At 63.4% G+C, this 56893-nt stretch carries 52 protein-coding genes and 1 pseudogene (2 of these 53 cut by a window edge); 12 read left to right on the top strand and 41 right to left on the bottom strand.

Annotation, left to right across the window (positions count from 1 at the left end):
• Positions 1–2007, top strand: partial view of a phosphoribosylformylglycinamidine synthase subunit PurL gene (gene purL, locus JMY29_RS02795; protein ID WP_237567106.1) — the 3' portion only. The gene continues 303 nt to the left of window position 1, outside the view; only the last 2007 of its 2310 coding nucleotides appear in the window; the start codon falls outside the window, past its left edge; it ends in the stop codon at positions 2005–2007.
• Between the two features lie 26 nt (positions 2008–2033).
• On the opposite strand, the gene JMY29_RS02790 is transcribed toward purL, so the two are convergent.
• From JMY29_RS02790 to JMY29_RS02765, 6 genes are all read right to left on the bottom strand, one after another.
• Entirely contained in the window at positions 2034–3491 is a 1458-nt protein-coding gene (locus tag JMY29_RS02790; RefSeq protein WP_189076875.1) for a putative bifunctional diguanylate cyclase/phosphodiesterase, read from the bottom strand.
• Positions 3488–3991, bottom strand: a complete 504-nt coding sequence (locus JMY29_RS02785; RefSeq protein WP_018779995.1) for a hypothetical protein — start codon at positions 3989–3991, stop codon at positions 3488–3490. The genes JMY29_RS02790 and JMY29_RS02785 overlap by 4 nt, the downstream gene beginning before the upstream one ends.
• Positions 3988–5172 (bottom strand): GGDEF domain-containing protein, encoded by a 1185-nt coding sequence (locus tag JMY29_RS02780; protein WP_189076876.1) that lies wholly within the window; start codon positions 5170–5172, stop codon positions 3988–3990. Before JMY29_RS02780 ends, JMY29_RS02785 begins: the two co-directional genes overlap by 4 nt.
• Before the next feature lie 104 nt (positions 5173–5276).
• Positions 5277–7232, bottom strand: a complete 1956-nt coding sequence (locus tag JMY29_RS02775) for a glycosyltransferase (RefSeq protein WP_189076877.1) — start codon at positions 7230–7232, stop codon at positions 5277–5279.
• Positions 7229–8923, bottom strand: a complete 1695-nt coding sequence (locus JMY29_RS02770) for an ArnT family glycosyltransferase (protein ID WP_079582723.1) — start codon at positions 8921–8923, stop codon at positions 7229–7231. The genes JMY29_RS02775 and JMY29_RS02770 overlap by 4 nt, the downstream gene beginning before the upstream one ends.
• The gene (locus tag JMY29_RS02765; protein ID WP_189076878.1) at positions 8913–10889 is read right to left on the bottom strand and encodes a cellulose biosynthesis cyclic di-GMP-binding regulatory protein BcsB; all 1977 of its coding nucleotides are present in this window, start codon (positions 10887–10889) and stop codon (positions 8913–8915) included. The genes JMY29_RS02770 and JMY29_RS02765 overlap by 11 nt, the downstream gene beginning before the upstream one ends.
• 205 nt (positions 10890–11094) lie before the next feature.
• On the opposite strand from JMY29_RS02765, the gene JMY29_RS02760 reads away from it, so the two are divergent.
• Positions 11095–11388, top strand: a complete 294-nt coding sequence (locus JMY29_RS02760; protein ID WP_018780000.1) for a DUF503 domain-containing protein — start codon at positions 11095–11097, stop codon at positions 11386–11388.
• On the opposite strand, the gene JMY29_RS02755 is transcribed toward JMY29_RS02760, so the two are convergent.
• Positions 11385–12026: a GntR family transcriptional regulator gene (locus JMY29_RS02755; protein ID WP_189076879.1), complete on the bottom strand. Its 642-nt coding sequence runs from the start codon at positions 12024–12026 to the stop codon at positions 11385–11387. The two genes, JMY29_RS02760 and JMY29_RS02755, sit on opposite strands and share 4 nt — an antisense overlap.
• 230 nt (positions 12027–12256) lie before the next feature.
• Between JMY29_RS02755 and JMY29_RS02745 the strand changes: the two genes are divergently transcribed.
• The gene (locus JMY29_RS02745) at positions 12257–13171 is read left to right on the top strand and encodes an alpha/beta fold hydrolase (protein WP_209783736.1); all 915 of its coding nucleotides are present in this window, start codon (positions 12257–12259) and stop codon (positions 13169–13171) included.
• Positions 13172–13269: 98 nt separating this feature from the next.
• On the opposite strand, the gene JMY29_RS02740 is transcribed toward JMY29_RS02745, so the two are convergent.
• From JMY29_RS02740 to JMY29_RS02695, 10 genes are all read right to left on the bottom strand, one after another.
• On the bottom strand, positions 13270–14163 hold the full coding sequence (locus JMY29_RS02740; RefSeq protein ID WP_018780011.1) for a carbohydrate ABC transporter permease: 894 nt from the start codon (positions 14161–14163) through the stop codon (positions 13270–13272).
• Positions 14163–15188, bottom strand: a complete 1026-nt coding sequence (locus JMY29_RS02735; protein ID WP_018780012.1) for a carbohydrate ABC transporter permease — start codon at positions 15186–15188, stop codon at positions 14163–14165. The genes JMY29_RS02740 and JMY29_RS02735 overlap by 1 nt, the downstream gene beginning before the upstream one ends.
• Complete coding sequence (gene ngcE, locus JMY29_RS02730) at positions 15185–16594, bottom strand: N-acetylglucosamine/diacetylchitobiose ABC transporter substrate-binding protein (protein WP_018780013.1); 1410 nt, start codon at positions 16592–16594, stop codon at positions 15185–15187. The genes JMY29_RS02735 and ngcE overlap by 4 nt, the downstream gene beginning before the upstream one ends.
• A 569-nt stretch (positions 16595–17163) precedes the next feature.
• Complete coding sequence (locus tag JMY29_RS02725) at positions 17164–17574, bottom strand: MmcQ/YjbR family DNA-binding protein (RefSeq protein WP_055977125.1); 411 nt, start codon at positions 17572–17574, stop codon at positions 17164–17166.
• A gap of 38 nt (positions 17575–17612) precedes the next feature.
• Positions 17613–18449 carry a polysaccharide deacetylase family protein gene (locus JMY29_RS02720; protein ID WP_229778715.1) on the bottom strand — a complete coding sequence of 279 codons (837 nt, stop codon included), beginning with the start codon at positions 18447–18449 and terminating at the stop codon, positions 17613–17615.
• A gap of 84 nt (positions 18450–18533) precedes the next feature.
• Positions 18534–18959 carry a CoA-binding protein gene (locus tag JMY29_RS02715; protein WP_018780017.1) on the bottom strand — a complete coding sequence of 142 codons (426 nt, stop codon included), beginning with the start codon at positions 18957–18959 and terminating at the stop codon, positions 18534–18536.
• 33 nt (positions 18960–18992) lie between these two features.
• Positions 18993–19793, bottom strand: a complete 801-nt coding sequence (locus JMY29_RS02710) for a hypothetical protein (RefSeq protein ID WP_189076880.1) — start codon at positions 19791–19793, stop codon at positions 18993–18995.
• A complete protein-coding gene (locus JMY29_RS02705) occupies positions 19790–20344 on the bottom strand; it encodes an RNA polymerase sigma factor (protein WP_039239583.1) in 555 nt (184 codons plus the stop codon). The genes JMY29_RS02710 and JMY29_RS02705 overlap by 4 nt, the downstream gene beginning before the upstream one ends.
• 317 nt (positions 20345–20661) lie before the next feature.
• Complete coding sequence (locus JMY29_RS02700; protein WP_189076881.1) at positions 20662–21264, bottom strand: TetR/AcrR family transcriptional regulator; 603 nt, start codon at positions 21262–21264, stop codon at positions 20662–20664.
• A complete protein-coding gene (locus tag JMY29_RS02695) occupies positions 21261–22307 on the bottom strand; it encodes a saccharopine dehydrogenase family protein (RefSeq protein WP_055977134.1) in 1047 nt (348 codons plus the stop codon). The genes JMY29_RS02700 and JMY29_RS02695 overlap by 4 nt, the downstream gene beginning before the upstream one ends.
• 129 nt (positions 22308–22436) lie before the next feature.
• Between JMY29_RS02695 and JMY29_RS02690 the strand changes: the two genes are divergently transcribed.
• The 3 genes from JMY29_RS02690 to JMY29_RS02675 all read left to right on the top strand — a co-directional run bounded on the left by JMY29_RS02690 (position 22437) and on the right by JMY29_RS02675 (position 25251).
• Positions 22437–22625, top strand: coding sequence for a hypothetical protein (locus JMY29_RS02690; RefSeq protein WP_189076882.1), 189 nt, complete (start codon positions 22437–22439; stop codon positions 22623–22625).
• A 104-nt stretch (positions 22626–22729) separates the two neighbouring features.
• The gene (locus JMY29_RS02685) at positions 22730–24028 is read left to right on the top strand and encodes an AI-2E family transporter (protein WP_229778716.1); all 1299 of its coding nucleotides are present in this window, start codon (positions 22730–22732) and stop codon (positions 24026–24028) included.
• A 614-nt stretch (positions 24029–24642) separates the two neighbouring features.
• Complete coding sequence (locus tag JMY29_RS02675; RefSeq protein ID WP_209783737.1) at positions 24643–25251, top strand: TasA family protein; 609 nt, start codon at positions 24643–24645, stop codon at positions 25249–25251.
• Between the two features lie 146 nt (positions 25252–25397).
• Here the strand turns inward: JMY29_RS02675 and JMY29_RS02670 are convergent, their stop codons facing one another.
• The 5 genes from JMY29_RS02670 to JMY29_RS02650 are packed head-to-tail and all read right to left on the bottom strand — an operon-like array spanning position 25398 to position 30061.
• Positions 25398–26510, bottom strand: a complete 1113-nt coding sequence (locus JMY29_RS02670; protein ID WP_189076893.1) for an NAD(P)/FAD-dependent oxidoreductase — start codon at positions 26508–26510, stop codon at positions 25398–25400.
• A 38-nt stretch (positions 26511–26548) separates the two neighbouring features.
• Positions 26549–27592 (bottom strand): Gfo/Idh/MocA family protein, encoded by a 1044-nt coding sequence (locus tag JMY29_RS02665; protein WP_189076892.1) that lies wholly within the window; start codon positions 27590–27592, stop codon positions 26549–26551.
• Positions 27592–28380, bottom strand: a complete 789-nt coding sequence (locus JMY29_RS02660; RefSeq protein ID WP_018780092.1) for an amino acid ABC transporter ATP-binding protein — start codon at positions 28378–28380, stop codon at positions 27592–27594. The genes JMY29_RS02665 and JMY29_RS02660 overlap by 1 nt, the downstream gene beginning before the upstream one ends.
• Positions 28377–29165, bottom strand: a complete 789-nt coding sequence (locus tag JMY29_RS02655) for an amino acid ABC transporter permease (RefSeq protein ID WP_018780091.1) — start codon at positions 29163–29165, stop codon at positions 28377–28379. Before JMY29_RS02655 ends, JMY29_RS02660 begins: the two co-directional genes overlap by 4 nt.
• Positions 29166–29203: 38 nt before the next feature.
• The gene (locus JMY29_RS02650; RefSeq protein ID WP_035734415.1) at positions 29204–30061 is read right to left on the bottom strand and encodes an ABC transporter substrate-binding protein; all 858 of its coding nucleotides are present in this window, start codon (positions 30059–30061) and stop codon (positions 29204–29206) included.
• A 188-nt stretch (positions 30062–30249) separates the two neighbouring features.
• On the opposite strand from JMY29_RS02650, the gene JMY29_RS02645 reads away from it, so the two are divergent.
• On the top strand, positions 30250–31344 hold the full coding sequence (locus tag JMY29_RS02645) for a LacI family DNA-binding transcriptional regulator (protein WP_189076891.1): 1095 nt from the start codon (positions 30250–30252) through the stop codon (positions 31342–31344).
• Positions 31345–31347: 3 nt separating this feature from the next.
• Here JMY29_RS02645 and JMY29_RS02640 read toward each other — a convergent pair whose 3' ends face one another.
• The 6 genes from JMY29_RS02640 to JMY29_RS02615 form a co-directional block, all read right to left on the bottom strand.
• Complete coding sequence (locus JMY29_RS02640) at positions 31348–32346, bottom strand: helix-turn-helix domain-containing protein (RefSeq protein WP_189076890.1); 999 nt, start codon at positions 32344–32346, stop codon at positions 31348–31350.
• Between the two features lie 94 nt (positions 32347–32440).
• Complete coding sequence (locus tag JMY29_RS02635; RefSeq protein ID WP_179128469.1) at positions 32441–33409, bottom strand: alpha/beta hydrolase; 969 nt, start codon at positions 33407–33409, stop codon at positions 32441–32443.
• A 126-nt stretch (positions 33410–33535) separates the two neighbouring features.
• Positions 33536–34669, bottom strand: coding sequence for an App1 family protein (locus JMY29_RS02630; RefSeq protein WP_079582669.1), 1134 nt, complete (start codon positions 34667–34669; stop codon positions 33536–33538).
• 73 nt (positions 34670–34742) lie between these two features.
• The gene (locus JMY29_RS02625) at positions 34743–35399 is read right to left on the bottom strand and encodes a class F sortase (RefSeq protein WP_229778721.1); all 657 of its coding nucleotides are present in this window, start codon (positions 35397–35399) and stop codon (positions 34743–34745) included.
• An 88-nt stretch (positions 35400–35487) separates the two neighbouring features.
• Entirely contained in the window at positions 35488–36645 is a 1158-nt protein-coding gene (locus JMY29_RS02620; protein WP_229778720.1) for an ice-binding family protein, read from the bottom strand.
• Between the two features lie 418 nt (positions 36646–37063).
• Positions 37064–38365: a cation:proton antiporter gene (locus tag JMY29_RS02615; RefSeq protein WP_064723847.1), complete on the bottom strand. Its 1302-nt coding sequence runs from the start codon at positions 38363–38365 to the stop codon at positions 37064–37066.
• Between the two features lie 229 nt (positions 38366–38594).
• Between JMY29_RS02615 and JMY29_RS02610 the strand changes: the two genes are divergently transcribed.
• Positions 38595–39944 carry an MFS transporter gene (locus tag JMY29_RS02610; protein ID WP_189076888.1) on the top strand — a complete coding sequence of 450 codons (1350 nt, stop codon included), beginning with the start codon at positions 38595–38597 and terminating at the stop codon, positions 39942–39944.
• Positions 39945–39989: 45 nt separating this feature from the next.
• On the opposite strand, the gene JMY29_RS02605 is transcribed toward JMY29_RS02610, so the two are convergent.
• Complete coding sequence (locus tag JMY29_RS02605; RefSeq protein ID WP_018780081.1) at positions 39990–40556, bottom strand: TetR/AcrR family transcriptional regulator; 567 nt, start codon at positions 40554–40556, stop codon at positions 39990–39992.
• 96 nt (positions 40557–40652) lie between these two features.
• Here JMY29_RS02605 and JMY29_RS02600 point away from each other — a divergent pair, with 96 nt between their 5' ends.
• The gene (locus JMY29_RS02600) at positions 40653–41486 is read left to right on the top strand and encodes an alpha/beta fold hydrolase (RefSeq protein WP_018780080.1); all 834 of its coding nucleotides are present in this window, start codon (positions 40653–40655) and stop codon (positions 41484–41486) included.
• Positions 41487–41589: 103 nt separating this feature from the next.
• Here JMY29_RS02600 and JMY29_RS02595 read toward each other — a convergent pair whose 3' ends face one another.
• The 6 genes and pseudogenes from JMY29_RS02595 to JMY29_RS02570 form a co-directional block, all read right to left on the bottom strand.
• Positions 41590–41970 (bottom strand): hypothetical protein, encoded by a 381-nt coding sequence (locus JMY29_RS02595; protein ID WP_229778719.1) that lies wholly within the window; start codon positions 41968–41970, stop codon positions 41590–41592.
• Between the two features lie 71 nt (positions 41971–42041).
• Complete coding sequence (locus JMY29_RS02590) at positions 42042–43685, bottom strand: ABC-F family ATP-binding cassette domain-containing protein (RefSeq protein WP_189076887.1); 1644 nt, start codon at positions 43683–43685, stop codon at positions 42042–42044.
• Positions 43686–44000: 315 nt separating this feature from the next.
• Positions 44001–44924, bottom strand: a complete 924-nt coding sequence (locus JMY29_RS02585) for an NADP-dependent oxidoreductase (RefSeq protein WP_018780077.1) — start codon at positions 44922–44924, stop codon at positions 44001–44003.
• Positions 44925–44972: 48 nt separating this feature from the next.
• The gene (locus JMY29_RS02580; protein WP_026267494.1) at positions 44973–45206 is read right to left on the bottom strand and encodes a DUF6480 family protein; all 234 of its coding nucleotides are present in this window, start codon (positions 45204–45206) and stop codon (positions 44973–44975) included.
• Between the two features lie 97 nt (positions 45207–45303).
• Positions 45304–46176, bottom strand: coding sequence for an SMP-30/gluconolactonase/LRE family protein (locus JMY29_RS02575; protein ID WP_064723851.1), 873 nt, complete (start codon positions 46174–46176; stop codon positions 45304–45306).
• A 10-nt stretch (positions 46177–46186) separates the two neighbouring features.
• Positions 46187–47642: pseudogene (locus JMY29_RS02570) on the bottom strand (MFS transporter).
• A gap of 164 nt (positions 47643–47806) precedes the next feature.
• On the opposite strand from JMY29_RS02570, the gene JMY29_RS02565 reads away from it, so the two are divergent.
• Entirely contained in the window at positions 47807–49021 is a 1215-nt protein-coding gene (locus JMY29_RS02565) for a sensor histidine kinase (protein WP_229778718.1), read from the top strand.
• An 83-nt stretch (positions 49022–49104) separates the two neighbouring features.
• Here the strand turns inward: JMY29_RS02565 and JMY29_RS02560 are convergent, their stop codons facing one another.
• The 5 genes from JMY29_RS02560 to JMY29_RS02540 form a co-directional block, all read right to left on the bottom strand.
• Positions 49105–50394: an adenylosuccinate synthase gene (locus JMY29_RS02560; RefSeq protein ID WP_018780072.1), complete on the bottom strand. Its 1290-nt coding sequence runs from the start codon at positions 50392–50394 to the stop codon at positions 49105–49107.
• 204 nt (positions 50395–50598) lie between these two features.
• Positions 50599–52365 carry a choice-of-anchor G family protein gene (locus tag JMY29_RS02555; protein ID WP_189076886.1) on the bottom strand — a complete coding sequence of 589 codons (1767 nt, stop codon included), beginning with the start codon at positions 52363–52365 and terminating at the stop codon, positions 50599–50601.
• Complete coding sequence (locus JMY29_RS02550; RefSeq protein WP_189076885.1) at positions 52362–53093, bottom strand: hypothetical protein; 732 nt, start codon at positions 53091–53093, stop codon at positions 52362–52364. The genes JMY29_RS02555 and JMY29_RS02550 overlap by 4 nt, the downstream gene beginning before the upstream one ends.
• A gap of 7 nt (positions 53094–53100) precedes the next feature.
• Complete coding sequence (locus JMY29_RS02545) at positions 53101–53667, bottom strand: signal peptidase I (protein WP_233460879.1); 567 nt, start codon at positions 53665–53667, stop codon at positions 53101–53103.
• 48 nt (positions 53668–53715) lie between these two features.
• Complete coding sequence (locus JMY29_RS02540) at positions 53716–54444, bottom strand: SipW-dependent-type signal peptide-containing protein (protein WP_018780068.1); 729 nt, start codon at positions 54442–54444, stop codon at positions 53716–53718.
• 389 nt (positions 54445–54833) lie between these two features.
• Between JMY29_RS02540 and JMY29_RS02535 the strand changes: the two genes are divergently transcribed.
• Entirely contained in the window at positions 54834–55466 is a 633-nt protein-coding gene (locus JMY29_RS02535; RefSeq protein WP_018780067.1) for a uracil-DNA glycosylase family protein, read from the top strand.
• A 221-nt stretch (positions 55467–55687) separates the two neighbouring features.
• Here JMY29_RS02535 and JMY29_RS02530 read toward each other — a convergent pair whose 3' ends face one another.
• Positions 55688–56740, bottom strand: a complete 1053-nt coding sequence (locus tag JMY29_RS02530) for an ABC transporter substrate-binding protein (protein WP_445482611.1) — start codon at positions 56738–56740, stop codon at positions 55688–55690.
• An 87-nt stretch (positions 56741–56827) separates the two neighbouring features.
• Here JMY29_RS02530 and JMY29_RS02525 point away from each other — a divergent pair, with 87 nt between their 5' ends.
• Positions 56828–56893 carry the start of an iron chelate uptake ABC transporter family permease subunit gene (locus JMY29_RS02525; protein WP_189076894.1) on the top strand. Its footprint extends 1041 nt past the window's final position, so 66 of the gene's 1107 nt are visible here — the first part of the coding sequence; its start codon is at positions 56828–56830; its stop codon lies beyond the right edge, outside the window.

Below are 56893 nucleotides of genomic sequence, written 5' to 3'. Positions count from 1 at the left end.
GGCGACGGCTGGGCCGTAACGTTCAAGATCGAGTCCCACAACTCGCCGTCGTTCGTTGAGCCGTACCAGGGTGCCGCTACCGGCATCGGCGGCATCGTCCGCGACATCATTTCCATGGGCGCCCGCCCGGTAGCCGTGATGGACCCGTTGCGCTTCGGCGCCATCGACCACCCGGACACCGCACGCGTCATGCATGGTGCCGTTGCCGGCATCGGCGGCTACGGCAACTGCCTTGGCCTGCCGAACATCGGTGGCGAAATGGTCTTCGACTCCGTCTACCAGGGCAACCCGCTGGTGAACGCGCTGGCCGTGGGCGTAATGCGCCACGAGGATATCCGCTTGGCCAACGCCTCCGGCAAGGGCAACAAGGTTGTCCTCTTCGGTGCCCGCACCGGCGGCGACGGCATTGGCGGCGCCTCGGTGCTGGCCTCGGAGTCCTTCGATGACACCAAGCCCTCCAAGCGCCCGGCCGTCCAGGTAGGCGACCCGTTCGCTGAGAAGGTCCTCATCGAGTGCTGCCTTGAGCTCTTCAAGGGCTCCCTGGTTGAAGGTATCCAGGACCTCGGCGCTGCAGGCATTTCCTGCGCCACGTCCGAGCTCGCCTCCAACGGCGACGGCGGCATGGAGGTCGAGCTGACCTCGGTCCTGCTGCGGGACCCCACGCTGACCCCGGGCGAGATCCTCATGTCCGAGTCGCAGGAACGCATGATGGCCGTCGTTACCCCGGAGAACATCGAAGCCTTCGAAGCCGTGATGGACAAGTGGGCCGTGGAGTACTCCTGGTTGGGTGAAGTCACCGACACCGGCCGCCTCATCATCACCTGGGAAGGCGAAGTAATTGTCGACGTCGATCCCCGCACCGTCGCGCACGACGGCCCGGTCTACGACCGTCCGTTCGCCCGTCCGGAGTGGCAGGATTCCGTCCAGGCAAACTCCTTCACCGGTTCCGTTGAGGACGCCGGCCGCCCGTCGGCTCCCACCGAGCTGGCTGCGGCTGTCACCGAACTGGTGGCCTCGCCCAACATGTGCAGCAAGTCCTGGATCACCAAGCAGTACGACCGCTACGTTGGCGGCAACACCGCCATGGCGTTCCCGGATGACGCCGGCGTAGTCCGTGTTGACGAGGAAACGGGCCTGGGCGTTGCCCTGGCCACCGACGCCAACGGCCGCTACACCTACCTTGAGCCGTACCAAGGCGCACAGCTCGCACTGGCTGAGGCCTACCGCAATGTCGCTACCTCCGGCGCCGTTCCGATGGCCGTCAGCGACTGCCTGAACTTCGGTTCCCCCGAGGACCCGGATGTCATGTGGCAGCTCGCCGAGGCCATCCGTGGCCTCTCGGACGCCTGCATGGAACTTGGCATCCCCGTAACCGGCGGCAACGTCTCGCTGTACAACCAGACCGGCACCACGCCGATCCACCCCTCCCCCGTTGTGGCGGTCCTGGGCAAGCTTGACGACGTCGCCCGCCGTACGCCGTCGGGCTGGCGTGAAGATGGCCAGGCCATCTACCTGCTGGGTACCACCGCAGCTGAGCTGGATGGTTCCGAATGGTCCAACCTGCGCGGACACCTCGGTGGCCTGCCGCCGAAGGTTGACCTCGCAGCTGAGCGTGCACTGGGTGAAATCCTGATCAACGCTTCACGCGACGGCATGGTTGACGCGGCACACGACCTCTCCGAAGGTGGCCTCGCGGCTGCTTTGGTGGAGTCCTCGCTGCGCTACGGCGTCGGCGCCCGCATCGCCCTTGAGGAACTCATGGAGCGCGACGGCGTGGACCTGTTCACGGCCCTCTTCTCCGAGTCCCAGGCCCGGGCCATCGTGTCCGTGCCGCGCTCCGAGGAAGTCCGCTTCAAGGACATGTGCACCGCCCGTGGCTTCGCCCACCTCCGGATCGGCGTCGTTGACGCTGCCGGTGGAAAGCTGGAGATCAACGGCGTGGATGAGCTCTCGGTGGACGCCCTGCGCGAAGCCCACGAAGGAACCCTGCCGAAGTACTTCGGCTGATCCTCTCCGCCTGAAGTGACGCGAGGTCACTTATGGCCCGTAAATCCCTCCGGGATGGGCCATAAGTGACCTCGCGTTTCCTTTAGCCGGGCAAGGAAGTCTGCTTCGGGCAACGGCCTGCCGAAGAAATACCCCTGTCCGCTCGTACAGCCGATACTCCGCAGCAACTCCGCTTCCCGCGCTGTCTCAATGCCTTCCCAGACCCCTTCCAGCCCGCACGAGCGGATGACTTGCTGGATTGCCGCCAGGAACTCCAGCTGGGAAGGGTCCTTCTCCAGGTCCTTCACGAACTGCCGGTCGACCTTCACCCGATCCACGGGGAGTTTGCGCAGGTAGCCCATCGAGGAATAACCGGCGCCGAAATCGTCTATCTCCAGGCCTACACCCAGCCTGTGCAAGCTCATCAGGGTGTAACGGTCCAGCTCGTTGTTCTGGATGATGGCGCTCTCGGTAAGTTCCAGGACCAGCGAATCCGGGGACAATCCTTCCTTTTGGAGAACGTCGCGGACGTCGTCCACGAATTCCAGGCTTTGAAGGTCGGCGGCAGAGACATTGATGCGCATGGAGAAGGCGGGATCCGACGTCGCCGGGTTATCCCGCCATTGCCTCAGCTGGCGCATCGCTGTGCGGAGGACCCACCTGCCCAGTTCCGCAATCAACCCGGTGGCCTCTGCCACGGGAATGAACTGGTCCGGCATGATGAGCCCGTGTATCGGATGGTTCCAGCGGACCAGGGCCTCGCAACCCTCAATGGTTCCCGTGGCAAGGTCAACGATTGGTTGGTAATAGAGGACCAGCTGCTCAGAGCGGATCCCCTCCCTCAGGTCGCCCACGATCTGCCGCTGGAGTTGCCGGGAGTGCACGGTCACGGGATCGAAGAGCTTGAGCTTGTTCCGGCCCTCGCTCTTGGATTCCTCCAGGGCGAAATCGGCTTCCTGGAGGAGGTCCTCCAGGGTGTGGTGCGGCTCGGCGATCCGCAGGCCCATGCTGGCAGCACACTGGACACTGTTGTTGCCGAGGTCGATGCCGGGTTCCAGCGCGGCCAGGATGCGGTTCCCGACGGCGGCAGCCCGGTTCTTGGGGGTGCCGGGCATCAACACAGCGAATTCGTCGCCACCCAGGCGGGTGACGACGTCGTTCTCCCGGACTGCCGAGCGGATGCGCATGGCAACGGTGACCAGAACCTGGTCCGCTGCCGCATGGCCCGCAGAGTTCTTCAACGTCTTGAATCCGTCCAGGTTCAACAGGAGCAGCGCGGGCGGGGCGATGCTGTTGGCCATGGCAGCCGTGGCTTCCTTGAAGGCATCGGCCAGGGCCAGCCGGTTGCCGACGCCTGTCAGGGGGTCGGTGAGGGCCTCATAGCGTCGTTCATTCCGGACCTCATGGAGTTCTTGCATGAGTGCCCGGACCTGCCGTTCCAGGCTTTGTATTCGGGGGTCGTCATCATCAGTGGACACCAGCCGGCGAGGCTTGGTACTGGTCACGATTCGTCCAGGCTGCGCAGCGTCATATCGGCTACGGCCTGGGGCTTGGGAACCGGGTTGCGGTGCTCGTCCAGGAACAAGCGATAGGAAGCGATATCCAGCCGGCCGTCGGGCTTTGCCTTGTTGCCCATGCGGTAGACGTTTGTGATCCATGACCCGCCCAGGATGGCCTCGATCCAGGCATCGCATTCAGCGAGCGGGAGATGGACGCGCGTGCCGGTGTTCCGCCGGTGGCCGGCGATGGATACTGTGATGCAACTTCCCAGGAGACCCTTGTCCGCAGTGAACCAGGCAAGGCCTTCAACATCGGCCACGATGGTCAGGTTGGCGTTTCCGTCCTCAACGGACTGGACAGGACCCATCCGCACCGAGCGCCGGTCCGCGTTCAAGGATGTGGCTGTTCCGGCTTTGTAGGGAGCACTGGTGATGTCTTTCCTGAAGACGGACAACTCCTGGTTGTGCTGGATCTGGATCCTGGTGGTCAGTTCATTGAGCGTCATGATCGTGCCTCATCCGCAATAGTGGCCGCCTCGAGGCGGTCGGCTCCTACAATCCGGTTTCTTCCTTGTGCCTTGGCACTGTAAAGCGCTGCGTCAGCTACCTCGATCATGAAGTTCAGATCGGCTCCGGCAGAGATGCTGGACGTAACTCCATAGCTGATGGTGGGGAACGGGATACCTTCCGGTGTGCGCATGCCTGCGGTCCGGCGGCTGATTTCGACGGCGATGCTCTCAGCCCGCTCCTGTGTGGCCCCGGGCAGGAAAAGGATGAACTCCTCCCCGCCGTAGCGTCCAATGAGGTCCGTGGACCTCACGGACGCGGCGCAGGCCGCAGCGAAGGCCTTCAAGGCCTCATCCCCGGCGCCATGACCGTATTCGTCGTTGACTGCCTTGAAGTGATCCAGGTCTGCCAGGACCACGGCAGCGCCGGATCCTGTGGAGTACAAACGGTGGAGCTCGGTGGTGGCCAGTTCGAGGAACGTTCCACGGTTGAGCAGGCCGGTCAGGTGGTCGCGGGCCGCCCGCTCCTTCAAACCCTTGATGAGTTGGTCGCTGGTGAGGGCCGTCATGCTGAAGGACACCGTCACCAGCAGCACCAGCGAAACCAGGCCCGACGGTCCGGGACCGAAGTACATACGGAAGGCCTCACTTGCCGGCCCTTCCAGTGCATAGACCGTAAAGCGGCCCAGGTAGTACGTGGCCAGGAGACCTGCTGCCAGCGACAACGCCTTGTGGACCTGGGAATGGGAAGCTTTGATCAGCCAAAGATCCCGGGCGGCCAAGGCAATCCCGGTGGCCATCATGGCCAGATAGACGAAGCCCCCGGACCAGACATTGGTGGCGGGGCTTTCGAGGACAGAAGCAACAGCAGTGACCACAGGACCTGCGGCAAGTTGCCAGCGTGCGGTCTTGAGGTCCAGCAAGGAGCGGGCTCCGGCCCACACGCTGAATGCTCCAGCCACCACCAGGACGTTTCCCACCGGATTGGCCCATTGCTGATGCGGGGATCCGTTGAGCAGGAAGGCTGTGTTACCGGCCATGAATTGCAGCAAGGCCAGGCTCCACCAACCGGCATACGGCGAACGGGTGCGGTGGAAGGAGGTACAGAACAACACCAAGAGGGTTACTGTGACGACGCCCAGGGCGACTCTTACAGAGAACGGATCGAGCACCGTGTCCAACCCCCTCAGCTGGTCATCCTGCGGCTTTGGATTCAGTGTGGCGGTGCTTACTCAACCTCTCTGCGGCATTTGCTCAAGATTGGCTCAAGATCAGGTGCGGTACGTCACCCGACCCAGTGGCCGTCGTCGTGGTATTCCGCCTCCAGCCCGTGCGGGGTCTTCTCCCATTTATGGGGGCTGGTCAGCATCTGCCAGGCTGCGCGCCACGCCGCCACGGAATGCAGGACCCAGTAGAACGGGTTCAGCAAGGCAAAAATCGCGATCCTCCAACCATGCCTGCGGAAGGTGGCGACACCGGAGACGATGATCATCATGGCATTGCCGAACAGCATGGACACCACCCCTCCGGCCAGCAACCACCCGGGAAGGACCAGGCCTACGATGTCGTAACCGATGTAGGTCACCACGGTGAATCCAACCACCAGCGGATAGGCCAGGAACGCCAGCGGCGTGCCGAGGATCAGGCCAAGGAAGCCTACGGTTCCGGCTACCCCCGTGCTCTTGATGTACCTCAGGGAGTTCCGGGTATTCACCGCCGAGGTAATCATGTACCCCTTGATCCAGCGGGTGCGTTGCTTGATCCAGGCAGGCACCTGTGAACAGGCCTCCTCCCACGTTGTGGAGTCGATGACACCCACCCGGTAACCGTCCACGGCTGCCCGAAGTCCCAGGTCCGCGTCCTCTGTCACGTTCCACGGGTCCCACGCGCCAACTTCCTTGAGCAGCGCGGTGACGAAGTGGTTGGACGTGCCGCCCAGCGGCAACGGGATCCCGGAGTTGTCCAGGCCCGGGAGCATGGAATCGAACCAGTGCGTGTACTCGATGGTGAACAGGCGCGTGAGCACGTTCTGGTCGGCGTTGAAGTAATTCAGCGCGGCCTGGACACAGATGAGCGGTTTGCGGCCGGGGTTCAGGTGCTTCCGCTCGAACTCATCCCGTTTGAAGGCTGCAATGGAAGCCCTCAGCTGTCCCGGATCAGGGCGGTCCTCGGCGTCGTAAATGACCACGTATTCGCCCCGCGCAAACGTCAGTCCGTAATTGCACGCCCTTGGCTTGGTTTGGGGCTCGCCCCGCGGAACGATGAGGATACGGACGTACTCCGGCGGCCTGGAGGCCTTGGCCGCGGCGATGGTCTCGGCGTCGTCTTCCTCCAGGAGGACCAGCACATCCAGCTTGGACCGGGGGTAATCCAGCTGCCCCAGGTTCGTCAGCAGTTTGTCGATGATGTTGGCCTCGCGGAACACCGGTACAAGGATCGTGTAGACGGGTAGCTCGGAATCCGGAATCCGCTCATCGGCCACCGGCGGAAGGCCGCGTCGTGCACGTTCCTTGTTCCGTGCCCGGACCACTGCCGCCTCGTGGAGCTTGTCGAAAGGCCGACGGAGACTGGCCAACGTCTTGAATCCGATGCTGATCAGGAAGACGATGTTCGCCGCAGCCAGCAGCACGATGACCGCCGTCAGCGGCGAGATCACGAACGCCACCATGATTGCCGCTACAAGGACCACAGGAAGGTACCGTTGCCACGGCGTCAGCGCGATGCGTGCGGAGTCACCCGGCCGTTCCTCGGCCAGGCGTTCAGCGGATTCGTAGAGCAGGTGGCGCCTGAAGGAGCGTTGGATGGATTGGTTGATGTCCCAGTCCGTCGTAGTGCGGAAGACGACGTCGGTGGCCCCGAACTTCGCTGCTGCTTCCTCGGCGATTGCCGCGGACGGAACAACCGCCGTCGCCACGGTCAGCACTCCGTCCTCGCTGCGCCACGGCAACCATTGAGGTTCCGCAAGCTCGCTGAAAATGAGCTGCTCCATGAGTTCGTCCGCTGGTGGCTCGGCCACCAGATCCACCAGCGGGGCGTCCCACTGCCGGGCCAGCACTTCATAGATCCGACGCCGGTCCAGCCCGGCTTCCAGGATCAAGTGCCGTCCCAGCAAACCGCCTTCGATCGCGGCCCGATCCAGTGCACGCTGCAGTTGTTCAGGGGTCACAAGGCCTGCAGCGAGCAGTGTCTGGCCGATCGACTGCCGGTTGAACTGTCCTTTGACGAGGGAAGCAGGGGTCATGAATCCGAGGACCTTTCATAGATCCGGTGCGTGGGCGTGGAAAAGGCGACGGAGTAGCGCACGCCGAAGGAAGGGTTCTTGATGATCGCCTGGTAAACGAGGTCGGTGGGGCCCGAATCCCGCGCTCCTGTACCTGCTTCGACGTTAACGAACACCCATTTGGCATACTTGGCCGGATCATCCAGCGCAGGAGCGAAGTAATCGCCGGAGGCCCTGTTGTAGATTTCCTTGAGCGGGATGCCCATCACTGGAAGCACTGCGTTTCCGCGTGCGCTTTCGTCCATCAGGATCCCGCCGGATTCGTAGTGCTGGTTCAGCCAACGGGCGGCGGCGGTGGAGTTGGTGGTGGATTCAGCTGACATCCTGCCTTCCGCCAGGACGGCCAACCTCCCGGTGGGGTCCTCGTTCCACCACACGTTCTGCACCACCAATGCACCCAGCAAAGCACAGATCAGCCAGGGCCGGAGCCGCGCCGGCCGGGTCAGTTCCTGCACGAAGACGGCCACCAAAACCGCTACCAACGGCAACGCCGTCAGGGCGAAGCGGTTGTTCCACCAGGTGGTGGGAAGCGAGTGGTCATTGTTGATGGCCGTTTGGCCCAGGAAGAGGCTCAACAGCGCAAAGGCATAGGCGCTGCCGGTCACCGCCACCAGGAGGGTGCTGTTCGCGAAGCCCCTCCTGAAGACCAGCACGACGGCGCCGCACGCCGCCAGGGCGAGGACCACCACCCCCGCGGTTTCCAGCAACGACCAGTGGAAAGTAGTCAGCGTCAGTCCGAGGTTGCCCTTGGTAGGCAACAGGCCGCCGTCGGTGATGTTTTTCTGCTGCGCGTAAGCGGAATACTGCCCGAACATGAACTCAAGCGGGTTGCCGTAGATGGCCCAGTTGTACGAAAGCCACCACAGCACCGCCGCAGCAGGGATCATCACGTAGCCGCCGGCCATGGTGAGGGCTTCGCGCCATTGGCCTGTGCGGCGCTTGGAGACGATCAGCACGAACAGCGTCCCGGTCATCACCAGCGCCCACCCCTCATAGCGGGAGAGGACGGCTGCGGCCGAGGGAATGCCTGCAAAGACTGCCAGTTCACCGGCGCTCATCCGACGCCGGCTGGTGGACCAATGTGCCAGCCCTGCCATGCCGCCCACGATGCACATGATCAGCACGGGCTCGGTCAAAGCAGTGGTGTAAACGTAGAGGACCGCCGGGTTCGCCAGGACCACCAGTGTGGTCGCCAGGCGGCCCGCCCGGCCCAAACCGAGGCGCGCTGCGATCAGGTACAGGCCCGTGGCGGTAGCGGACAAGGCGAGGATCCCCAATAGTCCCGCAGCCCAGCCCGTGCTGAACAGCCACATGTTCACCACGAACGGCGCCAGCAGAAGGTGGGGCATGGGCAGCCACACCGTGCCGAGCTGTTCAAAGCCGGGCGCCTTGCTGTCGAAGATGCGCCGGGCGATGGTCAGGTGGCTTTGGGCGTCGGAGTAGTCCAGGTTGGTGCCGTGGCCGATGGTGTACAGGCAAGCAACGTAGCCCACCACTGCGGCCAACAAGGCCACAATCCTGGTGCCCGGGACCTTGCGTCCGTCCACCGGGGCGCCGAGCCGTTCCCAACCCCGGATCATCAGCGATGACAGGGACCGCAGCACCGGCTGCCGGTGGGCAGCGCGGCGCCGCGTGGCAACGCTAGTTGCCATGGCCCGGTTCGGTCGCCTTCTGTTCAGCGTCCACGTAAGCCTGAGCTTCCTTGGCCCGGCGCCGCATCAGGATGGTGCGGGCGGCGAACGCGAGGCCCAGCACCAGCACTGCACCGCCGATCCACCAGGCGTAGGGACGGTAGTCGTCGGTGACGGCCTTCTGCGGAACCACCACGTTGCTTTCCAGCAAGACCGGCGTACCCGAGGGCTGGGTGACCAGGAGGTTCCGGGACAATGATGCCCAACCGCCGTCAACACCACTGATGTGCGAGGTCAGGGAAGCCTGCAACGCAGCCGCGGAAGCGTCGCCGTCCGGTGCCCACGCCCCGAGGAGCAAAAGATCACGGCCGCCTTGTTCGAACGCCTCCAGGACACCGAACGGTGCCGACGTGCCCACCCCGTATTCGACGTCCTTCGGCGAGATGGTGCGGAACTCGGCCAAACGCAGGGGTGCCGAGAGCTTGTCGGCAACATCGCCGGTGGCGCCCACCACCAGTCCGGACTCGCTGGAGCCGGCCAAGGTATCCAGGCCCACCACCCGGGTGTCCAGCAAGGTGGCGCTCTGCCGCTGCAGGGAAGCTACCAGGGTGGCCGCGTTCACGGTGTTTGCCTGCGCGTTGCCGTCGCCGAACGCTACGGGAACACTCTGTCCCAGGGCCTGGGGGAACCGTGCAAAACCGGCCTTCATGGAACCGCCCCGGGCGGCAGTCAGCGTGCTGCCTGCCGTGTCCACGGTGACCTCCATGGGCATCACACCTGCGGGGCCGGTGCAATCACCGCCCGCGGGAAGGGCCGCGAGCCGGATCCGGAGGCCGTTGTTCGCCTGAAGCTGCCCGGCTGGTACTTCGGCGTCCACCGAAAAGCTGTCACCGCCGTCGAGGTTCCTGGAGCTAAGCAGGTAATCGTTCCAGAAGACGGAAAGCTGAGCCTGGGCGTTGGCCGGCACGGCCGTGTGCGTGCCCTTGAGCTGGACCTTCACTGATTGGACGGGACCGCCGAACTGGGACTGGGTGACTCCCACGTACGATTCCGGCGTGCCGTATCCGGAGAGTTTCAGGGTGCTGCTGCCCAGGTCCTTGAGGCTTTGCGTCAGGCCGGGCGACGCAGGCAATGCGGACGTCAACCCGGTGACGGACGATGTCACGGCGAGCGCTGTATTGTCGCTGGCCAGTGCGCGCGCGGCGGTACGGAGCTGTTCGTCATGGCCGCTGAGGATGAGCTGCGGGAGGCCGGATGTGGTGGAGAGTTTGGTGCTGGTTTCGCCTTGGTCACCCACGACGCTGAGGACCCGGCTGCCCGCAGGAAGGCCGGCCGCCCGGGCGGCAAGTCCGGCTTCCGGGACCACGCTGACAGAGGCGTCCGGGTAGCGGTGCGTCATCGAGGCGGCGGCAGTCATGACGGCTGCGGAAACATCGGCACCCGGGTCCGCCGGGACGGGAAGTACGACGGCGGGCACGGACACCGGGAAGAACCCGCCGACGGTCGTGGGAACCTCCGCGGTTCCGGAGAAATCGACTGCGAGGTTGTTCAGCGTGGCTGTGGCGTTTGAGAGGACGCACATAGTCTGCGCCGCCGGGATGAACTGCAGTCCCACGGTCATCTGTTGGTTGATGACGTCTGCGCTGCTCACTGCCTGGTTTAGGGCGATGGCTGCTGCTGCGTTGGCTTCGAGGACTATCCTGCCGTTGACCGTTGCGCGGACTGTTCCTTCCGGCTTTCCGGAGACCACGATGCTGCCCTTGATCCGCGTGGGCTCCAATCCCGCAGTCACCGGAACCACAAGTGTCTGCTCCACCTGGCCGGCCATGGCCGACACGCTGGAGGACGCCCGGACCACTGCTCCCTGTGCGGGACCGGCCGAAGCCGTAGGGGCCGTGATGGCGGAAACCGCGAGGGTGGCGGCGCAGGCGATGAGTATGGCTGCGGTGCGGGATCGGGCGCGGGCTCTGGCAGGGTTTTGGGTCACGATGTCAGTCCTGGGTAACTAGCAGCGGATGAGTCGGGGGCCCTTTTGGGCCAACCTCATAGACACTGCCGGGCCGAACTCAAGACGCCTTGCTGCGTTCGATCAAGATTCCCTCAAGACCTCAAACAAGGCGGGGTCACTTTTGGCCCGTAAACGCCCCTGACATGGGCCTTAAGTGACCCCGCGTTGCTGTTGAATGGGGTTTATGTGGATCGGGTGGATCGAATTTGATGTCCTGCTGGGCGATGTTCACAGCCTGAAGGAGAAGCGTTCGCTGGTCCGGCCGCTGGTCGCCGAACTCAAGCGCCGCTTTGAGGTCTCCGCAGCTGAGACCGGCTTCCAGGACCAGCACCGGCGCGCTTTGATTGGCGCTGCTGTGGTGGCCCCTGACCACGCCCACCTTCAGCAAGTGCTCGACGCCGTTGAACGTTTCGTGGCTGCCAGGCCTGAATTTGAGCTGCTTAGCGCACGGCAGCGGGAGTTGCACAGCGAGGATTAGTAGCCGATGACGGCCCATCGGGTGGAGTCCAAGTGCGCATCGATGGCTTGGTGGGCCGCTTCCAGGCTTCGGCTGCGCAGGGCGTCCACAATCAGTTGATGTTCGCGAAGCACATCACCGGCGCGATCCGATCCCCGGGACACTGCTTTGACGCCGATTCTCAGCTGCTTCTGCCGGAGCGAGGCGTAGAAGTCGGCGAGGACCGGATTTCCGCCGGCCTGAACCATGAGCGTATGGAACTCGGTATCCAGCTCAATGAAGCGCGCGGGATCATTCTTGGCTTCCCGTTGCTGGTCGATGACGCTCTGGAAAGCGTCGATCTGTGCGTCGGCCATGGTGTCCAGGGCTGACACGGCCCACTTTTCCACCACGGCCCTGGCCTGCAGGATTGCCCGCACATCGGGGTCGGAAATTGGGGGCACGAACGCGCCCTTATGGGGGATCCGCTTGACGAAGCCTTCCGCTTCGAGGCGCAGCAGGGCCTCCCGTACCGGCGTACGGGATGTGCCCGTGGTCTTGGCGAGGACGGCCTCGTTGAGGAACGTCTCCTCCTCCCGCGGGAGGGCAGCGATGTAGCTTTTCATCCACTGATAAGCCACTTCGGGCTGGGATTGCGCAGTGGGAGTCATTTGGATCATGGAGAGCCTTTCTCGCGAAGCCCAGTATACGAGTTGCCTCCAGGAGGGTCCCGGACGTCTGGAAGAATCTTTAACCCTAACTATAGACAGGTTGTATACAACTCGTCTACAGTAGTTTTCAGTGGCGGCTCAAGTGATTCCGCTCACGCACTGGAACCCCTCAATTTCTTGGGACATCGGCCCGCCTCACAAGAAGCCCGGCCGCTCCCAATCGCAAAAGGATCCCCACAATGACCGATTTGAAGAAAGCCGAGCCAAGGCAGCAAAAGCACTCCAGCTTGCCCGTGGTTGCTGCTTCGAGCCTCGCCGGTACGGCAGTGGAATGGTACGACTTCTTTCTCTACGGCACAGCCGCTGCACTGGTATTCAATAAGCTCTTCTTCCCCACGGACGATCCCCTCGTCGGCACCATGCTGGCGCTGGTGAAGTTTGTCCTTGTACACGGCGCTTGGCACTACGGCGAAATGTGGGACCCCGTTCGCACCCACCTTGAGGCGGCAGGGCACGAAGTTCATACCCCCACTGCGGGTGGACTGGGGCCGAACGACAGCAAATACGTCAACCTGAACGGTGCGGCCGAGCCGATCATCGAATACATCAGGGAGCACAACCTCAGCGACTTTGTGCTGGTGGGCCACAGCTGGGGCGGTTATCTGATCTCCAGGGTCGCCATTGAAATGCCCGAACGGATCCGACGACTCGTCTACTTTGCAGCGTTCGTGCCGGAGCACGGCAAAGCGCTGGTGGACGAGGTACCGCCGCACCTCCGGGCCGCCCTGCAGGCAAGCGCCGACGAACGCTCTGACGGCTCGGTGGTCCTGCCGTTCTTCGTGTGGAGGGACGGATTCTTCAACGATGGAAGCGCCGAACACGCCCAGGAAATCTACGATGTACTGCGCCCCCAGCCCTTCGGCGCATTCACCGACCCTGCAGACATGACAGGTTGGGAGCGCGTTCCCCAGGCGTTCAGCTACATCGCGCCTTTGGACGACAACGACATCACCCAGGGGGAATGGGGACGGCACCCCCGGCTATCAAACAGGTTGGGCGTCTTCCGGCTGGTCAGTATGGAAGGCAGCCACGAGGTCCTCCTGACAAACCCCGGGTACACCGCCCTTAAGTTCATTGAGGCCGGCAGGGACTGAACCGGATCGCGCCCCCTCCCCCGCTGCCCTTAACGCCCGACGGCGGCCCGCACCTGGGGTGCGGACCGCCGTCGAACTCTGTTTTTAGCGCTGTTGTACTACTTTGAGGTGCCCTGTGAAACGGAGCCCTGCAACTGGCGCTGGAAGATGATGTACACGATCAGCACCGGAACCACGGTCACGGTAACGGCGGCGAACAATGCCCCGAAGTCCACCGCGTAGCCCATCTGGCCGGCGAAGGCCGCCAGTTCCTGCGACAGCACGCGTGGACCGGCGGCGTTGATGGACACCGGGATCAGGAACTGGTTCCACAGGCCCAGGAAGTTGAAGATGGCCACCGAGGCGAGGCCCGGCTTGGCCATCGGCAACATGACCTGGAAGAACGTCCGCCACTCCCCCGCACCGTCAAGGGCTGCTGCCTCTGTGATTTCGTGCGGCAACGACTTGAAGAAGGAGAAGAGGAAGAACACCGTGAACGGCAGCGCGAAGCCGACGTAGACCAGAATCAACCCGGGCAGTGTGTTCAGCAGTCCCATGTTCTTCAGGACGAAGAACAAGGGAACCATGGCCAGGAAGATCGGGAAAGTCAGGCCGGCGAGCATCAGGTAGTAGATGGCCCTGCTGCCCGGGAAGGTGTAGCGGGCAAGCACGTAGGCACACATGGCGCCAAGGACCATGACGATCACCAGGGCCACAGCGACCACCAGCACGGAGTTCAGGAACGCAGCTCCGATGCCTGCTTCACTCCACGCCTTGGTGTAGTTATCCAGGTTCCACTGGGACGGCAAGGCGAACGGCGAAGCAAAGATCTCGCTGGACGTCTTGAAGGACGACATGACCGTCCACAGCAACGGCAGGATGACAATGAGCGTCCAAATGGTCAGGGCAGTGTGCGAGACCGCTCCCACCACTTTGTCGGACGTGGATGTTGCCGGGGTCCGCGGCTGGAAGTGCAGGGACTTCATTTCCGGAGTTGAAACTTTTGTCGTCATTACAGGCTCACATCCTTATCGCCGCCGGTGAGCCGGTTGACCAAGAAGACCAATCCGGAGAAGATCAGCGTTGCAATGGCCAGCACGACACCCATGGCGCTGGCGAGACCGAACTGCCCCTTGCTGAAGGCTGTGAAGAACAACTGCTGCGCCATGACCAGTGTGGAGTTGTCCGGACCACCGCCGGAGTTCAGTGCGGCCATGTAGACAAACGCGTCCAATGCCAGGATGCCCATGTAGATGTAGGCGGTCTGGATGTTGTCCCGGATCAGCGGAATGGTGATGGACACAGCGGTGCGGAAGCGGCCCGCGCCGTCGATCCTTGCCGCTTCGAAGAGTTCAGCGGGAATGCCCTTGATGCCTGCGACGAACAGGACCATGTAGAAGCCAACGAAGCCCCACACGATCACGAACATCGTGGCGATCATGGCAGTGTCCTTGTTGCCCAGCCAGGCGAAGTCCTTGAACTGGTCCAGACCCAGCCCTGTAAGGATGCCGTTCAGCAGACCGCCCGAAGGATCGTAGATCTGCCCCCACATGATGCCGATGGCAATCGCGGGAATCGTGTACGGGAAGAATGACACAACCCGGTAGAAGCTGGAATTCCGGAGGCCCTTGATCTGCCCCTTGCTGCTTCCGCCAACGGTCACCAGGGAAGCCAGCACCAGGCTCAGGATGATGGTGATGATCGGCAGGAAAATAACCAGGAGGATGTTGTTCCCCATGGCTTTCATGAAGATATCGTCCGTGAAGATCTTGGTGTAGTTCTCCAGGCCGATGAAGTTCTGTGTGGGCGAGAAGCCGGACCAGTCCGTCAGCGAGTAGCCGAATGCCTGGATGAACGGCCAGATCACGAACAACAGGTAGATCGCCAGCGGAAGTCCGAGGAATACCGCGAAGAAGCTGACTTTGTCCCAGGTCAGCGGCTTGCGCCGCCGCTTGACCAATTGCTGTGGAGCTGCGGCCGGAACGACGGCGGCCAGGCCGTCGTCGTTCCGGCTCTGCTGTGTTTTCACTACGGTCACTTCACTTCGATCTTCTTGACCGAGCTGTCGTTACGGACCTTGTCGGTGATGTTCTGCAGTGCGGAGGTCAGGGTTGCAACGTCCGACTTGCCGTCCAGGAAGGTGTTCCAGACAACGAGCTGGTCCTTGTTGGTTCCGTAAAGGTCGATGAAGTTCCAGGAGTAGACGTCGTCGCCGGCATCGCCCAGCATTTTGGTTTGCGAGACCAGAGCGGTGGATCCGAAGCCGTCTGCCGGAACGGTGTCCTTGACGATCGTTGGAGCCAACTTGGTCTTGGCGAAGTTGGTTGCAGCTTCCTTGGACAGCATGATGCGGAGCATTTCCTTGCCGCCTGCCGCGTTCTTGCCTTGCGACGGGACGATGTACGGTTCGCCGGCTGCGCTGTGGAGGGCGGTGTAAGGCATCTTGGGGCTGGCACTGACCGAGGGCGCCGGGGCGCCCATCATGTTGAAGCCGGCCTTCGTCTGGTCCTTCATTTCGTTCTCGATCCACGAACCCGACGGGTAGAACACAGCCTCCTGGGCGTTGCTCCACTGCGCCTGGGCGGCCGTGAACTGCGTGCCCGAGCCGCCGGGCTTGAAGAAGCCGGCCTTCACGATCTTGTCCAGTGCGGTGAAGACGGACTGGATGGCCGGGTGAGACCAGCAACCTTCCTTGAGGTTTTCCAGCGCGAGGCGGACTTCGTCCCCGCCTTCCTTGATGGCGGACGCGATGGCGAGTTCCTGGTAGTACGTGGCGGCTTCCTTGCCCCACACGAACAAGTACTTGCCCTTGGCTTTTGCCTGCTCGCCGAGCGCATACATTTCATCCCAGGTCTTGGGAACGGTCCAGCCGTTTTCCTTGAGCAGGGAATCCGAGTACCAGACGGCGTAGACGGTCAGTACGTAGTTCAGCGCGGCAAGCTTGCCGTCGAAAGTGCCCGGAGCCAGCACGCCTGTGTACAGGGTGTCCTTGATGACCTTGCCTTCGAGGTTCTTGGCCTCCACCACGGGGGTGAGGTCCTCGAGCTGGGCCAGGATGGTGCTGAAGCCGATTGCCTTGGCGCCGGAGTTGTCGATCAGGTCCGGCGGGTTGCCACCGACGAAACGGGGCTGGAGTTCCTGGGCGATGTCCGTGGACGGAGCGATCTTTGCGGTGGAACCCTCGTGCGTCTTTTCAAAGATCTTGCCGGCGAAATCCACGTAGTCGATACCGTAGCCGCCCTTGAAGATCACGGCGTCGAGGGTGGCCTTGTCAGCCATGCCGAACGGGTTGGTGTCGGAGACAGTGCCCGTGGGGCCGGTGGTGGTGCCGCCTCCCCCGGCAGCACAGGATGCGATGGTTCCCCCCATGGGCACGAGTACGGCTGCTGCGAGTGCCCCGCGCAGGAATCCACGGCGACCGACGGACTGGTGCTGAATGGTCATTTCAATACCCCTCTAGTGACTCGTAAGGCCGACTCCGGCGGCTAGGGCCGTCCAGTCGGACAGTCTGGGCTGACGCTCTGGCAGCACCAACCTTCGTGTGACATACTTCACCACGAATGATCGAAAATCAATATTTCTCCGCAGTTTCGATCAACATTTGTCAAAGCGTGATCTTTTCACGGTCCCTCCGCGAGAGCCTTTCCGCATTCCGTCCGGGACCGGCGATACACCCCGTCGGGATGTTCAGTTCCCTTTGGTTCCGCCCAATTTTCGACCATCCCCGGACTCCGTCGCGGGGTCAGTGAGGCGGTTTTTACCGTCCGTAAACACTCCGGAGCGAGTGCGCGAAGCAATCATCCGCCGCGTGGTTCGCTCATCCAGGGAAGCAGTGGCATATCCGTGGGCTTTGCGCATCGCTTCACCGGCTCAGCGCGATCGGTGGGACGTTCCACAGCTGCGCCTGTGCTTTCGTGTATCCACCATCAAACCGCTCCTGACCAGCCCGGTGGCTGATGTCGCCTGGTATGCACTATCAATCTAGTCCGATGTCAGCGCCATGGGGAGGGGCATCAGCCCCCTTGCGGGCGCGCCAGCCGGGCCCAGCCGAGTTGCTCCTGCTGCTTGCGGCTCAGCGTGGCCACCACGAGGTCGTAGGAGTCCTCCACCATGTCCCGGACCATCCCGTCCGGAAGGGCACCATCCAGTCGGACACCGTTCCAGTGGGTCTTGTTCATGTGCCAGGCACCGGTGATTTCCGGATTGGCCGCCCTGAGTTGTTCGGCCAGGGCAGGCTCGCACTTCAGGCTCACGGACCAGTCGTCCGGATCCATGGAGGACAGCGCGAACATCTTGGCCTCGTGCCGGGCACCACCGGCGACGGCGGCACGGACCTTGAAGACCGATGTCCCGGGCCCGAACGGGAAGTCCTCAAAGGCGCCCGGGAAGCCAAGGCATATCTCACGGAGCTGGGAAACATCCATGGAGCGAGCCTACTGGAGCGCCACCGCTGCAGGTACGGCTACGCCACGCCCAGGAAGTCCTCAAGCAGCACCACTTCCAGCCCCGCTGCAAGCTGCGCAGCCCGGAAAGCAGCCAGGTCAGCGGCGAACTCTGCCCGGAAATGCATCAGCACAATGTCACCCGGTCGCAAAGCGTTGCCCACTTGGTAGTCCATTTTTCCCGCGTTGGCTTTGGCTTCCCAAGTAATGATGGCTTTCATGCCGGCATCGGCAACGGCCTGGCGCATCACGTTGGAATATGCGCCTCCCGGCGGACGGAAAAGTGTTGGCCGGCGGCCATAGTGCTGGAGGGCGTACTCCTGCATTCCCACCATGTCATTGAGCTGCTGCTGATATCCCCATTGGCGCACCATGTTGATGTTGTGGGTGACCGTGTGGTTTTCCACCAGGCTGCCTTGGGCTTTGAAGGCGTTGAAAAACGCCGGATTGTCAGCGATGGTGTCCTTGGTGAGGAACAGCGACGCCGGGTAGTCGTATTCGGCCATGAGTCTGACCGATTCCGGGGTTTTGATGTTGCCGTCGTCGATGGTCAGAAAAACGACCGGGTGCTTTGTGGGGATCCTGGTGATGACTGGGGCGAGGCCGCCCACGACCGGCGGCAGCTGGAAGTCCGGAATGAAGGAGCGGCGGATCCGCTTCGTTGCTGCGGGGGTCGGCGTGGGGGTGGGCGTCGCCGTCGCCGAAGGGGAGGCCGCTGGCGTTGCCGTGTCAGTCGGCGCAGGCGCCGGCGTCGAACTTTCCGCCCCTTCAGCGGCAGTGCAGGCGGTTAGACCGGCCACCATGGAGGCGCCGAAGATACCCAAGGCGGCCCGTCTGCTGGGAATGGAAAATGGCATTGCAAAATGGTCGCCGGACATGGCCGTCCCCCGGGGCTGAAGAGATGAGTCAGCAGCAATCTAGCAGAAGAACCAGCGCAGGAATCACAAGCCGTAATGCCAGCCTTCACGCGCCGGACATGAATTCACCACGACGTCGAGGCCTGCGTCCATTGCGCGTTGCGTGGCGTCGTCGTCGAAGACTCCCAGCTGGAGCCATACCGCCTTGGCGCCGACCTCGATTGCCTGGTCGATGACCGCACCAACACGTTCGGAATTGACGAAGCAATCCACAACATCGATGGGGTGCTTGTCGAGGGGAATGTCCCCCAGGCTTTTGTAGCCCTTCTCGCCGTGCACGTCCTCGCCCTTGAGGTTGACGGGGATGATCTCCATGCCCATCTTGTCCCGGACGTAAAGCGAAACGTCATAGGCCGAACGCCACTCGTTGTTGCTGAGGCCGACGATGGCCCACGTGCCTTTGGTCCGCATCAACCGTTCGACGACGGCGGGATCGTTGACGTGCATCATGGTCCAAGCCTACTGCCGTCCTCACGCGGGGAATCACGGACGTGGCTGTGCCGGATCCTGCCGTTTCAGCTGCTTCTTCCACTGCTTCAGTTTTTCTTCAGCGGCTTTGAGCTGCGCCATGGCCTCCTTTTCAGAAGCTACGGAAAGGCCGTTGCCGGGCAGGGCGCCTGGGCCCGCCGGGCCGGGCCGCAGCCAAGGCGCCGGCGTGGTGGGCGCAGCGGGCATCGCTCCCGGCACAGCCTTGGCCGGTTGCGGCGCTGGCGGATTCGCGGCGGGCACGACGGCGGTGGCAGCAGCGGGCGCGGTTCCCGGCGGCGTCTGGGGTACTGCTTGGGATGCTGCCGGCGCCTGTTGCTGCGCGGGAATCGGGATCATCGTTGCCGGCGTTGGCTGCACCGGAGAGGGCTGCGGGATCGCGGCCGGATCCACCGACGGCGCCGGCGCGGTGCTGACCTTGGGAGCATCGGGAGCGGGCAAGGCGGGCGCTGCAGCGGCCCGATGCGGGGCGACAGTGCCCAGCAGACCCTCGAACGACGGGCTCCGCGTAAAGCCTGAACTTGCGGCTGCAACACCGCTGGCACCAAGTCCCATCGCCGCAACCACGGCAACACTTACTACTGCGGTCCGGTGCTTATGCCGCCAACGTCGTTTGGAAACCTCATCATGCGGTCCCGCCAGCATGGCAGCGAGTTCCGCGCCGGGTGCAGGAGCCGCCGCGTCGGCAAGCTGCCCCATGGCCAGAAGCGCCTGCCGAACATCGGACGCGTCGCTGAGACCGGCGTCGAGCAGCAGCTCGTCCACGATCTGCCCGCGGTCCAAATCCTTGTATGTCATGGCGACACGTATTCCTTTACTGCCGAATGCTCACGGAGGGTGATCAGTGCCCGCCGTTGCAGCTGCTTCACTGCACCGGCGGTTTTCCCCATGATTCCGGCCACCTGCTCCACGGTGAGGCCTGCGACGATGCGGAGCGTCAGGACCTCCCGCTGCTCTTCGCCGAGGTGTTCCAGCAACGCCATCACCTCGTAGGGGGCCAACCGCAGCATCGCCTCAGCCTCTGCCGAGCTCGCTTCGCGCGCATCCCGCTCGGGCTCAAACTCGTGCTGGTCAGGTGTCCGGCTTTCCTTCCTGTGCTCATCCACCATTCGGGCGTGGGCTACCGAGAAGATAAAGGTCCTGAGGCCGTTGACGCCTCCATTGATCTCGTCCAGGCGTGGAAGGACAGCGAGGAAAACATCCTGCGTGGTTGCTTCCGGGTCCGGGACGCCTTTGGCCGTCAAATACCCAAGAACCTGGCCTGCATAGGCCTGGTAAACGGCGCTGAACAGTTCCGCGTTATTGCCTTGGAGTGCGTGAAGCGCTTCGTCGGTCAATGCGTCGGTCACAGATTTCGGACTTTCGATCGGCGGTTGGTCCAGGCTGGGAGCCAGATCATCCGATTCCCGCAACGGACGACCCCACCAAGAGTAACTGCTCTGCCGGGCCTGCCAAAGGACGAACCCTTGACCGGCAGGAACTCCCGGACATGGAAGAGCCGGGCTGGAAGATGATGGGGGACAAATTCCAACCCGGCCCTTTCACAGACGTAATCGTCGGAGCGCGGCAAAGGGTTACGCGGGAGTACAAACTTTTTTTGGAAGCCTTTCCGGCGCCGTTCAGCGCCCGTCCGGGCGGGGTAGCCGGGGCAGGGACAGACTGGCCCCTACTGCCCGTGGATCAACCACTGCGCCGTGCGGATGACCGCCTGGTCACCGTGCACTGTTCGAAGTCCCGCAATATCAGAACGCGTGACGGCCGCACCCTCGAACAAGCTCACAATTGCGGCGGCCACTGCGTTGGCTTCCTGGTCCGGGAGCTCCGGCCTTCCCCTGCGGACCAGACCCTGCACGTGCGCGGTGTACCGGGAATAGAAGCCCCGCAAGGCCCCGGCAGCTGCTTCATCCGAGGCGGCCAGCGCCCAGATCTCCAGGTGCATCCTGACGTCGGCCATGTCGGAGTGTTCCCGGAGCAACGCGGTCAGGAGCCGCTGTGACTCATCCATGCCAAGCCCGCCGGCAGCCTCCGGCGCGAGGTCCACGTCGGTGACGTCATTGAGCCGATGAAGCGAGCGCTCCAGCGATCGCTCAAGGACCGCGCGAATGAGGTCAGCCCTGGTGGGAAAGTAGTGCTGGAGGTGCCCGACCCGCACCCCGGCGGCGGCTGCGAAGTCCCGCATGGCAGCGTTTGCGTTGCCTTTGGTAACCAGCACTTCTTCGGCCGCGTCCAGAAGGGCCGCCCTGCGCAGCGCGCCCTTGCTTTCGGTCATGACCTCAATATTGTCACACCGTATGACTCGAGTTTGGCGAGCTGCGCAGCCGGTTCGGGCGCCGATTCGGGAAAGGAAACGCCGGGCCGCGCATCATCGCTGAGCACCGTGTGGAGCCCAAGAAGTCCACCCGCTGCCGTCAGGTGGGCCTGCCCCAGGGGATCGGTGATAGTGGCAGTCCCGGTGCCGCCCGGACCAGTCACTTCCACCCGGATATGCGCCGTCCCGCCCGATCCCGGGGAGTAGAGCAGCGAACGACGCAGCGGCGCCCATTTCTCGCCGCTGCCCCACCGGAACAGCCCCACCGCGCGCGCGGCGAGCAACGCCGTCGTCGATGTATTGGAACTGAAGCCGATCCTCGTTGCCACAGAACCTGCACCCAAGGTGAGCGGCAGCGTGAACTGCTCGGGGGTGTCAAGCCTGGCGACTTTGGTGCGGTGCCCGGCGATATCCACCCAGCGTGTGTCGGTCAAGGGACGTACGACGGCGGCCTTGCCGCCTTTGCGGGCTTCGAACTCCAGTCCCAGCCGATCCATGAAGTCAACGGAGTCGGCCCCCGCCTGGTCATTGATGTCATACCTGATGGAAATGTCCACCTCGGCTGCTCCGCCCACTTCCCGGGCCAGGGCTGCCGCCACGGTATTGGTGACGCCACCCATCCACCCCGAACTGAGCAGCACAGGCGCCGTGGGCTGCAACAGGGTGGACAGGGTGACGGCCCGGGTGACCCGGCTGGTCCAACGGGTGACGTCAACGTACGGAATCCCGGCGCTTACAGCTGCCCGAAGCACCCTGTCATCGGGGTCATTGACTGTACTGATTACTGCCCGGACCCGCGCTTCGAAGGGCTCGGACTGGTTGAGGTCCCATGCCCGGACAGTCACTCTGTCATTGGTCAGGTGGCTCCCGCGGTCCGGGTTCCTGCCGGTCAGGAGAAGCGGCCACTCCCCCTGTGCATGCTGCGTGAGCGCTGCGCCGACCGTTCCGTAACCGCCGACAATCAGCACTGGACCGGAGGTATCGAGCTTGAGATGATCTTTCATGAATCCGATTTTAGGTCATATGACCTAAAAATTGAAACAGCCCGCGGAGTGGTGGCGCAGCAAGGGGCCCGCGCCTAGGCTGCTGGTATCTACCCCGAGCACCATTCACCAGAACGCAGAGGAGAGATCATGACATTGCCCCCAGCCCACGAGCCCGAGCCGTTCCCGCCCGACCCCGGCCCCGTACCTCCGCCACCGGACCCCACGACGCCGTTTCCTCCGAGCCCCATACCGGACCCCAATCCGACGCCGGGACCATCACCGATTCCCGACCCCGGCCCGGTTCCCCCCACCCCCAACCCGGACCCCACCTACTAGTCACGCCGGCCCCTGTCCCGCGCAGGAGGAGCCACCCCCGCAAATAGTCAGTAGGCTTACGTTTGATCCCATCGGCTGACCGATGCGAACGAACAGGAGTTCACATGACGCGATCCGAGGAAGCGGCTCACCTTTCCACGCGCAACAAACCCAAGCCCGACCTGTGGAAGGACTCACTGGGTCGGACGGCTATCCGTGCCGCCCAGATTCTCCTGATTCTGGTCGTGGCAGTAGTGGTGGTGTTCGCGCTGCTGCAGATCCGGCTGCTGGTGATCCCGGTCCTTGTCTCACTGATCCTGGCCGCCGCCATCGGCCCGTTCGTCAACATGCTCCGGCGCCGTGGCTGGCGTGGCGGTCTCGCCACCGCCGTCGCATTCCTGGGACTGTTGATTGTCCTGGGCGGCGTTGTGAGCATCATCGTCCTGTCGGTGCGCAGCCAATGGGACGAACTGATCAGCCAAGCGGCAGAAGGCCTGGACGAGCTGGAAAACTTCCTGCTCACAGGGCCCTTCCCCCTGGATCAGGAACAGCTCAACCAAGCCCGGCAAGCTTTAGTGGACTTCGCCCAGAGCAGCCAAGTGCGCTCCGGTGCCGTGACCGGTTTGTCCGTGGTGACCGAGTTCCTGGCCGGCGCGAGCCTCATGGTGGTCATACTCTTCTTCTTCCTCAAGGACGGCGCCAAGATCTGGGACTTCTTCCTGCGTCCGTTCAAGGGCACTCGCGAAGCAAAGCTCCGCCGCGTTGGCAAACGGACCATGGAAGTACTGGGCGGTTACGTGCGGGGGACGGCGATTGTGGCTTTGGTGGATACAGTCGCCATCGGAGCCGTGCTGCTGATCCTCCAAGTGCCGCTGGCCATCCCCCTGGCGATCATCGTCTTTATTGGCGCGTTCATCCCCTTGGTGGGTGCTACCGTCGCCGGCATTCTGGCGGCGTTGGTGGCCCTCGTGGCGAACGGTCCGATCGTGGCACTCATCGTGGTCATTGCAGTGATCGCGGTCAACCAGCTTGAGGGCGACCTTCTCCAGCCGGTGGTCATGGGCAAGTCGTTGCAGTTGCACGCCCTGGTGATCCTGATGGCACTGACGGCGGGCACCATCCTGGCCGGCATCATCGGCGCCGTCCTCTCTGTACCCATCGCCGCGGTCACCTGGGCCATCGTGCAGGTGTGGACGGCGGAAGACCCTGACCTTGAGCCGGTCAACCCGGACCTGCCGCCGGCAACAGCCAGCCGGTGTGGCGGCCGCCCGAGCTGGAAGTCCGACTGTCAGGCGAGTGCCTTCTTCAGCAGTTCGACGATCTTCGCTTCAACAGCCGGCGTGATCTCCTTGAGGGCGAACGACGTGGGCCACATGTCGCCGTCGTCAAGCTTTGCATTCTCCTCAAAGCCGAGCGTGGCATAGCGGGCCTTGAACTTATGGGAGCTCTGGAAGAACACGATGTTCTTTCCGTCCCGGGCATAAGCGGGCATTCCGTACCAGGTTTTCGGGGTCAGTTCCGGCGCGTGTTCCTTGACCAGGGCGTGCAGGCGTTCGGCCATGGCTTTGTCCGCTTCGGGCATCTCGGCGATCTTGGCCAGGACATCGGCCTCACCGTCGGCTTTGGAGGCCTTCTTGCGCGGCGCCTTCTTCAGCTCCTGCGCCCTTTCTTTCATGGCCGCGCGTTCGTCCTCGGTGAAGCCGTCGTAGGACTTTTCTTTGGTAGCCGTTTGCTGGTTGTCCGTCATGGCGATCTCTCTCCCCTGGTCTTTTTGCTTGACACCATCAACGCTATGACCCGGCGGCCCGTGGGGCTTCTCCAAAACTGCTCGATCGGAAACTTCGTTGGTCGCTTGGCATTGAGAGCCGGGACGAGCAAGCAGTGGGTGCGGTTTTCTTGAGGGTTTCCTGAGGAAGTGTTGTGGGTTTGCAGGATTGGTTCTTGATCCAGGCCCGGCAAAGTATTTCTTGTCAGCCACACCGGCTGAAGAAACGGCCGGCCGGTCTCACGGTGGCCACACGAAAGGACACTGATCCCCATGGCCATCAGCCTCAAAACCACCTCCGGCAAAATCCTCGCCTCCGTCGCACTGGTCGGCACCGCAGCCGCCGTCGCCGGCATGGGAACCTACGGCGCGTTCACCTCCTCCACCTCCGCCTCCCAAGCCGTCACCGCAGGCACCGTCACCATCGCCCTGGGCGCCCCCGGACCAGCCAACACCCTCAACGTCCCCATCGCAGGCCTGCTGCCCGGCGACAAAGTCGAAAAACTCGTCACCCTGGCCAACACCGGCAACTCCGACCTGAACAACGTCACCCTCACCACCTCCGCCGGCGCCACCGCCTCCCTCCTCACCACCGACACCACCAACGGCCTGCAACTGACCATCGAAAACTGCAGTGTGCCCTGGACCGGCACCGCCGCCCCCTACACCTGCGCCGGCACCAAAACCACCGCCCTGGCCAACGGCCCCGTCATCGCAGCGAACAAGGTCCTCAACAACCTCACCTCCCTGACCTCAGCCAAGACCGACAACCTCAAAGTCACCACCGCGTTCCCCACCACCGCAGACAACACCTTCCAAGGCGCCACCTCCACCATCGCCTTCGCCTTCACCGGCACCCAACGCACCGAAACCACCAAATAGACCACCCCAAACCCCGCCGGGCCTGATCGGTTTCCTTTCCCCCCAGCCCGATCAGGCCCGGCGAGCCCTGAAACTCCAACGGCCCCGACACGCTTATGCAGATGGCGTATCGGGGCCGTTGGCCTGTTCAGAGCTCGAGGGAAGTGCTACGAGAATCGCCCTGGACGGAACGTCGCGAGCATCGGGTGCTTCTCGCCGGTCAGGATTTCTCCGGAGAGCAATTCACCGGCAATGAGCCCCAACGTCGCACCGGAGTGTGTGAAGGCAACGAAGCAGCCCGGCACCTGGCCCAGTTCGCCGAACACGGGCTCGCCGTCCCCCGGAATGGGCTTGTAGCCGATTTTCCACGACGCCGGCTTCAGTTCCGGGTTGCCGGCAATGAGTTTGGAAGACTCGTCGGCCAGCTCCTGGACCACCTCATCGGGGATGGTGAATGAACCGTCGCCGTGCTCGGTGATGCGCTCCTCGTACCAGTCGTGATCCAGCGCGAACGTATTTCCCGGGTTGGGGCGCACAGCGGCCCGCGGCGTGTTCATCACAGCGGTGACATTGTGCTCCACCGGCTTGGTCACCACAAGCATGGACACCGGGGAACCGTTGGGAATGTCGACGCCCAGAGCCTTGACGACGGCGGGTGTTGCGGCACCGCAGGCAACCAGGACGGCGTCCGCGGCGTACGTATCGCCTGCCGCGGTTTCGACGCCGGCGGCCCGGCCGCCGTCGACCGTCACCGAGACTTTTCCAGCGTTCAGAACGAGGTTGCCGCCCAAGGCGTGGAAGTCTTCCATCAGGAAGTTCACCAGGTCCGGGAGGCTGACCCAGCCTTCGCCCGGGTTGAATATGGCGTTTTCGGGAACAGCGCGTGCATCAATACCCGGGGTGACCGACTCGATCTCATCCGGAGCCAGCAGTTTGGAGTCGTAGGCGATGGACTTTTCGTAAGCGTGCCGGGCCTCCGTGGCTTCGCCCTGCCCGGCCGCGTTCCACATGAGCCCTCCCCCGAATTGCAACCACTCGCGGCTGGGATCGGTAGCAAAGAGCGTGCGGTACCGGTCCACCCCGGCTACGCGAAGCTGGTGGTAGGGCGTGGAGCGTTCACCGGCCGAGTTGAGCCAGGACAGAGAACGGCCCGTAGCTTCGCTGGCGAGGCCCTGCTCGCTCAGGAGGGTCACAGAGGCGCCCTGGCGGAGCAGGTGGACTGCGGTGGAGACGCCCAGGATGCCGCCTCCGATAACGGCAACGTGCTTGGTGGAGGACATGGTTCTCCCTTTCTATGTGTTGATGCGGTGAAACGCCGTTATGCGTAGGCGTGAATGTTTTCGATGATCCTGAGGGTTTCCAGCGCTTCTGCAGCTTGCACGGGCAGCTGGCCCTGGCCCCGGAGCGAGGTGGCGAGTTCCCTGTAGAACCGGGGGTAGTCGCCCTTTTCCGCGGGGACAGGCGTTGCCGAACCGTCGATTCCCAGAACGCCCCAAGACTCCTGGGACTCCACACCGTAGGACGGGTCCGACGGCGTGACGCCCGCTGCCAGCGCGGGTTCCTGGCCGTCGAGTCCCCATTTGGTGTAGCCCGCCTTGGAGCCCAGCACATGGAATCGCGGACCCACTTGCGCTGCCATGCCGTTCATCCACAGCCGCGAGCGGACGCCGGATTCGTGGAGCAGGGAGACGAAAGCTTCGGTGTCCGCAGCCTCAGGATGCGGCCCGTGGTTGGCGACCTCGCCGTAGCTCTCCGCAACCGGCCCGAAAAGCTGGATCGCCTGGTCTATCAAATGCGCCCCGAGGTCGTGGAGGATCCCGCCGCCTTCGGCCAGCGTTGCCGAATCGCGCCAGTTGCCGAAACCTTCGGGCCGCCACCACTCGAACCGGGATTCGAAGGTGCGCACTTCGCCAAGCCCGCCGTCACGCACAAGCTTCCGGAGCGTAAGGAAGTCAGCGTCCCACCGGCGGTTCTGGAAGGCCGTAAGCTGCACACCGGCGTCGGACGCGCGGGCCAGCAGCTCCTCGCCGTGCGCAACCGTGGACACGAAAGGTTTGTCCACCACCACGTTCAAGCCATGGGCGATCGCCGTTGCCCCGAGTTCCAGGTGCGTCAGCGGCGGGGTTCCCAGCACCACCAGGTCCAGCTCGGCGGCGCGGTTGAACATGTCCTCCGGCGTGGGCACAATCCTGGCTTGAGGGTAGAGGCGAGCGGCCTCGGCGGCCCGTTCCGGGTCCGCCGTCACAATCACGTCCAGCGAATAGTTCGGGTCGGCTTCGATGAGCGGTGTGTGGAAGACCTTGCCGGAAACACCGAATCCGACGACGGCGGTCCTGATGGGTGCCGCTGTTCCCCCGCCCATCACAGGACTTCCGAGAGGAACCGCTGCAGGCGTTCGCTGCGCGGGTTGTCGAAGAGCTCGGTGGGTGTGCCGATCTCCACTACCTCGCCTTCGTCCATGAACACCACTTGGTCGGCGACTTTACGGGCGAAGCCCATCTCGTGGGTGACCACCAGCATGGTCATGCCACGCCGGCCCAGCCCGGCCATGAGGTTCAGGACGCCCTTGACGAGTTCCGGATCCAGGGCGCTGGTGGCTTCATCGAAGAGCATGACCTCCGGTTCCATGGCCAGTGCCCGTGCGATGGCGACGCGCTGCTGCTGCCCTCCGGAAAGGTCCCGGGGCCGGTGGTCGGCGCGTTCGGCGAGACCGACCTCGGCGAGTCGGCGCCGGGCGCGCTCCCTGGCCTCGGCCTTGGACATGCCCTTGACGCTCCAGAGTGCGAGTGCGACGTTCTCCAGGGCCGTGTGATCCGGGAAGAGGTTGAAGTGCTGGAACACCATGCCGATGCGGGCCCTCAGGATGTCAGGCTTCACCTTGAGGGCACTTTCGCCGGCCAGGAGCACGTCGCCGCTTTTGGGCTCGTGCAGGCGGTTGACGCCGCGCAGGAGCGTGGACTTGCCGGAGCCGGATGGACCGATGATGCAGGTGGTGGTGCCCGGGGCCACGGTGAGGCTGACGTTGCGGAGTACTTCCACGTCCCCGTAGGCCATGGTCAGGTTCTGCAGTTCCAGGCTGGATCCGTGGAACTTTTCGATGTCCTGGCTGGTCTTGTTGGTGCTGGTTGCACTGCTGCTGGTGAGGTTCACGTGTTGCTCCCGGTGATGAGCGGCGAGGCCGCGTCGAGTTCCTTGACTTCCTTCAGCCCGCTGGTGGGTGCCGTGGGACGACGGCGGCCGGTGCGGAACTTGTTGTCGAAGTAGTTGACGAGGTGGGTCAGGGGAACGGTGATGATCAGGTAGAAAATGCCCGCCATGACCAACGGCGAGAGGTTGCCGGAGAGCACCGCCGCGTCCTGGCCCACCCGGAACAGTTCCCGCTCGCTGACAAGGAGGCCCAGGAAGTAAACCAAGGAGGAATCCTTGACGATGGCGATGAACTGGTTCACCAAGGCCGGGAGTACCCGGCGAACGCCTTGCGGCACCACTACCAGCGCCATGGATTTGGTGTAGCTCATTCCCAGTGCGCGGCACGCCTCTCCTTGGCCTTTGTCCACACTGAGGATCCCCGCACGGAAGATCTCTCCGATGTAGGCACTGGCGATGAGGCTCAGCGCAATGATGCCCAAGGGGTAGGGAGAAGGACCGAAGACCGACTGGCTCAACCGGGCAAATCCTTGGCCGATCAGCAGGATGGTGAGGATGGCGGGAAGCCCGCGGAACAGGTCCGTGTAGATCCTTGCCGGGATCCGCAGCCACTTGGAGCGCGAAATGCCCATGACCGCCACCACCATCCCCATCACTACGCCGAGGATGGTTGCTGCGATGGAAATGATGAGGGTGTTGAGGAGGCCAACTCCGAGGAGTTGGGGCAGCACTTCGACCATGGCGTCAAAGTCGAAGAACGTGCGGCTGATGGTATTGAGCCAATCCATTGAGTGCTCTCAGACGTTGGTTGGTTGGGCGGAACGGCTTACTTGGCGGCCGTGGGGGAAGGGCTGGAGGTCTGCTCGGCCTTGGGGAGGTACTGCTCGGGCATCGGTGAGCCCGGGAACCACTTCTGGTAGAGCTTCTTCCAGGTGCCGTCCTCCATCGCGGCGGCGAGGCCCTTGTTCAGTGCCTCCTTGAAGGCGGGCTTGTCCTTGGCGATCGCGAATCCTGCCGGGGCGTCGAAGGAGGGGATGTCGGCGGCACTGACCAGGCCGAACTGCTCCTGGTAAGCCTTGGCGGCCTCGTAATCGAGGAAGTGTGCATCCACGGACCCGCTGTTGACGGCGGCTATGGCCGTGTTGTTGTCAGGGAACTTCACAAGCTGGGCGGAGGTGAAGTTCTTCACCGCATAGGCTTCCTGGAGGGTGCCCTGGACCACGCCCAGGCGCTTGCCGTTCAGCCCGTCCACATCCTTGATGCCAGAGGTTTTGGTGGTGATGACCGTCAGGTAACCGGCCAGGTATCCGTCGGAAAAGTCCACGGTTTCCTTGCGCTTGTCGGTGATTCCGATAGCGGCCACGCCGACGTCGAACTGGCCGTTGGATACCGCTGCCAGGAGCCCGGAGAAGTCTTGGCCGGTGAAGACGACATTGTCCACGCCTGCCCGGTGGGCCACGTCCTTGAAGAGTTCAACGTCGAACCCTGTGAAGTTCCCGGTGCCATCGGTGAAGGTGTACGGCTTGGAGTCGCCAAGGCTTGCAACGCGGATGGTGCCGGGCTGGATGAGTCCATAGGGGTTGTCGGCTGACGGTGAGCTGCCGGCTGAGGATCCACCACAGCCGGAAAGGGCGAGGATGGCCGCCAAGGCTGTGGCTGCGAGCGCTGCCGGGCGGAAGTTCATTTTGATCACAGCGTTGTCCAATCGTGGGAGGGAAAGCGGTGCTGTCAGGAGCCGCTGGAGATATTGCTCGATGTCGGGTCTTGCTGAGTCCGGTCTCAGTCCCTAGAATTGAGACCGGACTCACATCGATTGATTGAAATGTAGCGGAACTCACAAAGCCGCGTCAACACCCTTTCGGAAAGGTGAACATGAGCACTGACGGATCCCGACGGCGGGACGTGACGGTTGCCGACGTCGCCAAAGCTGCGCAAGTGTCCAAAGCCCAGGCGGCGCGGGCGCTCGGCAATTACGGCGCCGTCAGCGACGACGTCCGTGAACGCGTCCTCGCCGCGGCCGAGGAACTTGAGTATCGCCCCAACGAGCTCGCCCGCAGCATGAACACCGGCAAATCCAACACCATCGGGGTGGTGGTAGGCGATATTGAAAACCCGCACTTCGGGCTCGCCACAAGGGGCATCACGGACGCCGCCAAGAAGAGCGGCTACAACGTCATCCTCATCAACACCGACGAGGAACAGGCCGCAGAAGTGGATGCCGTCCGGGTGCTGCTGGACAAACGGGTTGATGGACTCATTGTTGCTCCGGCTTCCTCGGTGGAAACCGCACACCTGCGGCAGGTCCGTGAGTCCGGGCGTCCGCTGGTCCTGCTGGACCGTGCCGCCGAAGGGCTGGATGCCGAGACGTTCGCGGTGGACATGGGAGGCATCTCCCACGAGTCCACCAAGCACCTCATCGCGGCCGGACACCGACGGATCGCCTTCGTCTCCACGGTCCGGACCAGTGCCCCGTACGTTGCCGGGATGAAGCTGGACTCCTCACAAATTTCAGACCGTCTGGACGGAATACACAGGGCCTTCGACGAAGCGGGCCTCCCGCAGCCCACCGATCTTGTCCGCCTCAACGCCGGCGACGCCGACTCCATCATGCGCGTTACCCGCGAGCTGCTCCACGGCCCGGATCCCGCTACGGCCATCATCGCCTCGGACGGCCTCATCGCGTTGTGCGTGGTGGAAGCGGTGCAGAACCTCGGCCTCTCCATCCCGGAAGATGTCTCGTTCCTGATGTACGACGATTTCGCGTGGACCCGGCTCACCACTCCCCCGCTCACGGTCATCGCGCAACCCGTCTACGACATGGGCATGGCGGCGGCGTCAGCCCTGATCCGGCAGATCGAGGGCAGGAAATCAGTTTCCCCTGCCCCCGAACTGGCGGCGAGCTTGATTCAGCGCGGCTCCGTGGGTGCTCCCAGGAACGCCGACGCCCTCAGCAAGGCAGGCAGCTGAGGCTCAATCAAAGTTATTGGTGGCAAGCAGGAACAATGCCAACGCAAGGGTAAGGCGTACACGGCCTTGGGGCGTTCGAATGTCAAAGCCCAGGGCAGTCGAAAACTCCGCCGCCCGGTGCTGAACGCTCGAATGGTGCAGATTGAGCTGCCCTGCCACAGCACGGAGGCTGCCTGCCTCCGCTATGGCCTCGAGCAGGGAATACGCCTTGGGCTGAGCCTCGATCAACCGCTTCAAGGCCGTCAGGTCAGGCGGTTCCCGTGTTGTGTCAGTGGCCACCCCTGCCAGGACTACCAAACCGCCGAGCTCGCCGGCGTCCTGGATCTGATGGCGCGGGCTGGTGAGCCGGAGAGCCAGCAACGCCGTTTCCCACGAGAGGTAAAGCTCGCGGGGAGGTTTGGGAAGGCCGATTCCTGCCGGGGCGTGCTGTTCAACCATTGCACCGGCCGGGCGTATTGCCGCCTTGATGGCCCCAAAGGGGGTGTGCAGCAAAGCCGTGGGACCTGATCCCTGGGTAGCTCCGGGCGTTGCATGGACCCGGTACAAGGCGTCGCGGTTCAGATGGAGGAGTTGCGCCGCCTCCATGCGCTTGTCGTCGGAAGCGTCAGCGTCCAAGAGGGTATCCATTGCCCGCCGTGTTGCAGCGACAGGGCTCCTGCGGTCCCAGAAGATCCCAAGAGCGATGGCGAGCCGTTCCAGGATGAGCTCATCATTGGCGTACGCCGGGCCGGGGCGCTGGATCCAGGCTTTCCCGTCGACACCGAACGGCCTGGATGGCCAGTCGCCCTGCTGCCCGGAGATCTTCCCGCCCGAGGCATCCACGCAGACGCTCCTGCCGTCCATGGCATAGCCAACGGGGCACCCGCAGAGCGCCGCCGCTCCGTGGATGAGCATTTCCGCATTGGCCCGGCTGTTGACCAGGGCATCGAAATACGTAATGACTTTGAGGCTTTCCGAAGCCTCAGGGTCGAGCGCCTTGAGGCGCCACACCAGTCCTTGCATTTCCTACCGCCCACCACATCGTCAACCTTCGGGAACTCAATGGTGCTCCAGTCCTGCCGCTGCGGCAACAAACTGCGGCGGCGGGACAGGTCCATCAGGTGCCCAATATGCGTCGGAGCCACCTGGTCCTGGCTTCCCGGGCCAGGACCGAAAGCGCTGCCTGGGGGAAGAAAATATCGAAACCGTGGAAGCCGCCGGGCCAGACGTGCAGTTCCGCATCCCCTCCGCAGGCCCAGATGGTCGACGCGTAGGCCACGTCCTCATCCCGGAACACTTCGGCGGAGGCAACGTCAATGAAGGCGGGGGGCAGGTTCGAAAGATCGGCTGCGCGGGCAGGCGCCGCATATATGGATACCTGACTGGTTTTGCGGCGGTCCCCCAGGAGGGCATCCCAGCCGGTGTCGTTGCTGGTCCGGTCCCAGACGCCGATGCCGTCGAACTGGTGGCTGGACAGGCTCTCGTTGCGGTCGTCCAACATGGGGTAGATCAGCAGCTGCCCTGCCAGGGCGGGGCCGCCACGGTCGCGTGACATCAGTGCCACGCCTGCAGCCAGTCCTCCTCCCGCGCTGGCACCCGCGACGACCAGCCGCTCGGGATCCACACCCAGCTCTTCTGCGTTCGCCGCCATCCACTCCAGGCCCGCATAGCAGTCCTCCACGGGTGCCGGATCAGGGTTTTCGGGGGCCAGGCGGTACTCCACCGAGACAGCCACCGCGTCCAGTTGCTCCACCCAGTCAATCAGGGAGTCCGCTCCAAGAAACCGGTCACCCATGACCATGCCGCCACCATGGATGTGATAGATACCGGGCCCTCCAGGGGCGTGGTCAGTTCGCTGGAAAACAGACACTGTGAGGTCGGGAGCACCCAACGGGCCCGGAATGGTCCGCTCAAAGTGCGTTACGGGGCGTCCCGACAAGAGATCTTCGACGGGAGCCACAACGAACGACTCCCGCATTCCTTCAATCATGTCCGGGGTCAGGGTGGGAGCAATCAGGTCGCCCAGCGCCCCGAGGGTAGCCCCTAGTTCGGCATCAAATGGCGGCACTTTCCGTAAAGTTGTCATCTCGACCTCCATCAATTCCGGCCACCTCGTCGTGACCTGATGCAAGCCTAGGCGTCCCTGCGTGCTGCGCTAACCGCCAGCCGTCCGCAAAAGAGCGGGCCCTGACCGCCGCGTGGCGGGCCAGGGCTAGGCCTGGATGTCGCCTTCTTCGGGATCGTCGGCAGAACGGACGTCGCTCCGGATAATGCCCAACTCCTCGAGCCGGGCCGACATGCCTGCACCGTCCGGGGCATAGATCCAAGGAACCCCCGGTGTGGGTTGACCGCCCGTTTTCGACCGACCGCCTGCGAGGACCGCTTCGCCGGCCGAGAGTTGGCGGATGGCAATGGCCCGGACATTCTCCGGGTGCCGCTGGGCGAACTCGGAGTAAATGGCTTCGTCATGTTGTCCGTCGTCACCAACCAGGAGCCATTTGACGTGGGGGAACTCCTCCGCGAGGCGTTCCAGCGAGGTCCGTTTGTGTTCCTGGCCGCTGCGGAACCAGCGATCCGGCGTTGGGCCCCAGTCGGTCAGCAGCTTGGGACCAGCCGGGTACAGATTGCGGGAAAGGAAACGCGACAGCGTCGGGGCAACGTTCCAGGCCCCGGTGGAGAGGTACAGTACCGGCGCCGACGGGGCCGTCCTGGCGATCCGTTCATACAGCACCGCCATGCCCGGAGTGGGAGTCCGGGCATGTTCGTTGAGCACGAACGTGTTCCAGGCGGCCAGGAAAGGCCGGGGCAGCGCGGTGACCATGACCGTGTCGTCGATGTCCGAGACGACTCCAAAGTCCGTGTCGTCCGCAACAATCCGCACGGGAGCCTCCACGACGTGGGACTCCCCCGACTGCAGCGTGATGGTGTGCCAACCAGCTGTCAGGGTCACCGGGATGCGCACGTCAACCACACCGCCGCGGTCTGCGACAACGTCATGGACGGAACCGGCCACAGTCACCTTTACCGCAGCGTTGGCTACAGGAGCACTCGTGAAGTTCCGCCAGCCGCGCATGCTTTCCTGCAAGGGCTTTGCGTGACCTGCAGCGTCGCGGGGATCACTTCGCACCACGCGGGCCAGCACCCGGACCCAAGTCGTCGAGCCGTAGCCCGTATACGGAATCACGGTCTCCACCCTGCCACGCCGGATGGCAAGGCGGGTCTGGAAACCCAGCCACGCGTCGTCGAGCCTCATGGCCAGGTGGCGGCGCCCCTTGCCCGCAGGCTTGGGACCGTCAGTTTCAACGACGTCGGGCTGGGGGCGCGGTTTCACGGGACGGGAAGACATGTGTCCAGTCTTCCACGGCCTGCTCGCTGCGGCACCGCTTCCCTCCAGCCCGCACGCATTACGCAACAATCCGCTACGGCACGCGCTCCGGGCTCGCCAGCACGACGATGTTTTTCCCCCACAGATCAGCCGCGTAGCAAGTGATGAGAATGAGACGCCCCGGCACCCTGTCCCAGATCTCACTGTCCCGCAGGGTGTCCTTGTACTCCGTTGCCACCGAGTCGACCCTGAACTCCAGCAGCCCCTCCGCGGTTGTGACGGTGATGCGGTCACCCGCCTGCGCGAGGGTGCTGATGTTGTTGAAGGGAGACGCCTGTCCCTCCCAGCTATGTCCCACCAGGTACGTGGTGTTGGTTGATCCCGCACCCGGCATGCCGTACGGGTCGAGCCAATACGCATCGTGTGTGTACGGCGGGACGATGGAACCCAGTTCCCGTTCGGCCTCCGTCGGGGCAAGGGGCACGATCGCCTGGTCCATCCCGACCCTCGCGTACGTTATGTGCAAGGGTGGCGAACCGGTCGCCGCTGCGGCCGCCTCGCTGGGCGCTGGCTGCGGCGCGGGTGCAGCAGCAGGTGCCGTCGAGGGTGCCGCAGAAGCGCTGCTCGAAGTGAACGGCTGTATAGCGCTGACTGCCTTGGATGGTTCACCTGCCGCGACCGTTGGCCCGGAATCAGTGGCGGCCTGCGTTGACCACCCCGGAAGCAACGCCGCCAACAGCACTACAGCCATGGAGGCGATGACCGCCGTTCGCCGTTGTTTCCAACGCCCCGGCGAACGGCGGTGCCTGCCTCGCTGTACAGATCCTCGATGCAAGCTGCTAGTCCTGCTGGTTTTCCCTGCGAATAGCGGTCAGGAAGCGGATGCCCAAAGTCAGAATTCCTGCACCGCCCAGGGCCACCAAGATCGTGCCGAGCACGGCCGTGCGGCTCATGGGCTCCGTGTTGGAAACCCTTGCTGCAGTGTCCACGTTGGTGCCCTGATTCCTACCCGTCCCAGCCAAGGGTGCGGACTGGACCGGAGTGGCACCGTCAGTGGAAGTGGCTGTCGGGGTCGCGGTCGCCGTCGCAGTCGCCGTCTCTGTCACCGTCTCCGTCGCGGTCGGAGTCGCAGTCGCCGTCTCTGTCACCGTCTCCGTCGCGGTCGGCGTCGCAGTGGCAGTCGCCGTCTCTGTCACCGTCTCCGTCGCGGTCGGCGTCGCAGTCGCCGTCGCCGTCTCTGTCACCGTCTCCGTCGCGGTCGGAGTCGCGGTCGCAGTCGCCGTCTCTGTCACTGTCTCCGTCGCGGTCGGCGTCGCCGTCGCTGTTGCAGGTGGCGCGGAGGTGGTGGGGGTCGTGACGCAAGCGGGTGCGGTTACCACGTTGGTGTCCAGGGAAACCTGACCATTACGCGCCAGGAGCCGCCCCTCCACCACTGCGTTGGTCTGGGCTGTAATCGACGTCAGCGCAAGTACGGTGCCTTTGAAGCTTGAGGCAGTGCCCAGGGTTGCCGAGCTGCCGACCTGCCAGAACACGTTGCAGGCTTGGGCGCCGTTGGTGAAGATGATGCTGCTGGCGGACGCAGTAATCAGCGTGGACGCCACCTGGAACACGAACACCGACGCCGGATTACCCTGGCCATCCAGTGTCAGCTGGCCGCTGAGCGCCAGCGACGATGTTGACTTGTAGACACCTTCCGTCAAAGTCTGGCCAACCAGGTCGCCCGATACGCTCGCCGTCAACGCTTGCCCTGCCGCATTGTTGTAGGCGGTGGTCAGATCCGACTGTGCTTGCAAAGCCACCGCGTCGGCCGCGTGGATTGTGCCAGCAGCGGTGCCGGGCGGAAAGCCGGTAATGGCGGTGCCGGGGCTCAGGCCCAGGTCTCCTTGGAGGGTGGTGGGGCCGGTGTTGGTCACCGTGGTGGCGGCAAGGACCGAGTACGACCCCGCAGTACCCAGGTTTACCGGCGTCGCCGCAAATGCAGGTGATTGTTGGAGCATGATGGCACCGGCAAGGAGAAGAACTCCGGAGGCGGCCCCCACTGTTACCGACGTGCGCCGGCGGCTCGATCCCGCTGAATGTATCCCTGGATTTTTTCGCGCGGAGCTATGGTGCATGGCAGTTCCTTCCCCCAGCGGGGCGACCGCCCCAAAGCAACTGCCCAACAGGATGCGGGGGAGCTATACAGCGGACTGTACGCCCGCGATCGCGGTGTGCCTAGGGCCGGCGATGGAGCGATAACCCGGTGCGGGAGCACCCCGGCGACCCCTCCATCCGGCCGTTTTGGGTATCGTCCCTGCTCAAACCATCAGGGTGCTGACTATCGGCGTTTAGGGATGGCTTTCCAGCACGGATTAATTACTCCAAAATATTTATGAAATACGGCGACGGCGGCAGCCGGGACGCGGACAGCCGCCCCTAAACAGCCGTTGTAGGAGCCCGGCCCTCGTCACCGTGCTGCTTACGCGCTTGCGCAACGCGAAGTCGATCCAGCCGGTTCATTAACGGCGCGGTGGTAGCCCCGTGGACCACGATGGACAGCGCCACCACCAATCCGACCATTGCCCACAGACTGTGGGCCTCGTCTTCGAAATGTCCGTGGCTGATCGCAAAGGCAATGTAAAAGAGGGAGCCGATCCCTCGAATTCCAAAATACGAAATGGCCAGGCGTTCGCGGGGTCCGGTCTTTCCACGCATCAGCCCTATCCAGCCGGCCACGGGCCGGACCACCAAGAGGAACGCCAGGGCTACCAGCACTTCAGGCCAACCAATGCCTTCCAAAAGACCACGTGCAATAGCGCCGCCAAGGAGGACCAGGATCACCACAGTCATCAGCCGCTCCAACTGCTCTACATAGCTGTGCAGGACCTGGTGGTAGGCGTGGTTATGCTCGGCGGAACGGATGGTCAGGGCACAGATGAAGACTGCGATGAAGCCATATCCAGCCACCAGCTCCGTAGCGCCGTAGGCCAGGAACGTGGCCGCCAGGGCAACGAAGCCCTCGGAATGCTCGGACAGGCGGAAACTCTTTCCCTTGGCAGCGAAGAAGATCAGGCTCAACAGCTTGCCCGTGCCGAATCCGATCAGGACCCCCGCGGCAATCCGCCAGAGCAAATCAACACCCACCCACTCCCCCGACCACGCAGCCGGCGCGGCTCCCACCAGGCTGATGAGGATGGCGAGGTAGACAAAGGGGAAGGCAAGCCCGTCATTCAAGCCGGCTTCCGAGGTCAGGGCAAAGCGCACCTCGTCCTCGTCCGGATCCTCTTCGCTGTCCGCAGGTTTTCCCACCTGGACCTCGGAGGCCAACACCGGGTCAGTGGGGGCAATCGCGGCCGCAACAAGAATGGCGGCGGCGAGCCCCAACCCCAACACCCACATTCCCAGGAGCGTCATCACCAGGATGCACAAGGGCATAACGATGCCAAGCAGCCGCCAAGTGGTTGACCACCCGCGCCACCGGAACGGTCGGTCGAGGGCCAGACCTGCGCCCATCAAGGAGATGATGACGCAGATTTCAGTGAGGTGGGTAGCGAACTCCCCGTAGCGGACAGGATCAGGGTCCGGCAGGTCCGGAAGCAGAGTGAACGCCAGGATCCCGCTGCCAAGAAAGACCATCGGCATGGACAGCGGCATGCGTCGCAACAGTTTTGGCAGGACGGCAGCGGCCAACACTGCAAAGCCTGCTGAGAGGAACAAGATGCTGGGGGCTTCAAACACGAATAGTCTTCTTCCTGCCGCGCCGTTCGGCGCGTCCAAGAAGCCTAGCCCCGCCGTGCCCGTCGGGGCTATCCCGCAACGCTGCGCATCGGCCGGTTCCTGCGCCATGGATCCAATGGCATCCGGGAACCAATCTTCCGTTGACGTAACCCAGGTCACGTCGTAGGATTATGAATCGATTCAAGACGAAGTTTGTTCTTTGCCAGCGACGCCAGAGGAGTACAGCGACGTGACCGTCATGCACCGGAGGGAGATCCCTCCCGTAGCCAGCGAAAGCACCGCCCCAAAGGACCCGAAGAAGGCCGCCATGAGCGGCTGGATCGGCAGCGCACTGGAGTACTACGACTTCGCCCTGTACTCGCTGGCAGCAACGCTCCTGTTTCCCACGATCTTCTTCCCCACAGAGAATCCCACGGTGGGAATCATCGCCTCCTTGGCCACCTACGCAGTGGGATATGTTTCGCGACCCCTGGGCGCAGTGGTCCTGGGCGCTTACGGTGACAGGCACGGACGCAAGAAGGTGCTCGTTTTCGCGATGCTGCTCATGGGTTTCGCCACCTTTGCCGTCGGTCTCCTCCCCACCTACGGACAGGTCGGACTCCTGGCCCCCGTCATGCTGGTAATCCTCCGCCTGATCCAGGGCTTCGCCGTCGCCGGCGAACTCGGCGGTGCGAGCGCGATGATCGTGGAACATTCCCCCGACGCCCGGCGGGGATTCTTTGCCAGCTTCAGCCTCCAAGGCACGCAGGTCGGCTCGATTCTGGCCACAGCAGTGCTGATTCCCCTGGCCGCCCTACTGCCGGATGAAGAGTTCCACTCCTGGGGATGGCGGCTTCCCTTCCTGCTCAGCGCCGTAGTGATCGTGGCAGGTTACGTTATTCGCCGCCGGGTGCAGGAGCCACCGGCCTACCTGGCACAGTCCGAGGCAGCCCCCGCCAAACGCCGGTTCCCATTGGTCGACCTCCTGCGCACCCACCCCTGGGTTCTGATCCGCTGCATTGCCATGACCTTCACCAACGTCATCGGCATGGCAACCCTGATCTTCGGGGTTTCGTTCGCCACCCAGAAGGGCTACGGGATCGGCTTCTCCAGCAGCGAGTTCCTCTGGGTGACCATGGCCGCCAATGTCACCGCCGTCCTCACCATTCCGGCGTTCGGCGCACTCTCGGACAAGATCGGGCGGCGTGCTTTGATGGTGGCCGGCGGCATGACCGGGGGGCTGCTGACCATGGGCTACCTTTGGGCGATCGAACAGCGGAGCCTGCCCTTGGTGTTCGTCTGCGTTGTGATCGTCCAGGGCATCCTCTTCCAGATGTGGAACGCCACCTTCGCCACGTTCTTCCAGGAGCAGTTCCCCATGCGGATGCGCGTCACGGGATTCGCGGTGTCCCAGAACATCGGACTCATGATTGCCTCGTTCTTCCCGAGCCTGTTTACCGCAATTGCTCCCCCGGGGTCTGCCAACATCCCCATGGTCATCGGGCTGACAACGCTCGGCATCTGCATCATCTCAGCCATTGCCACCCTCAGGTCTTCCGACACCAAGGGCAAGACACTCGAGGAGCTTGAGGCCCGCTGAGGGCGGCGCCGGGACCGGCAGGTTCCGGACCAGGAGGCAATCCGACTAGGAAGCCTGGCCCAATGCAGCGTCGATCAGCACTTCGGCGGCCTGCCGCGCTTGTCCGGCAGCCTCGGGCGAGCCGGCGATGGCCGCCGTCGTTTGCGCGCCCTCGGCGAGGATTGAAAGCTGGGGCGCCAGGTACGCCGGCGCGCCGGCCCCGGCGGCGAGGCCTGCAACGTATTCCTGGAACGATTCCTTATGCTTCCGCGCATACTCAGCTACTTCGGGGCTGACAGCACCCAACTCCGCGAAGCTGTTGATGAAGCCGCAGCCCCGGAACGAATCCTGGCAGAACCATCCGGAGAGGTAGTCAAAGATGGCCAGGAGCTTGCCCCGCGGATCCGGGGCCTTGCGCACCATCGCGTCCAGCCCCTCGGTCCAGGACTCGTGCCTGCGCTCCAGAACAGCCATGACAATGCTGCTTTTGGACGGAAATTCCTGGTAAAGCTTTTTCAGTGAGACACCCGCCGCGGTCCGCAGCTCGTCCATACCCACCGACTGGATTCCTTTGGCGTTGTAGAGCCCGTCAGCCGTCGCGACGATGCGGTGCCGGACCTCGGAAATATCCATACCCCAATACTACTTGAAATGAGAACGATCGTTCTATAGTATTTGTAAGCAGAGAGAGAACGATCGTTCTCTACTTCGAGGAAAGGGAACAGAATCATGGGCTTCATCAAAGTCGGAACTGAGAACACCACGGATATCGAGCTCTACTACGAGGACCACGGCTCAGGTCAGCCGGTTGTCCTGATCCACGGCTACCCCCTTGACGGCGCCTCCTGGGAAAAGCAGACCGCCGCCCTCCTGAACGCCGGCTACCGCGTCGTCACCTACGATCGCCGCGGGTTCGGCAAGTCCAGCAAGACCACCACCGGTTATGACTACGACACCTTCGCAGCCGACCTCAACACAGTCCTTGAAACGCTCGACCTGCAGAACGCCGTCCTGGTCGGTTTCTCCATGGGCACCGGCGAAGTTGGACGCTACATCGGCACGTACGGCGAGTCCCGCGTTGCCAAGGCCGTCTTCCTCGCTTCGCTCGAGCCGTTCCTCCTCCAGACCGACGACAACCCAACGGGCGTCCCGTCCTCCGTGTTCGACGGCATCCGCAACGCCGCCATCGAAGACCGCTACGCCTGGTTCACCAACTTCTATAAGGACTTCTACAACACCGACAACTTCCTCGGAAACCGGCTCAGCGAAGAAGCCCTTCGCAACTCCTGGAACGTGGCTGCAGGCTCGTCCTGGTACGCATCGTTCGCCGTGGTGGACACCTGGCTGACCGACTTCCGCTCCGACATCGAAAAGGTCACCGTTCCGTCCCTGATCGTCCACGGAACAGGCGACCGCATCCTGCCCATCGATGCCACGGGCCGCGAATTCACCAAGCGCCTGCCGGCGGCGGAATACGTCGAGATCGAGGACGCACCGCACGGCTTCCTCTGGACGCACGGCGCTGAGATCAACGAAATCCTGCTCAGCTTCCTGGCCAAGTAGACCTCACCGGCCATCCGCTTAAAGCACGACGGCGGCGGGTCACCTTCGGTTCCATGGGAGCCGAGGGTGGCGCGCCGCCGTCGTCGTGCCCGGCACCTCGAAGCTAGTACTTGGAGAAGAACGTGGAGTATTGCAGGTAGATTTTGAGCCCCCCGGCGTCACTGGAGACTCCGGTACAAATCTTCCGCATGGTCCAGAGGTTCATCGGTTCGCAGCGTTCCTGCGTCAGCCCCATCTCCGCTGCAATCGACTGCGATGTCTGAGGTGGCTTGACGTTTACGGTCATTACCCGGGAACAGCCTCCCGAACCACAGTGTGTGCTGATCGCCCCGGCTTCGCTGGGCAACGGAATGGCAAGGAACGACGAGTCGGCGGGCACCGCACCTTCGTCGATGGCAGTCCAGAAAATGGAGCCGATCCACGCCATCAGCAGGATTCCTGCCGCCACTACGGAAAAGCAGCCGCTGCGCTGACGAGTCACCATGAATTCCCCCAAATCGAAATTCCCAGACTACATGGCGCGTGTCCCGCCTCAGGGTTCCGGAACTTACTTCCTTACGACGGCAACTCCGTGAGTGATCCGTCATGGTCCAGGTTCAGCACAAGGTCCAGATCCAGACGGTCCAGGAAGTCGTCGTCGTGGCTTACCAGGATCACGGCGCCGCGATAGACGTTCAACGCTTCCACGAGCTGGTCCACGCTCTGGATGTCCAGGTTGTTGGTGGGCTCATCGAGAATCAGTACCTGTGGCGGCGGATCGGCAAAGAGGAGCCGGGCCAACGAAACCCTGAACCGCTCGCCACCGGACAACGTATGAACGGGCCGGTAGACGCTGTCGCCCCTTAGCAGGAACCGCGCCAACTGGTTCCGGATTTCACCTTCAGGAACGCTTGGCGCCGAAGCCTGGACATTTTCCAGCGTGGTCGCGGCATCGTCCAAGCCATCGAGGCGCTGCCGCAGATAGCCGGCACGCCCGGTGAGAAGTCGACCACCCGCGGTGCCGGATTCGACGACGTCACTCACCTCGTCGTTGTCGGGCAAGGACTCACCGGCGACCACGCGTTCAAGCAAAGTGGTCTTTCCCACTCCGTTCGCACCAATGATGGCCACCCGTTCCGGGCCTTCTACGAAGAAGGCACGATTGGTCCCGCGCAACTCGGCTATCCGGCGTCCACGGGGAACGTCCGGATCCGGAAGATTCAGGCTGATCCGCTCCTCTTCCCTGATTCTGGACGAGGCCTCGTCCAGTGCGGTCCGGGCGGCGTTAACCTTGTCGTCCGACCCCGAGCGCAGCTTCCCCGCAGACACCTGCGCGTCGGAGGCCCGCTGGTTCATGAGAATCTTGGAGCCCTTCTTGTTGTCGTAGCTGCTTTGGCCGGTCCGGGCACGCTTGGCCAGCTTCGTTTCAGCATCCTGGCGTTGGCGCTTCTCGATCTTCACAGCCTGCTTTGCAGCTTGGGCAGCCTGCACAGCTGCTGCTTGCTGCTCATCCATGTGGGACCGCCAGGCGCTGTATGGACCTCCGAAGACCGTGAGTTCCCCGGCATGAAGCTCCGCGGTGTTATCCATCAACTCCAGCAAGCTGAGGTCGTGGCTGACCACCACCAGCGTTCCTGGCCAGGAAGTGATGAGGCCGGAGAGTCTTGCCCGGGCATCCCTGTCCAGGTTGTTCGTTGGCTCGTCCAGCAGCGTAATTGCCGTCCGTTGGAGCCGAAGTCCGGTGATCGCGACCAGCATGGCTTCGCCGCCCGAAATCTCGCCGACGTTCCGGTCAAGGTCCGATCCTGAAAAGCCGATATGACGCAGGGACTCGTCTGCACGGGTTTCAATGTCCCAGTCATCGCCCACTGTCTCGAAATTCTCCACCGCGGCGTCGCCGGATTCGATGGCGCGCAAGGCCCGCAGCTTAGGGCCGATACCGAGCAAGTCGGCTACGGTTGAGTCGGTTTTGAGGGTAAGTGTCTGCGGAAGGTAGCCGACCTCGCCGTTGGTGCTGATCCGGCCACTCGTTGGAGTCAACACGCCGGCAATGAGGCGCAGCAACGTCGATTTTCCCGCACCGTTGGATCCCACCAGGCCCGTGCGGCCCACTCCGAAGGTCCCGGAAATCCCGGAAATCCCGGTGAGGGCAGTGGTGCCGTCCGGCCATTGAAGGCGGACGTCAGTCAGGGTGATGGACGGATTTTTTGTAAAAGGCATGATGTTTTCAGGACTCCAGTGATTTCAGCGAATGCGCTGCAACCACCGGCCCGGAAGGACATCAGGTGCGTGTCAGCGCTTGGTTTGCGTCGCGAAACCTTGAATGTCCGTCAAAACATCGGCCTAACACTGGGGAATAGAGGATTTCAGTCTCACAAAGATGGCCTAACAAGGCAAATTCCCCCATGCTGAAGAAACCCCGGGCTGAAGGAACACCTGCTGAAGAAGCACCATGCTTCACGCAAAACGGCGGGCCGACGCCAGGTTCCGAAACGAAACCCAACGTGACCCGCCGCCGTCGTTCGCGTTATGCCCTTAGGCTCCGACCGTGACCACGATCTTGCCGCGCGTGTGGCCTTCCATGTTGAGGCGGAACGCCTCCGCCGCCTCAGCAAGGGGGAAAGTCTCCGCTACCTCAACCTGGAGTTTGTTCCCGTCCACCAGATCGGCAAGTTCCTGCAGCTCAGCACCCACGGGATTCACCCACATCCAGGTGCCGCCGTGCTCCTCGACATCACTGTCCGCGATGGAGGCGTGGCGACCGTTTTCCTTCAGGACCTCCAGGGTGGTCGAAAGGTTGCCGCCCACGAAGTCCGCAACCACTTCCACGCCTTCGGGGCGCAGGGCACGCACCCTCTCCGCCAGCCCTTCGCCGTAGGCCACGGGTTCGGCCCCCAGGGACCGGAGGAAGTCATGGTTCTTCTCCGAGGCAGTGGCGATCACCTTCGCACCAAGGGCCTTCGCGATCTGGATGCCGAGCGAACCCACGCCGCCCGAACCGCCATGGATCAAGACAGTCTCGCCCGCAGCCAGTTCCAACCGCTTCAGCACCTGAAATGCAGTCAACCCGGCCAGCGGCAAGCCAGCGGATTCGTTCCAGTCCAAGGACTCCGGCTTGCGGGCCAGGAGCCGCTCCGGCAAGGCAATGTATTCAGCAAAGCTGCCACCGTGGACGTAATCCTTGCGGCCGTAGGCGATGACCTCATCGCCGGGCTTGAAGTGCGGAGCGTCAATACCTGTCGACTCCACTACGCCGGCGACGTCCCACCCGGGAATGGCCGGGAACTGCAGGTCCATGAGGGGGTCCAAGTAGCCGGCCATGATCTTCCAGTCCACCGGATTCACTGAGGCCGCCTTGACTTTGACCAGGACCATGCCCGGCCCTACTTTGGGCATTGGCTGATCAGTGAGTTCCAGGACGTCCGGGTTTCCGTACTTGTTATAGGTAATTGCCTTCATGTGAGCGTCAACTTCCACTTGAGGCCGGCTATTCCTTAGCTGGCCGGCTCAGTCGAAGAACCCCACGATGTACCCGATGAAGTACAGCATCGACAACAGGACAAAGACGCCTATGATCGAGAGCCACAGGACCTGGGTGCCCTTCCTCGGGCCACCCTCATCGTGGCCTTGGGGGCCGGCCGTCGACGACTCGCCGGGCGGGGTTTCGCCCGGCGGCACTCCACCACCGGGTTCCAAGCCTGTGATCTTGTCCTCGTACGGGTCGGGATTAGGTCCTGACACGCTCACTCCCCTGGTTGCAGTGGTGTCGCTTTGACCCAGCGTATCGAACCAGCCCGGCCAGAACCACAGCACCCTTATAAATCAGCGGGAGCCCGGGTCAGCGCGTCCACACAGTGTCGCGCGTCCCGGTGCGAAGACGGTACAGAGACGTGGTGGCCGTGATGTAAAGGTCGTGCCCGTCGGGACCACCAAAACACAAGTTGGAAACCCTTTCAGGAAGTTCGACGGCGGCCAGCAGACTGCCGTCCGGCGCGTAAACACGGACAGACGCCCCCGCCGATGTCCATATCCGGCCCTCGACGTCAACGCGGAAACCGTCAGAAGCCCGGTCCTCCTCCAGCTCTACGAACGTGGTTCCGGCCCCACACGCCCCCTCTTCCACGGGGTAGGCTGCGATGCGGAACGGGACGCCATGCGCGGCCCCCGCCGTGTCCGAAACATACAGCAGTGACTCGTCCGGCGAGAAAGCCAGGCCGTTGGGATGGACCAGGTCCGTGACCACCGGCTTTAGTTCCTCCGTCGCGGGGTCGAAGCGGAACACGTAGCAGCCACCGTACTCCTGTTCGCCTTCATGACCTTCAACCGTGCCCGGCAGTATTCCATAGGGCGGATCAGTGAACCAGACCGTTCCATCTGCGGCGACCACGACGTCGTTGGGCGAATTGAGCCGGTACTCACCGAACGAGTCGACGATCGGCGTCACATCGCCGTCGTCGTCCCGCTCCACGCGCCTTCGGCCGTGGCTGCATTGCACTACGTCCCCGTCGTGGTCGAGCGTCCGGCCGTTGGTGTATTCGACGGCGGTGGCGTACTCGCGCGTGGCGCCCGTGGCGGGGTTGAACTCCAGGATGCGGTTGTTGGGGATGTCGCTCCAACGAACCGTCTGAGATTCCGGAATCCAGACCGGCCCTTCGGCCCACACAGTGCCTTCAAAGAGCTTTTCCAGAGTGCCGGTGATCAGTTCATCCATACGTTCGAGATTAGTCCTCCGCAGGTGTCACAGCGGCCTTTTCTTCTTTCGGGGTGTTGCTGTCCGCCCGCTGCGCAGCGGGCATGGCGATCACGGCCACGACAGTGAGGACGGCGCTGACAAGCACCGCCACGAACACCGCCGCAGACGCGTTAATGGTGGTTTGCGGATCAGCGCCACCACTTGGATCGCCGGCGTAGATGGCGTTGGCGATCGCACCAAAGACAGCCACTCCCAGGGCGCTGCCGATGGAACGGGCAAAGAGGTTGGTTCCGGTGACCACTCCGCGTTCGTTCCATTCAACACTCGACTGGGCGGCGATGAGGCTGGGGGTCGCAACCAGGCCAAGCCCCAAGCCCACGATGAAGCACGCCAATGCCACCAACACGACGTTGGGCGAGGACGCGGTGAGCGCCAGTACTGCTGCACCCGCCACCGAGATGGAGATGCCGATCAAGGCCGTCGGCTTGAACCCGATCCGCAGATAGAACCGGCCGGCCTGTGATGCACTGATCGGCCAGCCCAGGGTCAAGGCAGCCAATGCAAGGCCGGCCAGAATGGGAGACGTCTTCAGGGCACCTTCAAGGAAGGTCGGGACATAGGAAGTGAGGCCCAGCATGACTGCGCCCACGCCGAAGGAAATGACGGCTGTGGTGGCGAGCAACCGTCGCGACAGAACCCATGACGGGAGGATCGGCTCCGCCGCCCGCCGCTCAGCCAAGACAAAAGCGCCCAGCAGCAAGGTACCCACCGCGAAGACCGTGATGCTGACGGGTGAGTTCCAGGCCCATGCCTGGCCACCCTCGAGCGCACCGAGAATCAGCAGGCTCAAGGAAACGGTCAGCAGGGTGGCACCCAGGTAGTCGATCCGGTGCTTGGCACGCTCAATGTCCTCGTGGAAGGTGCGCACCAGCATCCAACCCGCCAGGAAGCACAACGGGATGTTGATCAGGAAGATCCAGCGCCAGATCCCCAATGACGCAAAGACGCCACCGAGTGTTGGCCCCACCACGGAAGAGATGGCCCACACGCTGGCCAGATAACCCTGCACCTTGGCGCGCTCGGCAAGGGTGTAAATGTCCCCCGCGATGGTGATTGACACTGGTTGCACCGCGCCTGCCCCGAGGCCTTGAAGCACCCGGAAGGCAATCAGGGCCGGCATGCTCCATGCCACCCCGCACAGTATGGATCCCAGCAGGAACAGGCCAATGCCGCTGAGGCGGTTTCCGGCCCACGACGTCGGAAAGCTTGGCGTAGATAGGCACGGAAACAGCCTGTGCCAACAAGTACGCCGAGAAGAGCCAGGGGAAGGAACTGAAACCGCCGATGTCTTCCACAATGGACGGCACGGCCGTGGCGACGATCGTTGAATCGATGGCCACCAAGCCCGTGGAAAGCATCAAGGCAATGAGGATGGGTCCGCGTCGGGAACGGAATCCGACTCCGTCAGCAGTCTCTGTAGTCATGTATCTCGTCCCCGTCGTCGTCTCGTTGCGTTCGTTGCCGGGGCATGCCCCCAAAGGAGGTAACGGCGGGGGTAACGGAATTAGTCCCGGGTCCGGGCAGAGCACGACGACAGGCAGCTGTTTTGTGACAAGGACCTGTAGTGCTCATCTGACAGGATGGCTGGATGAGAACAGGCGAGTTACCCAGGGATTCGATGCTCTCCCGCAAGGGCCTTCCCGTCCCCGGACCGGGGCTGGACATCGCTGTTCCCGTACCCTCGGAGCGGCTGCAGAACCTGGTGGAGTTGGCCCGGACGGTGTGCGGACAACCGGTGACGGCCATCAACATCATCACGGAGGATCTGCAGTACCAAGTGGCCACGGCCGGCCTGGAGCCGTATCTATGCAGCCGCGAGGATTCGATGTGTGCCGTCGGTTTCCAAAGCGGGGCCTCCACGGTGGTGGAAGATGCATCGCTTGATGCGCGGTACAGGGACAACCCGTTTGTGGACGGCCGCCGCGGCGCGATCAGGTTCTACGCTTCCGTGCCGCTGGTCAGCGACGACGGTTTTGTTCTGGGCACGCTCTGCGCCGGCGCACGGGAAACCGGCCGGCTCAGCGACCGGCAACGCCAGGGCCTCGAGATCCTGGCAGCGGAAGTCGTCGAAGCCCTCGCCCTTGAACACCGCGCACGGGAACTGGCCGAGGCGCTGGCCGAGGCGCAGCGCAGCAACGCCCTGCTCGCCGAATTCGCCGGCCGCATCAGCCACGACCTGCGCAATCCACTCACTTCCATCCTCGGCTTCGTCGAACTCAGCCAAATGGAGGCCCAGGACGCCGCCGATGCGACCATTGCCCAGTACCTGGACGTCGTGGCCAATTCCGGGCAAAGGATGCTGAGCATGGTGGAAGACGTCCTTGCCTACGCCACTATCGGCGGAGATGTGCGGCCTGCCCAAATCTCGCTTAAGGCCCTGATGGAAGACGTGGTCCAGGACTTGGCTGCGAGCCTTGAAGCGAACGGGGCTTCCGTGGACTGCCATGATCTTGTGTTCAGTGCCGATCCCGGCCAGATGAGGGTCTTGCTTCAGAACCTGATCCACAACTCGGTCACCTACACCAGACCCGGAGTTCCGCCGGCCATCCACGTCACGGGCGAACGGACGGACGAGGGCGCAACCTTCCGGGTGATCGACAACGGCAAGGGAATCAGCGAACACGACCGTGACCGGGTGCTGGACCCCTTGGTCCGTCTGCACAGGGAAGACGATCCGCCTGGAACAGGCCTCGGCCTGGCAACCTGTGCACGCATCGTGGGCGCAGCCGGTGGACGGCTGGAGATCGGATCCGCACCGGGCGGCGGCACCGCGGTATCCATCCACCTGGGCAGTGGGAGCTGACCGTAACTTAACGACGGCGGCGGGTCCCCTCAGGTTCCGTATGGAACCGAGGGGACCCGCCGCCGTCGTAAATCAGCTGGTGGTCAGTCGTTGATCAAGTCGTGGACCACGATGGTCTGGTCGCGGTCCGGGCCGACGCCGATGGCCGAGAAGCGCGTGCCGGAGAGCTTCTCGAGGGCCAGCACGTAGTTGCGGGCGTTCTCGGGGAGGTCTTCCAGGGTGCGGGCACCGGTGATGTCCTCGGTCCAGCCGTCGAAGTACTCGAAGATCGGCACTGCGTGGTGGAACTCGGTCTGCGTCATGGGCATTTCATCATGGCGGACACCGTCGACGTCATAGGCAACGCAAACCGGGATCTGCTCGATGCCCGTCAGGACGTCCAGCTTGGTGACGAAGTAGTCCGTGAAACCGTTGACGCGGGAAGCGTGGCGGGCCAGGACGGCGTCGTACCAACCGCAACGGCGGGGACGGCCTGTGTTGACACCGAACTCGCCGCCGGTCTTCTGCAGGTAGACGCCCATCTCATCGAACAGTTCCGTGGGGAACGGGCCGGCGCCAACGCGGGTGGTGTAGGCCTTGATGATGCCGATGGAGCGGGAGATGCGGGTGGGGCCAATGCCCGAACCAACGGATGCGCCGCCTGCCGTGGGGTTGGAGGAAGTGACGAATGGGTACGTGCCGTGGTCCACGTCCAGGAACGTTGCCTGTCCGCCTTCCATGAGCACAACCTTGCCCTCATCCAGGGCGTTGTTCAGCTCTAGGGTGCTGTCGATGACCAACGGGCGGAGCCGCTCGGCGAAGGACAGGAAGTAGTCCACGATCTCATCCACCACGATGTCGCGGCGGTTGTAGACCTTGACCAGCAGTTCGTTCTTCTGGCGCAGGGAACCTTCCACCTTCTGGCGGAGGATGGACTCGTCGAAGACATCCTGGACGCGGATGCCCAGGCGGGCCACCTTGTCCATGTAAGCCGGACCGATGCCGCGGCCCGTGGTGCCGATGGCGCGGCTGCCAAGGAAGCGCTCGGTGACCTTGTCCAGCACCTGGTGGTACGGCGCAACAAGGTGGGCATTGGCTGAAACGCGCAGGCGCGAGGTGTCAGCGCCGCGGGCTTCAAGGCCGTCGATTTCCTGGAAGAGAGCCTCCAGGTTCACCACGCAGCCGTTGCCAATAATGGGAATTGCGTTGGGGCTCAGGATGCCCGCGGGAAGGAGCTTCAGCTCGTACTTCTCACCGCCAACAACCACGGTGTGCCCGGCGTTGTTACCGCCGTTGGGCTTGACCACGTAGTCAACGCGGCCACCGAGCAGATCGGTTGCTTTGCCTTTGCCTTCGTCGCCCCACTGGGCTCCGACGATCACGATAGCGGGCATGGGATCCTCCCCCATTCTTTCGGGCTGACCCCAGAAGGATGACTGGGGCTTGGCGCCGTACATGAGAATGCCCCGACGTTACCGGTGCAGCCTGCCACGTGGGCTGGCATACGCAAGAGTTCGGGGCTCTTACCAGCCAAGTTTAGCCGATGGCAACGGTTTCTCTGGTGTTGGCCCAACGTTGGCCTGCAGTTGTGGACAAAGTCAGGGGACAACCAGGGCGGCAGGACCGGCCGACGAACTCCCCAACGACAGGCTCAGCAGGCCGGCACTGTCCACCAGCCCCACGCGAATGGCCGAGACCTTGTATTCTCCCGCCGCAGCAGTGACATCCGCCGGTTTGGTGCCGGGCCAGCTCTGATCGGGCTGGACGTTGACATTGATGGCCACCAGCGTCCGGACAGCTGTCAGGACTGGCCCGACGGCGTTAATCACCGGTGTGATCAAGGCCTGCAGGCTTGTACCCAGGTTGGCAACCAGGCCGGTGTTGAAGATGGTGGCGTTGAGGACGGTCTTCACCACGTTGTTGGTTCCAGTGAGGAGGGCCGAGGTAATGGGTCCCAGCAAAGCAGCCACCACACCTCCCAAATCCAGGCCAATGACGTTGGCGGTTACTTGGGGTGCCGTGGCGGTGCCATCCAGGAAGTCGCCCAGAGATATACCTGTGCTGGCGCCGGTGGCCGCGCCTATCTTGACGCCGATGGTCGCTGCGTTGAGCCCGGCCAGTTTCAGGGTGATGTTGGTGGTGGCGTTCAATGTGATGGCGCGCAGCGCGGTAGTCAGCGCAGCCAGCACCCGGTTCTTCCACGAATCCAGCAAGGCAGTAACCCTGGAGGTCACCGCCGTCGTCGTGGCCGCATCCAGAACGACAGCGTGATTGGGTTCCATGCCGTTCAAACCAGTCACCGAGCTGCCGGTCAGGGCCGCGATGTTGACCTTGACCGTCCCGGTTCCCAGGTTGACGGTGACAATCCCGTCAGTCATGGACTCGGTCATCATGGCGGTGACCCCGGTCAGATCCGGGGCAGAGAGCGTCGCAGTGGTGCTGATGGACCCGAGCGACAATGTCCCCAGCAACGGGTTGATCAGTGCCGAGACCCCGTCGGAGATCCCGGTAGTCAACCCACCCGTCCCCAGCAACGCATTCAGTTGCGCAGGAACCGTCCCCACCAGTGAAGCCCCGCTGGTGGACAACGTCCCGACGGCGGGAATCGCCGCCGTCAGGTCCAGCCCGGCAATCCCGTACTGGCGCTGGACGGTAGGTGTGGTGTCCAGCATCGGCCACCCGTTGGTCATGACACAGCTATCCACCTTGGAGGACGATGCAATCGCCCCAACATCAAGGGTCACCCCGGACAAGGAGGCAGGAACGATGTTGCCCAGCGAAATACTGGCCGCTTTCGGGGCACTGCCTGCTCCCTGCGCTGTCCCTGCGACATCCACTGCACCCGTCTGGTCCGACACCAGCCCCGAAGCGCCCTGGGCCTGCCCGCTTTTCTGCGAGCGCGCCCACTGCGTATACGTCCCCAGGCCGCCTACGGGAACACCCAATCCCAGCCCCACCGAGACCGGGCTGCTGCCCAAGGCCGTCACCGGAATTTTGGTGACATAAGCGTCCGTAGTGCCGGGCACCAGCACCGCAGAGACCGGGGTGGGCGAAGCGGTGGTGCCGTTGTTCAGCACTTTCAGCCCCTGGACCCCTGCCACGGTGTCCAGATTGGTGTTGAGCACTGTGCCGTGCAGTTCCCTCGCCCAGGCCTGGTTGGTGAACATGGAGTTTGTGCTGCAGTCTCCGGGCGAACTTACGCCTACGGCGCTTTTCACCCATTCGCTGTCCGTCCACGCAGCTGTGGTGATGCTTGTGGTGGCGGCCAGGCTGATGGCGGCTACTGCTGCCACGAGAATCGAGCGGCGTGGACGGTTGAGGAATGCCCGGCGCAGGGGTTCGCTCAGCGGGCGTCGGAGCGTCATGCGCCTTGCTCCTTGGCTTCACTCGGCCGTTTCAGCATCGCCAGGACGGCGGTTCCCAGGAGGAGCAGCGCGCCTCCGGCGAAGAGCGCGGGGAGGGACGTGGCACCAGTGCTTCCAAGGGGTTCTTTGCTTCCGCCGTCGGCGGCCGGTGGCAGCGAAGGCGCGCTGCCGCCGTCGTCGTCTCCCATGGCGGTGACCCCGATCCCCAAGGTGAGCGCCGCGTCTTGGGGCGGGGCGCTGGCGGGTCCTGCCAGGGTGAAACGGAGGTACGGTGCGGTCCCGGCCCGGAGGTTGCTGAGCGGGACACGGAGGCCTTGGTCCCAATCGTTGAGGCGGGTGGGCTGGATCCTGGGCGTTGAGCCTTCGGGACAGCTCAGTTCCTTGTTCAGCCCGCTGTCGCCCTGCCACGGGGACGGGCATTCATCGATGGCGATGCCGTATCCGTCAGCGGCGGCCAGGCCGCCTGTGGCAACGAGCTGCAAGGAGGAGGTGGCTTGGGGCTTTTCCAGCGACAACCCGATCTGCCACACGAACGAATCGCCTGGCGCCAGTTGCGGGAACTCCAACGGGTACACGGAAGAGGAAAGCCAAAGGACGCCCGGGGTTCCGTTCTCGGGTACCGGGATGAGCTGGTCGGCGGCTTGGGCAGGGACGGCACAGAACAGCACCCCGACGACGGCGGCACACGCTGCCGCTGCGGGCCTCACCACCCGGTTCCACTGCTTCACAGCTCTTTCACCTCCCTGTTGACACCACACCTTTGTGACGGGGTACCCGCTTGGGCCAGTACGCCCACACCACAAGCGCGGCGACCGCCATGGTGGCAGCGCCGATGAAACCAGGCCCCCGCATGGCCATCACCCAGGAACCCACTGCGGGTACCGTTGCCAGTACCTTCCGGGCGGTGTCCACCTGGTACGGCAGCGGATCTTCCGAGCTGTTCGCGTCGCCCTTGAGCCGTAAGGAAGCACCAGAGCCGTCAGGCTCCACGGACACCACGCGGTGGGTGACCAGGACGCCGGATTCCGAGCGTTTCACGGAGACGACATCACCCGGGACCAGTTCCGCAGCGGGGACCTGCACGGTAAGGGACAGCGCCCCGACCGGGTACATGGGCTCCATGGATCCGGTCCGGAAGACCACGAACGACGCCTTGTAGACGAAACCAAGGACCAGCGCCAGAATGCACACCAGCCCGAGCAAGGCCAGCAGAGTCAAGGCAATTTCACGGGAGACCTTGAGGATGCGGGACAAGACGGCCCAGAAGCCCGCCCCGCCTAGGGCAGGGGCCGAAGGGGGCAATGGGGACGAGCTTCTGGTCCGGGTCAAGGGCTCTGTCACAGAGCTGCGTTACGAGCTGACGATGCTGGTGAACCTCCACAGCGGAACCGTCTGCTTTCCCTGCAGGGTCACGTCCGTCACGGCGGACGGGAGGGTGATGGCGAAGCAAATGTTCACCGCGGAGCCGGCCGTTGCTGCGTCGGCACCCTTCGGCAGTGTGATGGGGGTTGCGGAAACTGTCGTCAGCGGGACGCCGGCAGCTGCCGAACCTACGATGTCGGTGCCGCCGGTCAGCGTACCTGCAGCGCAGTTGGCCGGTGTGACGCCCTGGACCGCACGGTAGGTCAGGGCGTTGTAGAGGGCCAGGGAATTGGTGGTGGTGTCGGCTGCCGGCGCGGTTCCGCCGAGCTTGACTGCCTCCGCCAAAGTGGCCGTCAGGGCTTCGGAACCTGCCGCGGCCCGGAGCTGCATGGGCGCGTAAGCAGTATCACCGGGCTTGAGGGCGGCCGAGATGGCTCCGAACGTCAGTGCCCCGTCGGTTGCCGAGCTCGGCACGGTGGGGATGTTCGGCTTGTCGCTCCACGCATCGGCGCCCGTACCGTTGGTGTTGCTGAAAGTGTTTTGCTCCATGTGGTAGGTCAGCGTGCCCGGTCCGTTGTCCCCACCGGAATTGCCGAAGACCCACTCGTTGTCTGTCCATGCAGCCAAGGTGAACGCAGCTCCCACGCCCAGGACAAGCCCGCCGGCGAGGAGCGCCCGAACTTTCGTTGCCTTGTTGGATGACGTCTTAGCGACCATTGTTTAACCCCCACAGTTGATGATGCTGAGCTGGCGGGGAGGCCGAACGGTTCCCCCGGAACCAGTAGTTTCAAACGTCATTATCTGGGGAAGGAAAAGCCCCACCCGGCCGAGGTGCACTTTAGGGTTAATGCCGGCGTTCGACGCTGGCAGGGAGCGCCGCACCGGCGTCGAACCTTGTGCCGCAGTTGCGGGCGGGCCGAGATGCCTGACACGTTTCCCGGGCAACACGCCGCGTCGCATTAAGTGGCGCGCCGGGACGGCCCCCATTGGGGCAGTAAGTCCGGTAAGGTTAGTTAGCCCCCAACAGCACCCTTTGAGGTTCGGCTGCGGCATGCCCGCGGCCCCTTGGAACGGTGCGCTGTAACACCTAGGAGACCTAACCCCTGATGCAAGAACTGGCGACTGAATCACCCGAAGAAATCCTCTGGAACCGCCGCTACGAACCGCACATCGCTGAGGTCAACGAGCTGTGCGACTCCATCAAGGAGCAGAAGCCAGGCAGCGAGGTCCTCTACATCGACCCCGCCCACAGCATGGATGACTGCCGCATCGTGAGCCTTTTCTCCAATCAGCGCACCACCACCGGTGAGGGCTTCATCACCCCCGGCGACGAGGAAGCAGCCACGCGCATGCTCGGCATGCAGTGGCAGCTGGGCCTCCGTCCCGAGCTCATGATGCCCTGGAACGCCTACCCGTGGATCGAACCCAACGAGGAGCCGGGCAAGCTCACCCCCGCCAACATCACCGAGGGCCTCAAGCCACTGCTTCGCCTCCTGCAGCTCCTGCCGCGCACCTCTGCCCTGGTGGCACACGGAAACGAAGCCCACCGCCTGGCGGACCAGCTCATGAAGGCTGCACCGGCCAGCATCGCGCGCCGCGGTTTCAAGACGTTCAAAGTCCGCTCGCTCGGTGGCCGCTCCTTCGCGGGCACGCCGGCACGCCAGCAGGAATACCTGGATGCCATCCACGGTGCCTACGCCGAGGCCATGGCCCGCACGGGCATTCCCCGCAAGGCCTAGTCACACACCTTCGTTGTGGGGCCCGCTTTGCGTCCCAATCCCCCGGGATAACCCGCAGACCAGGCCCCACAACGCACACACCTTCGTTGTGGGGCCCGCTTTGCGTCCCAATCCCCCGGAATAACCCGCAGACCAGGCCCCACAACACACACAACGACGGCGGCCCTCACCTTTTTGGTGAGGGCCGCCGTCGTCGTTGGGGTTCTTGTGGTGGGGCCGGGTCAGCCGACCAGCATGCTGCGGAGGTCCTTCAGGATCAGCTGGGCGCCTGTGGGGCCGAGGCCGAGGAACCAGACGTCGTCATTGACCGCTTTCGCGTGGCCGGCTTTGACTGCGCCGAGCTTGGGCCAGACAGCGCCTTCAACTACAGCGGTTTCACCGGTGGCTGAGGGGTCGCCGTAGCTGCTGTAGAAGATCCAGTCGGCGTCGCCTTGCTCGATGTTCTCGGCCGAGATTTCAGCCGCGAGTTCATCAATGTTCTGGTTCTCCGGGCGGGCCAAGCCTGCGTCCTTCAGGATGACGCCGATGAGGGACTTGTTGGCATACAGGCGGATCTTGCCCGGCAGGAAGCGGACCAGCGAGATCTTCGGGTCGCCCTTGACGTCTGCCTTCAGCGCGTCAGCTTCGCCCTGGTAGTCGTTGAGGGCTTTGGTGGCCTTGTCTTCCTCGCCCAGTGACTTGCCGACCAGGAGGAAGTTTTCCTTCCACGGGAAGCCTGGCCGGATGCTGAACACGGTGGGGGCAATGGATGACAACTGCTTGTAGAGTTTGTCGGCCCGGAGCTTGCTGCCGAGGATGAGGTCCGGCTTGAGCGCTGCGATGGCTTCAAGGTTGAGGTCCTGGATGGTGCCCACGGAGGGGACATCCTTGACCTTGTCAGCCAGGTAGGTGGGAACCGGGTTGGCGCCTTCGGTGGTGGCCATGCCCACCGGCGTGACGCCAAGGGTGACGACGTCGTCGAGTTCGCCGGTGTCGAGTACCACCACGCGGGTGGGCTTCTTTTCCAAGGTTGTTTCACCGTTTGCGTGCGTCAGGGTGCGCGGGAAAACGCCGGGCGCGGCGTCCGTGCCGAGCTTCGCCGTTTCCTGGTCAGCGGTGGTGAACTTCGATCCTCCCGTGGCAACATCGGCGTTGCCCGCACTGGAACCCGACGTACCACTGGTGCCGCAGCCCGCGACGAGGGCCATAAGCAAGGTGGCACCGACCGCCTTCATTACGAGCTTTCGCGCACGGGAGCCCTTGGGCGGCTGAACTTCAAAATCGTCATTTTTCACTGGGTAAGGCTAACCTAATTAGGGCACACTTCTGTGACGTTGTGACGACAGTCACGGATAGCCCTTCCTTTATTGCCCCTCTCTGAAATGGTCCCTGTCGTGTCCCAACTGATGGCTCCCGCTCCCAAGCCGCACGCCGGCGAGCCAGCAACC

The sequence above is a fragment of the Paenarthrobacter nicotinovorans genome (assembly GCF_021919345.1).
GTDB classification, from domain to species: domain Bacteria; phylum Actinomycetota; class Actinomycetes; order Actinomycetales; family Micrococcaceae; genus Arthrobacter; species Arthrobacter nicotinovorans.
This window is presented reverse-complemented; position numbering and strand designations above follow the sequence as displayed.

Excerpts from the sequence above, each read along its gene's own strand:
- JMY29_RS02785 (WP_018779995.1), bottom strand. The coding sequence starts at position 3,991 with ATGACGCTCAATGAACTGACCACCAGGATCCAGATCCAGCACAACCAG.
- JMY29_RS02775 (WP_189076877.1), bottom strand. The coding sequence starts at position 7,232 with ATGACCCCTGCTTCCCTCGTCAAAGGACAGTTCAACCGGCAGTCGATC.
- JMY29_RS02770 (WP_079582723.1), bottom strand. The coding sequence starts at position 8,923 with ATGGCAACTAGCGTTGCCACGCGGCGCCGCGCTGCCCACCGGCAGCCG.
- JMY29_RS02760 (WP_018780000.1), top strand. The coding sequence starts at position 11,095 with ATGTGGATCGGGTGGATCGAATTTGATGTCCTGCTGGGCGATGTTCAC.
- JMY29_RS02755 (WP_189076879.1), bottom strand. The coding sequence starts at position 12,026 with ATGATCCAAATGACTCCCACTGCGCAATCCCAGCCCGAAGTGGCTTAT.
- JMY29_RS02745 (WP_209783736.1), top strand. The coding sequence starts at position 12,257 with ATGACCGATTTGAAGAAAGCCGAGCCAAGGCAGCAAAAGCACTCCAGC.
- JMY29_RS02740 (WP_018780011.1), bottom strand. The coding sequence starts at position 14,163 with ATGACGACAAAAGTTTCAACTCCGGAAATGAAGTCCCTGCACTTCCAG.
- ngcE (WP_018780013.1), bottom strand. The coding sequence starts at position 16,594 with ATGACCATTCAGCACCAGTCCGTCGGTCGCCGTGGATTCCTGCGCGGG.
- JMY29_RS02725 (WP_055977125.1), bottom strand. The coding sequence starts at position 17,574 with ATGGATGTTTCCCAGCTCCGTGAGATATGCCTTGGCTTCCCGGGCGCC.
- JMY29_RS02720 (WP_229778715.1), bottom strand. The coding sequence starts at position 18,449 with ATGCCATTTTCCATTCCCAGCAGACGGGCCGCCTTGGGTATCTTCGGC.
- JMY29_RS02715 (WP_018780017.1), bottom strand. The coding sequence starts at position 18,959 with ATGATGCACGTCAACGATCCCGCCGTCGTCGAACGGTTGATGCGGACC.
- JMY29_RS02710 (WP_189076880.1), bottom strand. The coding sequence starts at position 19,793 with ATGACATACAAGGATTTGGACCGCGGGCAGATCGTGGACGAGCTGCTG.
- JMY29_RS02700 (WP_189076881.1), bottom strand. The coding sequence starts at position 21,264 with ATGACCGAAAGCAAGGGCGCGCTGCGCAGGGCGGCCCTTCTGGACGCG.
- JMY29_RS02695 (WP_055977134.1), bottom strand. The coding sequence starts at position 22,307 with ATGAAAGATCATCTCAAGCTCGATACCTCCGGTCCAGTGCTGATTGTC.
- JMY29_RS02690 (WP_189076882.1), top strand. The coding sequence starts at position 22,437 with ATGACATTGCCCCCAGCCCACGAGCCCGAGCCGTTCCCGCCCGACCCC.
- JMY29_RS02685 (WP_229778716.1), top strand. The coding sequence starts at position 22,730 with ATGACGCGATCCGAGGAAGCGGCTCACCTTTCCACGCGCAACAAACCC.
- JMY29_RS02675 (WP_209783737.1), top strand. The coding sequence starts at position 24,643 with ATGGCCATCAGCCTCAAAACCACCTCCGGCAAAATCCTCGCCTCCGTC.
- JMY29_RS02670 (WP_189076893.1), bottom strand. The coding sequence starts at position 26,510 with ATGTCCTCCACCAAGCACGTTGCCGTTATCGGAGGCGGCATCCTGGGC.
- JMY29_RS02665 (WP_189076892.1), bottom strand. The coding sequence starts at position 27,592 with ATGGGCGGGGGAACAGCGGCACCCATCAGGACCGCCGTCGTCGGATTC.
- JMY29_RS02655 (WP_018780091.1), bottom strand. The coding sequence starts at position 29,165 with ATGGATTGGCTCAATACCATCAGCCGCACGTTCTTCGACTTTGACGCC.
- JMY29_RS02650 (WP_035734415.1), bottom strand. The coding sequence starts at position 30,061 with ATGAACTTCCGCCCGGCAGCGCTCGCAGCCACAGCCTTGGCGGCCATC.
- JMY29_RS02645 (WP_189076891.1), top strand. The coding sequence starts at position 30,250 with ATGAGCACTGACGGATCCCGACGGCGGGACGTGACGGTTGCCGACGTC.
- JMY29_RS02640 (WP_189076890.1), bottom strand. The coding sequence starts at position 32,346 with ATGCAAGGACTGGTGTGGCGCCTCAAGGCGCTCGACCCTGAGGCTTCG.
- JMY29_RS02635 (WP_179128469.1), bottom strand. The coding sequence starts at position 33,409 with ATGACAACTTTACGGAAAGTGCCGCCATTTGATGCCGAACTAGGGGCT.
- JMY29_RS02630 (WP_079582669.1), bottom strand. The coding sequence starts at position 34,669 with ATGTCTTCCCGTCCCGTGAAACCGCGCCCCCAGCCCGACGTCGTTGAA.
- JMY29_RS02625 (WP_229778721.1), bottom strand. The coding sequence starts at position 35,399 with ATGGCTGTAGTGCTGTTGGCGGCGTTGCTTCCGGGGTGGTCAACGCAG.
- JMY29_RS02620 (WP_229778720.1), bottom strand. The coding sequence starts at position 36,645 with ATGCTCCAACAATCACCTGCATTTGCGGCGACGCCGGTAAACCTGGGT.
- JMY29_RS02605 (WP_018780081.1), bottom strand. The coding sequence starts at position 40,556 with ATGGATATTTCCGAGGTCCGGCACCGCATCGTCGCGACGGCTGACGGG.
- JMY29_RS02600 (WP_018780080.1), top strand. The coding sequence starts at position 40,653 with ATGGGCTTCATCAAAGTCGGAACTGAGAACACCACGGATATCGAGCTC.
- JMY29_RS02595 (WP_229778719.1), bottom strand. The coding sequence starts at position 41,970 with ATGGTGACTCGTCAGCGCAGCGGCTGCTTTTCCGTAGTGGCGGCAGGA.
- JMY29_RS02590 (WP_189076887.1), bottom strand. The coding sequence starts at position 43,685 with ATGCCTTTTACAAAAAATCCGTCCATCACCCTGACTGACGTCCGCCTT.
- JMY29_RS02585 (WP_018780077.1), bottom strand. The coding sequence starts at position 44,924 with ATGAAGGCAATTACCTATAACAAGTACGGAAACCCGGACGTCCTGGAA.
- JMY29_RS02575 (WP_064723851.1), bottom strand. The coding sequence starts at position 46,176 with ATGGATGAACTGATCACCGGCACTCTGGAAAAGCTCTTTGAAGGCACT.
- JMY29_RS02565 (WP_229778718.1), top strand. The coding sequence starts at position 47,807 with ATGAGAACAGGCGAGTTACCCAGGGATTCGATGCTCTCCCGCAAGGGC.
- JMY29_RS02560 (WP_018780072.1), bottom strand. The coding sequence starts at position 50,394 with ATGCCCGCTATCGTGATCGTCGGAGCCCAGTGGGGCGACGAAGGCAAA.
- JMY29_RS02555 (WP_189076886.1), bottom strand. The coding sequence starts at position 52,365 with ATGACGCTCCGACGCCCGCTGAGCGAACCCCTGCGCCGGGCATTCCTC.
- JMY29_RS02540 (WP_018780068.1), bottom strand. The coding sequence starts at position 54,444 with ATGGTCGCTAAGACGTCATCCAACAAGGCAACGAAAGTTCGGGCGCTC.
- JMY29_RS02535 (WP_018780067.1), top strand. The coding sequence starts at position 54,834 with ATGCAAGAACTGGCGACTGAATCACCCGAAGAAATCCTCTGGAACCGC.